Annotated in this window: 26 protein-coding genes and 2 pseudogenes (1 of these 28 only partly in view); 15 read left to right on the forward strand and 13 right to left on the reverse strand. The window is 74.6% G+C overall.

Annotated features, from left to right (window positions below):
* From IE316_RS09355 to IE316_RS36435, 5 genes are all read right to left on the reverse strand, one after another.
* Positions 1-12,523, reverse strand: the 5' portion of a protein-coding gene (locus tag IE316_RS09355; protein ID WP_190203698.1) for a non-ribosomal peptide synthetase. The gene continues 6,143 nt to the left of window position 1, outside the view; only the first 12,523 of its 18,666 coding nucleotides appear in the window; the start codon lies at positions 12,521-12,523; its stop codon lies beyond the left edge, outside the window.
* Between the two features lie 428 nt (positions 12,524-12,951).
* Positions 12,952-14,307 (reverse strand): serine hydrolase domain-containing protein, encoded by a 1,356-nt coding sequence (locus tag IE316_RS09360; RefSeq protein ID WP_190203699.1) that lies wholly within the window; start codon positions 14,305-14,307, stop codon positions 12,952-12,954.
* 87 nt (positions 14,308-14,394) lie between these two features.
* Positions 14,395-15,519 carry a cytochrome P450 gene (locus IE316_RS09365; RefSeq protein ID WP_229910285.1) on the reverse strand — a complete coding sequence of 375 codons (1,125 nt, stop codon included), beginning with the start codon at positions 15,517-15,519 and terminating at the stop codon, positions 14,395-14,397.
* A 1,234-nt stretch (positions 15,520-16,753) separates the two neighbouring features.
* On the reverse strand, positions 16,754-17,326 hold the full coding sequence (locus IE316_RS35410; RefSeq protein WP_229910286.1) for an immunity 49 family protein: 573 nt from the start codon (positions 17,324-17,326) through the stop codon (positions 16,754-16,756).
* An 8-nt stretch (positions 17,327-17,334) separates the two neighbouring features.
* Positions 17,335-17,892, reverse strand: coding sequence for an Imm49 family immunity protein (locus IE316_RS36435; protein WP_308438909.1), 558 nt, complete (start codon positions 17,890-17,892; stop codon positions 17,335-17,337).
* Between the two features lie 292 nt (positions 17,893-18,184).
* Here IE316_RS36435 and IE316_RS36190 point away from each other — a divergent pair.
* A pseudogene (locus tag IE316_RS36190) lies at positions 18,185-18,439 on the forward strand (hypothetical protein); the annotation flags it as partial.
* 1 nt (position 18,440) lies between these two features.
* Here IE316_RS36190 and IE316_RS09375 read toward each other — a convergent pair.
* Positions 18,441-20,099, reverse strand: a complete 1,659-nt coding sequence (locus tag IE316_RS09375) for a catalase (RefSeq protein WP_190203701.1) — start codon at positions 20,097-20,099, stop codon at positions 18,441-18,443.
* 322 nt (positions 20,100-20,421) lie between these two features.
* Complete coding sequence (locus IE316_RS09380) at positions 20,422-20,655, reverse strand: hypothetical protein (protein WP_190203702.1); 234 nt, start codon at positions 20,653-20,655, stop codon at positions 20,422-20,424.
* 203 nt (positions 20,656-20,858) lie between these two features.
* Between IE316_RS09380 and IE316_RS09385 the strand changes: the two genes are divergently transcribed.
* The 6 genes from IE316_RS09385 (at position 20,859) to IE316_RS09410 (ending at position 25,964) form a co-directional block, all read left to right on the forward strand.
* Positions 20,859-21,524: a TetR family transcriptional regulator gene (locus IE316_RS09385; protein ID WP_190203703.1), complete on the forward strand. Its 666-nt coding sequence runs from the start codon at positions 20,859-20,861 to the stop codon at positions 21,522-21,524.
* A gap of 7 nt (positions 21,525-21,531) precedes the next feature.
* Positions 21,532-22,308, forward strand: a complete 777-nt coding sequence (locus IE316_RS09390; RefSeq protein ID WP_190203704.1) for an SDR family NAD(P)-dependent oxidoreductase — start codon at positions 21,532-21,534, stop codon at positions 22,306-22,308.
* Positions 22,309-22,345: 37 nt separating this feature from the next.
* The gene (locus IE316_RS09395; RefSeq protein ID WP_190203705.1) at positions 22,346-23,386 is read left to right on the forward strand and encodes an NAD(P)-dependent alcohol dehydrogenase; all 1,041 of its coding nucleotides are present in this window, start codon (positions 22,346-22,348) and stop codon (positions 23,384-23,386) included.
* A gap of 115 nt (positions 23,387-23,501) precedes the next feature.
* Positions 23,502-24,122 (forward strand): L-threonylcarbamoyladenylate synthase, encoded by a 621-nt coding sequence (locus IE316_RS09400; RefSeq protein ID WP_190203706.1) that lies wholly within the window; start codon positions 23,502-23,504, stop codon positions 24,120-24,122.
* Positions 24,123-24,236: 114 nt separating this feature from the next.
* Positions 24,237-24,992 carry a dienelactone hydrolase family protein gene (locus tag IE316_RS09405; protein WP_190203707.1) on the forward strand — a complete coding sequence of 252 codons (756 nt, stop codon included), beginning with the start codon at positions 24,237-24,239 and terminating at the stop codon, positions 24,990-24,992.
* Between the two features lie 138 nt (positions 24,993-25,130).
* Positions 25,131-25,964, forward strand: a complete 834-nt coding sequence (locus IE316_RS09410; RefSeq protein ID WP_190203708.1) for an MHYT domain-containing protein — start codon at positions 25,131-25,133, stop codon at positions 25,962-25,964.
* Positions 25,965-25,980: 16 nt separating this feature from the next.
* Here IE316_RS09410 and IE316_RS09415 read toward each other — a convergent pair whose 3' ends face one another.
* Entirely contained in the window at positions 25,981-26,946 is a 966-nt protein-coding gene (locus tag IE316_RS09415) for a TauD/TfdA dioxygenase family protein (RefSeq protein WP_190203709.1), read from the reverse strand.
* Positions 26,947-27,122: 176 nt separating this feature from the next.
* Here IE316_RS09415 and IE316_RS09420 point away from each other — a divergent pair, with 176 nt between their 5' ends.
* Complete coding sequence (locus IE316_RS09420) at positions 27,123-27,953, forward strand: aldo/keto reductase (RefSeq protein WP_190203758.1); 831 nt, start codon at positions 27,123-27,125, stop codon at positions 27,951-27,953.
* Positions 27,954-27,969: 16 nt separating this feature from the next.
* Here the strand turns inward: IE316_RS09420 and IE316_RS09425 are convergent, their stop codons facing one another.
* A complete protein-coding gene (locus tag IE316_RS09425) occupies positions 27,970-30,384 on the reverse strand; it encodes a SpoIIE family protein phosphatase (RefSeq protein WP_190203710.1) in 2,415 nt (804 codons plus the stop codon).
* Between the two features lie 325 nt (positions 30,385-30,709).
* Between IE316_RS09425 and IE316_RS09430 the strand changes: the two genes are divergently transcribed.
* The 3 genes from IE316_RS09430 to hemC all read left to right on the forward strand — a co-directional run bounded on the left by IE316_RS09430 (position 30,710) and on the right by hemC (position 33,558).
* A complete protein-coding gene (locus tag IE316_RS09430) occupies positions 30,710-31,690 on the forward strand; it encodes an ATP-dependent DNA ligase (protein ID WP_190203711.1) in 981 nt (326 codons plus the stop codon).
* 143 nt (positions 31,691-31,833) lie between these two features.
* Positions 31,834-32,598 carry an NPP1 family protein gene (locus tag IE316_RS09435; protein ID WP_373311121.1) on the forward strand — a complete coding sequence of 255 codons (765 nt, stop codon included), beginning with the start codon at positions 31,834-31,836 and terminating at the stop codon, positions 32,596-32,598.
* Between the two features lie 24 nt (positions 32,599-32,622).
* Positions 32,623-33,558 (forward strand): hydroxymethylbilane synthase, encoded by a 936-nt coding sequence (gene hemC / locus IE316_RS09440; RefSeq protein WP_190203713.1) that lies wholly within the window; start codon positions 32,623-32,625, stop codon positions 33,556-33,558.
* A 9-nt stretch (positions 33,559-33,567) separates the two neighbouring features.
* Here the strand turns inward: hemC and IE316_RS09445 are convergent, their stop codons facing one another.
* The gene (locus IE316_RS09445; protein WP_190203714.1) at positions 33,568-34,089 is read right to left on the reverse strand and encodes a hypothetical protein; all 522 of its coding nucleotides are present in this window, start codon (positions 34,087-34,089) and stop codon (positions 33,568-33,570) included.
* A gap of 310 nt (positions 34,090-34,399) precedes the next feature.
* Between IE316_RS09445 and IE316_RS09450 the strand changes: the two genes are divergently transcribed.
* Complete coding sequence (locus IE316_RS09450; RefSeq protein ID WP_190203715.1) at positions 34,400-35,194, forward strand: RNA polymerase sigma factor SigF; 795 nt, start codon at positions 34,400-34,402, stop codon at positions 35,192-35,194.
* Positions 35,195-35,239: 45 nt separating this feature from the next.
* Here IE316_RS09450 and IE316_RS09455 read toward each other — a convergent pair whose 3' ends face one another.
* The gene (locus IE316_RS09455; RefSeq protein ID WP_190203759.1) at positions 35,240-35,560 is read right to left on the reverse strand and encodes an ANTAR domain-containing protein; all 321 of its coding nucleotides are present in this window, start codon (positions 35,558-35,560) and stop codon (positions 35,240-35,242) included.
* Between the two features lie 225 nt (positions 35,561-35,785).
* Between IE316_RS09455 and IE316_RS09460 the strand changes: the two genes are divergently transcribed.
* Entirely contained in the window at positions 35,786-36,589 is an 804-nt protein-coding gene (locus IE316_RS09460) for a VOC family protein (RefSeq protein WP_190203716.1), read from the forward strand.
* Between the two features lie 11 nt (positions 36,590-36,600).
* Here IE316_RS09460 and glgX read toward each other — a convergent pair whose 3' ends face one another.
* Positions 36,601-38,757, reverse strand: coding sequence for a glycogen debranching protein GlgX (gene glgX / locus IE316_RS09465; protein WP_190203717.1), 2,157 nt, complete (start codon positions 38,755-38,757; stop codon positions 36,601-36,603).
* Positions 38,754-39,269, reverse strand: coding sequence for a pep a2 (locus IE316_RS09470; protein WP_190203718.1), 516 nt, complete (start codon positions 39,267-39,269; stop codon positions 38,754-38,756). The genes glgX and IE316_RS09470 overlap by 4 nt, the downstream gene beginning before the upstream one ends.
* A gap of 269 nt (positions 39,270-39,538) precedes the next feature.
* Here IE316_RS09470 and IE316_RS35420 point away from each other — a divergent pair.
* Both IE316_RS35420 and IE316_RS09480 read left to right on the forward strand, forming a co-directional pair.
* A pseudogene (locus IE316_RS35420) lies at positions 39,539-39,817 on the forward strand (DUF5133 domain-containing protein); the annotation flags it as partial.
* Positions 39,818-40,033: 216 nt separating this feature from the next.
* On the forward strand, positions 40,034-40,806 hold a 773-nt coding region (locus IE316_RS09480), incomplete at its 3' end, for a maltotransferase domain-containing protein (protein WP_190203720.1).

Consider the following 40,806-nt stretch of genomic DNA (forward strand, 5'->3'; position numbering starts at 1 on the left):
CGACGAACCGCTCCGGTCCGGCGCCGGCCCCGATCAGCAGGCGGGCGAGCCGGTTGGCACGCTCGTCGAGCTGACGGTAGGTCAACTCCTCGGTGCCGTGGAGGACGGCGGGCTCATCGGGGGTGCGGGCCACCTGGTCCGCGAAGGCGTCCGGGAGGGTGCGGCGCGGCAGCCGCGCCCCCGGTCCGGCGAGGCGGTCCAGCAGGCGGCGTCCGTCGGCCGGTTCCAGAGGGGTCAGCTCGGCCAGGTCGCGGTCGGCGTCGGCGGCGAACTGGGTCAGCAGGGTGCGCAGGCTCGCGCCGATGCCCTCGACGGTGGCCGCGTCGAAGGCGGCCGGGTCGTAGTCGAGGCTCACGGTGACGTCGTCGCCGGGGGCGACGACCACGCTGAGCGCGTAGCTGGTCGGCTCGACGTCGCGTTCCTGCTCGACGGCGAGTCCGTGCCGGGCCAGGGCGCCCGCGTCGAACGGGTAGTTCTCGAAGACGACGATGCTGTCGAACAGGCCGGTGCCGCCGGGGACTTCGCTCCAGGACTGGAGCTGGGCGAGGGAGACGAAGTCGTGGCGGCGCGACTCGGACTGGGCGGCCTGCAGTTCGCGCAGCCACTCCAGCAGGGGGCGCCGCCGGTCGACGCGCAACCGGGTGGGCAGGGTGTTGATGAACAGGCCCACCATCGAGGTGACGCCGGGCAGTTCGGCCGGGCGGCCGGACACGGTCGTGCCGAAGACGACGTCGTCGCCGCCGCCGTAGTGGTGCAGCAGCAGGCCCCAGGCGCCCTGGAGCACCGTGTTGACGGTCAGCCCGGCCCGCTGGGCGGTGTCCCTGAGCCGGGCCGACACCTCCTTGCCCAGGGCGACCCGCACCGTGCCCGAGGAGGACGCGCCGTGGGTGCCGGCGGAGCGCCGGTCGCGGGGCAGTTCGGTGGGTACGGCGAACCCGGCGAGGGTGTCACGCCAGTGCCGTTCCGCCCCGGCGGTGTCCTGGGCGGCCAGCCACTCCAGGTAACGGGCGAAGCGGGCCCGGTCGGGCACCCGCGGACGGCGGCCGGCGGTGCGGGCCGCGTACCGCTCGCACACCTCGTCGAACACCTGGGCCGCGCTCCAGCCGTCCAGCAGCACGTGGTGGAACGTCCACACCATGCGCACCCGGTCGGGGGCCAGCCGGATCAGGGCGAGCCGCATCAGCGGGGCCGCACCGAGGTCGATGCCCGCCTCGCGGTCGGCGGCCAGCAGCGCCTCCGTCTCGCGCGCGCACCACTCGGGGGTCCGTCCGGTCCAGTCGTGGTGGGTGACCGGAACGGCGGCCCGCTTCTCCACCACCTGGAGGGGTTCGGCGGTCTCCTGCCACACCAGGCGGGTGCGCAGGATCGCGTTGGCGTCCGCCGTGTCCTGCCACGCCCCGGCGAGGGCGTGCGGGTCGGTGACTCCGTGCAGGACGACCTGCACCTGGTTGACGTAGGTGCGGCCCTGCGGGTCCATCAGGCTGTGGAACAGCATGCCCGCCTGCATGGGGGTGAGCGGGTACACGTCCTCGACGCCGCGGCCGTCACCGACGACGCGGTCCACGGCCGCCTGGTCGAGCCGGGCCAGCGGGAAGTCCGAGGGGGTGCGGCCGCCGGCCCGGGGAGTGGCGCAGTGCGCGACGATCTCCTCCAGCGAGCGCAGCATGCCCCCGGCGAGGGAGGCGACGGTCTCCTCGCGGTGGCGGCCGCCGCTGTAGTGCCAGGTGATCTCCAGTTCGTCGTCCTCGACGCGGGCCACCACGTCGAGCAGGTGCGGGCGGGGTGCGCCGGGGTCCTCCGCGCCGTCCAGGCCGCCGGGCACGGCCCGGACCAGCTCGGCGTCGGCGGCGGACCAGTCGAAGCGGCCCAGGTAGTTGAAGCTGATGCCGGGCAGCGGAGCTCCGGCGAGCCGTTCGTCGCCCGCGAGGTGGCGCAGGGCGCCGTAGCCGATCCCCCGGTCGGGAACGGCCCGGAGCTGTTCCTTCACGGCCTTCAGCGCGGCGCCCCAGTCGCCGTCGGGCAGGTCGAGGGCGACCGGGAAGAGGCTGGTGAACCAGCCGACGGTGCGGGACAGGTCGAGGTCGTCGAACTGCTGGTCCTCGCGGCCGTGGCCCTCCAGTCCCACGGCGACGGTGCTGCGGCCGGTCCAGTCGGCCAGGACGCGGCCGAGGGCGGTCAGCAGGACGTCGTCGACGCGGGTGCGGTACACGCCGGGGACCTTGCGCAGGAGGTCCTCGGTGCGCCGCCGGTCGAGGCGTACGGTCACGGCGCGCAGGTCGGCGGCGGTGTTGCCGCCGTCGAGGTCCACCGGCAGGGGTGCGGCGCAGTGCCGGGAGACGTCGGCCCAGTGGGCGCGCTGCGCGGCGAGGCCGGCCTCGCCGGTGCGTGCGGTGAGCCGCCGCACCCACTCCCGCACGGACGTGGTGCGCTGCGGCAACCGGACCGGCTCGCCGTCCTTGGCCTGCCGGTAGGCGGTCTCCAGGTCCTCCAGGAGGACGCGCCAGGAGACGCCGTCGACGATCAGGTGGTGGGCCGTCAGCAGCAGGCGCGGGGGCCGGCCGCCGCCGGTGAACAGGCGTGCGGCGAGCAGCGGCCCGGTGTCCAGCCGGAAGCCGGTGTGCGCCTCGTGGGTGAGGCGGGCCTCGGCCCCTGCGGCGGCGCCCGCGTCCTGGCCGCTCAGGTCGTGCGTGCGCAGCAGCTCCGGTACGCCGGCGTCCGCGGCGGTGTACTCCTGGCGCCAGGTGCCGTCGGCGGTGCGGGTGAAGCGGGCGCGCAGGGCGTCGTGGTGGGTCCACAGCGCGGCGAGTGCGGTCCGCAGGGCGCCGGGGTCGACGTCCTCGCCGGTCTCGACGACCACCGACTGGTTGAAGTACTCCGGGCGCGGCGGTGCGGCGTCGAGGAACCAGTGCTGGATCGGGGTGAGGGGTACCTCCCCCGCGACCGTGCCGGTGCCCGCGACGGTCGCGGCGGCGCCGGTCGACGCGGCGGCCAGGGCGGCGAGCGTGGGGTGGCGGAACAGGTCCCTCGGGGTCAGCGCGAGCCCGGCGGTGCGGGCCCGGGAGACGACCTGGATGCTGACGATGGAGTCGCCGCCCAGCATGAAGAAGTGGTCGTCTAGGCCGACGCGTTCCACGCCCAGCAGGTCGGCCCAGATGCCGGCGAGCACCTGCTCCGCCTCCGTGCGCGGCGCGCGGTAGGCGGTGTCGGCCGCGGCCGACCACTCGGGCGCGGGCAGCCGGCGCCGGTCGACCTTGCCGTTCGTGGTCAGGGGCAGCTCGGCGAGGGGCACGAATGCGGCCGGGACCATGTAGTCGGGCAGTTCCGCGGCCACGTGGGCGCGCAGCTCGGCCGTCGGCGGCACGGTGGCGCCGGGGGCCGGCACCAGGTGCGCGACCAGGCGCTTGCGTCCCTCGTGGCGGGAGACCGACACCACCGCCTCGGCGACCGCCGGGTGGGCGGTGAGCCGGGCCTCGATCTCGGCGGGCTCGACGCGGAAGCCGCGGATCTTGATCTGGTCGTCGGCGCGTCCCACGAAGTGCAGGTCGCCGTCGGCGCTCCAGCGCACGATGTCGCCGGTGCGGTACATCCGTCCGCCGGGCGGTCCGTAGGGGTCGGGGAGGTAGCGGGCCGCGGTGGCGCCGGGGCGGCCGATGTAGCCGCGGGCCAGCCCGGCGCCGGCGAGGTACAGCTCCCCCGGCACGCCGGGTGGCTGGGGCTGGAGGGCGCCGTCCAGGACGTAGGCGCGGGTGTCGTCGAGGGGGCGGCCGATGGGGAGGGCCGCGGGCAGGGTGTCGCCGGCGCGGAAGGGCCGCCGGGTGGCGAAGGCGGTGGTCTCGGTGGGGCCGTACACGTCGACGACGGTGAGGTCGGGGCAGGCGTCCAGCACGCGCCGTACGGCGGCGCCGGGCACGGCCTCGCCGCCGGTCCACACCTCGCGGGCGCCGCTCAGGCAGGCGGGGTCCTCCTGGGCGAACAGGCGGAACAGACCGATCGTCAGGAACACGCTGCTGACGCCCTGTTCGGTGATGGCGTGGCGTACGGCGGCGGCGTCCAGCTCCCCGGGCGGGGCGAGGACGGCCGTGCCGCCCCGCAGCAGGGGCACCCACAGCTCGTAGGTGGACGCGTCGAAGGCGTGCGGGGAGTGCACGAGGACGCGGTCGTGGTGCGCGAAGGCGCGGTCGAGGGCGAGCGTGGCGACGTCCCGCTGCCGTGCGGCCACGCCCTTGGGGTTGCCGGTGGAGCCGGAGGTGAACATGAGGTACTGGACGTTGTCCGGGTGCACGCGCGGCACGGTGGCGAGGTCCGCGGTGGGCCCGCCGGTGTCCAGGTCCGGGCGCAGGACGTGTCCCTCGGGGAGCAGGTCCGCGGCCGTCGCCTGCCACTCGGCGTCCGTGAGCAGCAGGCCGGCGCCGGCCTCCGCGAGCATGGTGCGCAGCCGGTCGGCGGGGGCCCGGCCGTCCAGCGGGACGTACACGCCGCCGAGGCGGGAGAGGGCGAGCTGGGCGACGACGAGGGCGGTCGAGCGGTCCATGAGCACGCCGACGGCGACCTCCGGGCGCACTCCGAGCGCGGCGAGCCGGCCGGCCAGGGCACTCGCCCGGGTGTCGAGGTCGCGGTAGGTCAGCCGCTCGTCGCCGGCCAGCAGGGCGACGGCGTCGGGGGTGCGTTCCACCTGTGCGGCGAAGAGGTCCGCAGTGGTGGTGACGGGCGCGTCGGTGGCCGTGTCGTTCCAGGTGCGCAGCACCTGCTCGCGGCGGGCGTCGGTCAGCAGGGAGAGCCGGGCGGGGACGGATCGCGGGGCGGCGGCGAAGTTCTCCAGCAGGACGGTGAGGTACTCGGCCATCCGCTCGACGGTGGCGGCGTCGAAGAGGTCCGGGTCGTAGCCGAGGCGCAGGGCGAGTTCCGTGCCGGGGTAGGCGACCAGGCTGAGCGGGTAGTTGGTGGTCTCGATCCCCTCCAGGCCGGTCAGCCGCAGGCCGTGGGCGGCGGCGAGGTCGTCGTCGACCGGGTAGTTCTCGAAGACGACGATGCTGTCGAACAGGGCGGCCCGTTCGGGCAGGTCGGTGTACGCCGTCATCCGGTGCAGCGGCACATGGTCGTGGCGCCGGTCCTCGCTCTGCTCCTGCTGAAGCCTCGCCAGCCAGGTGAGCAGCGGCTCGTCGCGCGGCACCCGCACGCGGCTGGGCAGGGTGGCGATGAACAGGCCGGTGATGGCGTCGGCGCCGGGGAGCTCGGGCGGCCGTCCGGACACGGTGGTGCCGAACACCACCTCGTCGCGGCCTGCCTGACGGCTCATCAGCACCGCCCAGGCGCCCTGGACGAGGGTGTTGACCGTCAGGCCCGCCGTCCTGGCCACGTCCAGCAGGGACTTGGTGACGGCCTCGGGCAGGGTGACGCGCACCGCCGCCGTGGACTCCGCGCGGTGGCTCTCGCGGGGCTCGCGGTCGAAGGGCAGCGCGGTGGTCTCGGCCAGCCCGTTCAGGCGGGCCCGCCAGTGCCGTTCGCCCTCGGCCGCCTCGGTGTGCTCCCGCAGCCAGGCGACGTAGTCGCGGAACGGGCGGCGCTCGGGCAGCACGAGCGGTGCGGCGCCGGACAGGCCCGCGTGGCAGGCGAAGACGTCGGACAGCACCTGGAACAGGCTCCAGCCGTCCAGGATCAGGTGGTCGAAGGACCACACGACGCGCACCGCGCCGTCGGAGACCCGGGCCAGGACCAGGCGCTGGAGCGGGGCGCGGGTCAGGTCGACGCCCCGGGCGCGGTCGCGGTCGAGCAGGTCGCGCAGCCGCTCGTCCTGCTCGGCGGCGGTCAGGCCGCGCCAGTCGGCGGACTCCACCGGTACAGCGGCCCGGCGCTGCACCGCGAGCAGCGGCTCGGGAACGTCCTCCCACACCACCCGGGCGCGCAGCACCGGGGTGCGGTCGGTGACCCGCTGCCAGGCGTCGGCCAGCACCGCCGGGTCGGGCACACCGTCCAGGACGAACGTCAACTGCTGGAAGTACACGCCGCGGTCGGCCTGAGAGAGCCGGTGGAAGAGCATGCCGGCCTGGGTGGGCGTGAGCGGGTGGACGTCCTCCAGGCCGGCCGGGTCCTCGCCCGCGATCCGGTCGACGTGGCTCTGGTCGAGCCGGGCCAGAGGGAAGTCGGAGGGGGTGCGTCCGGCGGCGCCGGGCCGGGCCGCGTGCCGGGCGAGCCCGGCCAGCGCGTCGGCGTAGCGTTCCGCGAGGTCCGCGACGGTCTCCTCCCGGTGCAGCCGGTCGGAGTAGAACCAGGTGAACTCCAGGCTGTCGCCGTCGAGGCGCCCCACCACCTCCAGGGGGTGCGGGCGCGTCGAGGCGGGGTCGGCGTCCAGCTCCAGCGGGCGGGCCAGCCCGCGGAACAGGCCCTCCCCGGAGGTCTCGGACAGGCCGAACCGGCCGAGGTAGTTGAAGCTGATCTGCGCGCTGGTCGCCGGGAGCGGTGCGCCGTCGCGGCCCGGCAGGGTCAGCGCGCCGTGGCCGATGCCGTGCCGGGGCACCGCCCGCAGGTGCTCCTTGACCCGCTTGAGCACGCCGTCCCAGTCGTCCTCCGGCGGGACGGCCAGGGCGACGGGGTGGCGGGTGGTGAACCAGCCGACGGTGCGGCTGGTGTCGACGTCGGCGAACAGGTCCTCGCGGCCGTGCCCTTCGACGTCGACCAGGACCCGCTCCTGCCCGCTCCAGCCGCACAGCACCCGGCCGAGCGCGGCGAGCAGGACGTCGTTGGCCCGGGTGCGGTAGGTCTCCGGGAGGGTCCGCAGCAGCAGGTCGGTGTCCTCGGCGCCGATCCGCACCGTCACCGCGCGCTGGGAGGCGTACGTGTTGGTGCCCTCCCGGTCGGTGGGCAGGGCCGCCGGGGCGCCCTCGGTCTGCCGGGTCCAGTACGCCTTCTCCGCGGCGAAGCCGCCGGCGGCGGTGTGCGCGGCCAGCCACTCGGCCCACTGCCGCAGCGGGGAGGACTTGCGGGGCAGCGCGGCCGCGCCGTCCCGGCCCTCGCGGCGGGCGCGGTAGGCGAGTTCGAGGTCTTCCAGGAGCAGGCGCCAGGAGACGCCGTCCACGACGAGATGGTGCACGGACAGGTGCAGGACGGGCGGCCGTCCGTCGCCCCGGTCGTGCAGGACGGCGCGCAGCAGCGGACCGCGGTCCAGGTCGTACCGGCCGAGGTGCGGGGCGTCGGTGTCCGGACCGGTGTGGCGGACGAGGCGGCAGCGCGCGGCCGGGCCGTCGATCAGCCACCGGACGCCCGATCCGTCGGCGAGGAAGCGGGACCGCAGCGCGTCGTGGTGGGCGACCACGTCGTCCAGGGCGGCCTGCAGCGCGCTCTCGTCGACGTCGGCGGGCAGGTCCAGCGACAGCGTCTGGGCGAAGTGCCCGGCCCGCTCGGCGGCGCTGTCGAAGAGCCAGTGCTGGATGGGGGTCAGCGGCGCGGCGCCGGTGGCCTCGACGGGGGCGGCCGGGGCGGTTCGGCGCCGGCTGCCGGCCTCGTCGGCACGGCGGGCCAGGGCGGCGAGCGTCTGGTGCTGGTAGAGGTCGCGCGAGCTGATCGTCAGGCCCGCCTGCCGGGCCTGGGCCACGACCTGGATGCTGAGGATGGAGTCGCCGCCCAGCGCGAAGAAGTTGTCGTCCGCGCCGACCCGCTCCACCTGCAGGACGCCGGCCCAGATGGCGGCCAGGGTCCGTTCGGTGGTGGTGCGGGGCGCGACGTGGCGGGCGGCGCGCTCGGCGGGCGCCGGGTCGGGGAGCCGGGCGCGGTCCAGTTTGCCGTTGGGGTTGAGCGGCAGGGCGGGCAGCACCACGACGGCCGACGGGACCATGTAGTCGGGCAGGGTCCGCCCGAGTGCCCGGCGGACCGCCTCGGGCTCCACCGTGGCGCCGGGGGCGGGGACGACGTACCCGGCGAGGCGGCGGTGGCCGTCGCCGTCACGGACCGTGGCGGCGGCCTCGGCGACGCCCGCGCAGCCGCGCAGCGCCTCCTCGACCTCGCCGAGCTCTATGCGGAAGCCGCGGACCTTGACCTGCTGGTCGACGCGGCCGAGGTACTCGAGCTGGCCGTCGGCGCTCCAGCGCACCAGGTCGCCCGTGCGGTACATGCGCTCCCCGGGAACGCCGAACGGGTCGGCGACGAAGCGGGCCGCGGTCAGGCCGGGGCGATGCAGGTACCCGCGCGCGAGCCCGCCGCCGCCGAGGTACAACTCGCCGGTGACGCCCGGCGGCTGGGGGCGCAGCAGGTGGTCCAGGACGTAGGCGCGGGTGCGGGCGACGGGGCGCCCTATGGGCGGGGCCTGGTCGGGGACGGTGCCGCCGGAGAACCAGGCCGTGGCGTAGACGGTGGCCTCGGTGGGGCCGTAGATGTTCGCCACCTCGGCCGCGGGCATGGCGTCGTGGATGTCGCGGACGGTGCGGGCGGGCAGCGCCTCTCCGGCCAGGACGACGGTGTCCGCCGCCAGGGCGCCGGCGCCGCCGAACACCCGGGACAGCGCGGACGGGACGCCGCTGAGCAGTCCGGCCCGGTGCGGGCCCGATCCGTCGGTGGGGGCGGGGAGGTCGGCCAGGGCCGTGAGGTCGGCGACGACTTCGACGCTGCCGCCGGCCAGCAGGGGGCACAGCAGCTCGAAGACGGACACGTCGAAGTTGAGGGAGGTGGAGGCGACGACGTGGGAGAAGCCGCGCTCGCCGAACGTCTCCCGGGCCCAGGCGGCCAGCGCGGCCACGCCGCGGTGGGGGACGACCACGCCCTTGGGCCGGCCGGTGGAGCCGGAGGTGTAGATGACGTAGGCCGGGTGGGACGGGTGCAGCGGCGCCGTGCGGTCGGCGTCGGTGAGGTCGGCGTCCGTGCGGTCGGCGTCGGCACCGGCCGGGTCCGCGAGGTCGGCCGCGGTGCCGGACGTGGTGCCGGCCAGGTTGGGTGCCACGTCCTCCAGCAGCAGCGGCTCGCAGTCCTCCGGCAGCGCGTGCGCGGTCTCCCGGGTGGCGAGGACGAGGGCGGGGGCCGCGTCGGTGAGCATGAAGCGGATGCGCTCGGCCGGGTAGGCGGGGTCGACCGGCAGGTAGCCGGCGCCCGACTTCAGGACGGCCCACAGCACCGGCAGCAGGCCGGCGGTGCGCGGCAGGCACAGCGCCACGAGGGACTCAGGACCCGCGCCGCGCGCCGCGAGCAGACGGGCGAGGCGGTTGGCGCGCCGGTTCAGACCGGCGTAGTCCAACCGGGCGTCGCCGCAGGTCACAGCGGTGCGGTCGGGCGTCCTGGCCACCTGCTCCTCGAACAGCGCGGGGAGCGTGGTGTCGGCGGCCGGGTCCGCGGCCGACGCGGGCGGGTTCCAGGAGTCCAGGAGCACGCGCCGCTCGTCGTCGGACAGCAGCGGGAGGTCGGCCAGGGTCCGCTGCGGGCCGTCCGCCATCCCTTCGAGCAGGTGGCGAAGTTGCCGGGCCATCCGGGCCACGGTCGCCGCGTCGAACAGGTCGGTGTTGTACTCGACCGTCAGCTCGTGTCCGCCGTCGGCGCGCGGCGCGAACTCCAGCACCAGGTCGAAGCGGGCGGCCGGGCGGGGCAGCGGGTGGTCCTCGATGCGCAGTCCGGCGGCGACCGGCGGCCGGGCGGGAGCCGCCTGCTGCACCACCAGCGCCTGCACCAGCGGGGTGCGGCTGGGGTCGCGGGGCGGGGCCAGCTCCTCCACCACCCGGTCGAAGGGCACGCCGTCGTGCGCGAACGCGTCCAGCACGGTCGCGCGCATGCTCTGCACGAACCGGTCCACCGTGGCGGCGTCGTCGACCTCGCCGCGCAGCACGACGGTGTTGGCGAAGAAGCCGGTGACGTCCTCGAGTTCGCGGCGGTCCCGCCCGTTGGTGACGGTGCCGAACGCGACGTCCCGCTGACCCGAGTAGCGGGCGAACAGCACGGCCGCCGCCGCGGCGAACACCGTGAAGACGGTGGTGTCGCGGCCCGCAGCCAGTTGCCGCAGCCGGTCCGCCAAGTGGCGCGGTACGTCCTGGCGGTGGGCCGCGCCCGCGGTGGTGCGCACCGCGGGCCGCGGCCGGTCGGTGGGCAGGTCGAGCTGCTGGAGGCCGGCGAGGTGGCGTCTCCAGTAGGCGAGGTCGTCGGCGTGGGCGTCGGCGGAGTGCCGCCCGCGCTCCCACAGCGCGAAGTCCGGGTACTGCACCCCGGGTTCGGGCAGCCCGTCGGGGTCTCCCGCGGCCTCCGCGCGGTAGAGCGCGGCCAGGTCCCGGGTCAGGACGCCCACCGACCAGCCGTCGGTGACGATGTGGTGCTGGGCGAGCAGCAGGACGTGGTCACCGGCTGCCCGGCGGACGAGCAGCGCCCGGGTCAGGGGTCCGGTCGTCAGGTCGTGGGGCCGGCGCAGCTCCTCGGTCAGCAGGCGCGCGACGGCGCCGTCCCGCCGGTCGGCCGGCACGTGCCCGACGTCGGCGGTGCGCAACGGCAGGTCCGGCTCGGGGGCGACGCGTTGGACGCCCTGTCCGTCGACCGTGGCGAAGGTGGTGCGCAGGGAGGCGTGGCGGGCGGCGAGCCGGTACAGGGCGCGTTCCAGGGCCGGCGTGTCGAGGGGGCCGCGCAGGCGCAGCGCCACGCCGGTGTTGTACTCGGTGCCGCCGTCGGTGAGGTCGTCGAGGAACCACAGGCGCCGCTGGGCGCTGGAGAGCGGGACGGGCTCGGAGCGCGGGGCGGCGGGGATCGGCTCCGGCGGGGCGGCGGACGGCTCGGCGGTCAGCGGGGCGAGCGCGCCGACGGTCCGCGCGGTGAACACGTCGCGCAGGGTGAGCCGGGCGCCGGACGCCTCCCGGATGCGGGTCAGCACGCGGGCCGCGAGGATCGAGTCGCCGCCCAGGTCGAAGAAGTCGTCGTCGAGGCCGACGGTGTCGACGCCGAGGACGTCGGCCCAGATCGCGGCCAGGGTCCGTTCGCCGTCCGTGCGCGGGGCGACGTGCCGTTCGGCCGGCGCCGCGCCGGGGGCGGGCAGCGCCCTGAGGTCGATCTTGTTCTGCGGGGTGAGCGGCAGCGCGTCCAGCACGACGATCGCGGAGGGCACCATGTGCGCGGGCAGGGCGGCGGCGAGGGCGGCGCGCAGCCGGGCCGGCTCGGGTCCGCCGGCGGCGTCGGCGGGGGTGACGTAGCCGATGAGCCGGCCGCGGCCGGGCTCCTGGTCGCGGACCACGACGACGGCCTCGCGGACCTGCGGGTCCCGGGTCAGGGCGGCCTCGATCTCGCCGGGTTCGATGCGGAAGCCGCGGACCTTGACCTGCCGGTCGGCGCGGCCGAGGAACTCCAGCTCGCCGTCGTCGCGCCGGCGCACCCGGTCGCCGGTGCGGTAGAGCCGGGCGCCGGGCGGTCCGGCGGGGTGGGCGACGAAGCGTGCCGCGGTCAGTCCGGGCCGGTTGAGGTAGCCGCGGGCCAGTCCGTCGCCGCCCACGTAGAGTTCGCCCTCACCGCCGGCCGGCACCGGGCGCAGCGCCGCGTCCAGGACGTGGGCCTCGGTGCCGGGCAGGGGGCCGCCGATGGCGGGGGTACCGGTACCCGGGGCCAGGGGGCCGGTCCAGGTGGCGACGATGGTGGCCTCGGTCGGCCCGTAGGAGTTGATCATGCGGCGGCCGGGGGCCCACCGGTCGACGAGGGCGGCCGGGCACGCCTCGGCCCCGACGATCAGGGTGCGCAGCGACGGCAGGCCGCCGAGCTCCGCCGGGTCGGGCAGGGTGGCGAGGGCGGCCGGCGGTATCAGGGTGTGGGTGATGCGGTGTTCGGCCAGGACGGCGGCGAGTTCGTCGCCCAGCCAGGGCCCGTGCGGCGGGACGACCAGGACGGCGCCGGACAGCACCGAGATGAACAGCTCCAGTACGGAGGCGTCGAAGCTCGGCGAGGAGAACTGCAGCACCCGGTCGCCGGGGCCGACGGCGTACCGCTCGGCGGCCGCCGCGGCGAACCCGGCGATGCCCCGGTGGGTGACGGTGACGCCCTTGGGGGTGCCGGTGGAGCCGGAGGTGAAGATGACGTACGCGGCGTGGTCGGGCCGCACCCCGCTGACGTCCGGGTCCGCGTCCGCGTCCGCCGGGTCCGGCTCCCCGCCTTCGCCGTCCAGCAGCGCGCGGACCCGGGCGAGGTCGTCCAGGACGACGGCGGGTACGGCGTCGGCGAGCATCAACTCCCGTCGTTCCGCCGGGTAGTCGGGGTCGACGGGGAGGAAGGCCGCCCCGGCGAGGGCCACGGCCAGCTCGGCGGCGATCAGTTCGATCGAGCGTGGCAGGACCAGGGCCACGGTCCGCTCCGGTCGGGCGCCGTGCGCGGCGAGGTGGGCGGCGAGCCGGCCGGCCTTGCGGGCGAGTTCCCCGTAGGACCAGGTGCGCCGGCCGTCGGTGACCGCGGGGGCGTCCGGGTCGCGCGTCACCTGCCGGGTGAACAGCTCACCGAGCGGCACGTGACGGGCGGCGGCGTGAGCGGGGGCCGGCCGGACGGAGCCGGCCGGCGGAGGCGTGGCGGGGCGCTGGGCGTGCAGGTCCGTCATCGGGGTGCAGTCCTTCGGGCGGTGGCGGCGCGCGGGCCCGCCGCGCCGCTCCACGGCGGCCCGTGGGCACACCGGAGCGGGGCGGGAGTCCTTGCGTACGGGGCGGGTGCGGGTGCGGGGCGCGACCGGGCCGTGCCGGTGCCGCGCGATCGGACGGTGCGGGTCCGGGCGTGCGGTCGGACGGTGCCGGCCGGCGGTCGGCCGGGGTGCACCGGCGCGCGACAGGTCGGCGTGGGTCGCGCGCACGGCTCGTCGGCGTCGTCCGCGCGCACGGTCGGTCGGCGTCGATCGCGCGCACGGGGGACGTCGCGGGGCCCGGTGTTCGGCTCGTCGGTGCCGGGGGCGGGCGGCGGGTCGGCGCCTGGGCGGCGCGCGGTCGGCCGGTGCCGGTACGGCGGGTGATCAGCCGATGCCGGTGCGGCGCGCGGTCAGCCGGTGCTTATTCGGCGCGCGGTGCGCCCGGATATCTGCAGGCGGTCGATGGCCCCGGTGACCGGGTCGCGGTGGAAGCGGCCGCCCGGTTCGAGCCGGTCGGTGGAGGGGTCGACCAGGTCGCAGGACAGGTCCGCGTAGCACACCAGCGGCAAGGGGTAGTCGCCGTCGACGGACAGGGTCGGCTTGCCGTCCCCGTCGGGCTTGACCTTGTACTCGATGCCCCCGTTGCGGTACGTCCCGGCGCAGTCCGGGAGGGTCACGGCGGGTCCGCGGCGGGTGTCGGCGGACGGGCCGGTGGGCACGCGGACGCCGGTGACCCGGGTGAGTTCCGCGGCCAGGTCGCGCCACAGGGCGGTGGCGGCGCCGGCGTTGCCGGTGAAGGCGACGACGGTGCCGCTGTCGGCGTCGGCCCGCAGGTGGCAGGAGGTGCCCTGCGCGTTGCCGTCGTGGCCCCACCACGTGCGGCCGCCCTGCTCGAAGAGGGCGAGGCCCAGGCCCCAGGAGTCCGCCAGCGCACCGGCGTCGGCGGCCGGTTCGGGCCGGCGCATCCGGTCGGCGACGGCGGCCGGCAGCGCGGTCGATCGGCCGATCAGGGCTCTGCCCAGCGTGACCAGGTCCTCGGCGCTCGCCAGCAGGGCTCCGGCCGGGGCCTCCACCGGGGCGAGGTTCTGGTGGGCCGGGCGCACCAGGCCGGTCGCCGTGTTGAGGGCGTGGCCGCTGGCGAGCGGCCGCGCGGGGGCGGTGTCACCCAGGAAGGCGGGGACGATGTCCAGGGGTTCCAGGACGAGTGCCGTCACCGCTTCCTGCCAGGTCATGCCCGTCACTTCGGACAGAATGCGGCCGGCGGCGACGTAACCGGCGTTGGAGTACGAGAACCCGGTGCCCGGGGCGAAGAGGGCGTTCCGGGCGGTCCAGACCGTCGAGAGGTAGCGGGCGGCGGTGGTGCCGACGGCGCTGTCGGAGTCGGGGCCGGTGGGGAGGCCGGCGGTGTGACTCAACAGGTGACGGACCGTCACGTCGGGAAGCTCGCCCGGCAAGTCGGGCAGCAGGTCGCTGACGGGCTCGTCCAGGTCGATGTCGCCGTCGTCGGCGAGGAGCAGGACGGCCGTGGCGGTGGCGACCTTGGTGACGGAGCCCAGGGGGACGGCGGTCCGCGCGGTGAACGGGGTGTTCGCCAGCGCGTCGGCCGTGCCGGTGTGCAGGCTGAGGAGGTGGGTTCCGGTGTGGACGGCGAGTTGGGCGCCGGGCACACGGTGGATGCGCGCGAGGGAGTCGAGGTGACTGCGCAACTCGTCGGGTGAGGGGGTCGATGGCCGGTCGGTGGCCGGCGCGGCGGTCGAGTAGGGCATGGGGACGTCACTCCTGGTGAGAGCGGGTGCGGGTGAGCGGACGCGCCGGCCCGCGGTGAGCGGTGCGGGGGTGCGCGTCGACGTGCTTTACGGCCTGGTGACGACGATCGGCAGGTGGCGCACGCCGACGATGACGGCCGGGTTCTGGTACGTCACGTCGTCGTACGAGGGCACCGCGATGGTGGGGAAACGATCCATCATCATCTGCAGGGCGATACGGGCTTCCAGCCGGGCCAGAGGGGCGCCGAAACAGAAGTGGATGCCGTGCCCGAAGGTCAGATGGGGGTTGGGATCGCGGGCCGGGTCGAAGACGTCCGGCGAGGTGAAGCGGGAGGGGTCGCGGTTGGCGGCCCCCAGGTGGACCATCAGCAGGGTGTCGGCCGGGATCTCGTGGCCGCCGAGTTCGACGGTGCGGGTGGTGCGCCGGCCCAGCTCGGGGAAGGGCGGGAGCCAGCGCAGGACCTCCTCCACGGCGACGGGCACCCGGGCCGGGTCCTGCCGCAGCGCGGCGAGCGTGCCGGGGTGGCGGTCGAAGGTGACCACGGCGTTGCCGAGCAGCGCGGTGGTGGTGATGTGCCCGGCGACCAGCAGCAGGGCCACGAAGCCGACGATCTCCTGGTCCTCCAGGCGCGTCCCGTCGACCTCGGCGGACAGGAGTCTGCTGGTCAGGTCGTCACCGGGGTCGGCACGGCGCCGGCGTATGTGGTCCAGCACGTAGCCGTTCATCTCGCGCACGGTCGGGGCGATGGCCTCCAGCGCCTTCTCCAGGTCGGCCATGTCGAGGCTGTCGCCGAGCTGGTCGCCGCCGAAGAGGGTCGCGGCCCACTCCTGGAACAGCCGGTGGTCCTCGGCGGGGACACCGAGGAGTTCGGCGATCACGATGATCGGCAGGGGGTAGGCGAGGGTGTCGACCAGGTCGAAGCGGTCGCGGTCGGCGACACCGTCGAACAGCCGGGCGCAGATGGCCTCGATGCGCGGCGCGAGTCCGTGGACCACGCGCGGGGTGAATGCCTGGCTCACCAGGGTGCGGAGCTTGCGGTGCTCCGGCGGGTCCATCCCGACGAAGTTGCCCTGGGTGAAGGTCTCGAAGTCCTCCTGGGTCGGGGCGATCGGCGTCATGTCGGAGGAGTACGTCGCCGGGTCCGACAGGATCGCCGCGACGCCCTGGTGGTCCACGACGTGCCACTGCCGCCGTTCCTCGTCGTACGTCACGGGCCCCGCGTCGCGTAAGGACCGCCATCTTCCGGGTAAGGCGTCAAGGGGCGATTCGGCCCCGGGCAGTTGTGTGCTTGTCACCGTTTCTCCTTGGATGAGGACGCGCGGGCCCGGCGGTGGGCCACCGGCGGTGCCGTGTGGTCGGCCGCGGGCAGCGTGGCCGTCACGGTCACGGCCGTCGGGCGGTGGCCCCGCGGGGTGGTGTCGCTCCGTGCCAGGTGGCCGGTGCGTGGCCCGGCCGGGTCGGCCGGCTGCGGGCGGCGGCCGGTCAGCCGCCCGGACGTGGCCGGTCCGGCCGGTCAGCGGACCTGGGGGCGGAACGGGGACGGCGGGGCGGCGGTCGCGAGCGGGCCGGACGCCCGCCGGGCGGCGGACCGACCCGCACGTGCGCGGCCCGGCACCCTGCGGCCAGGACACCTTGCAGACACCACTACGTCCCCCCAGTGATCTCTCACGCGCAGCGGCTCTGCGCGGACTCCCCTGTCTCACGTCGTACGAGTGAAGAATGCGCTTCGACACAGTTCGTCCGGGCCGAGTGCGCTCACAGTTTTCACGTTGGGTCACCGGAAGGCAACCCCTCGAGATCGAAGGGGGTGGCCGTTCAGCAACCCGCCAATGACCGCGTGTATCCCGCCGTTTCACACTCAAACCCGGGGTGTGGCAGAAAAATCGGCGCGCGTCCAGACTCCCCGTGTACCACCTCCCCGAGCCGCCGTCCGGGTCGCACGACGGCCGCCGGAGGGCCCACCGACTCGGCCGGATCGAGGGATTGACAGCGCTGCCGTCCGCCGCCGCCTGCCCTGCCCGGGCAGGTCACTTCCCACCGGAGCGCGGGCTGCGGAGCCTCTCCGGGTAGCACCGGGAGGAGGTGCCGACAGCGGCCCGGACGGCCGCTTGCTTGTCAACGAGCGCTTCACTGCGCGCTGCTGGGGAACCGTCACCGGGAACGGACGAATCCCCAGGCGCACGCGGCTGCCGGCGAATCAGCGGCGCCTCTCCGGCTCATGTCGATACACATATCCGCATCCGCCGACATTCGCCCGCTTTCCTGCTGCCCGAAGGTGTCAGCGGACGCGCATTTTTTTCCGCCAGATGATGTAGCCGAGGATCATGTCCTCCTGCGGCCGCACTGCAGCGTCCCGTCCAACTCCGGGTAGCACAAGGCGGGGAGCCGGGTTCGGCGCGGCGGAGTAGACGCTGCTGGTCGGCCTGGAGACCCCCGCGAACGTTGTCAACCGCCGCCCATAAACCGATCCGAACTGCCGTTCCACACGGTCATACCCGATGGGAAGTGGTCGAGGTCGGTCGCGGTTCCCGGGCTCGGCGCGGTAAAGGTTCGGCAAGTGGCGGCGGGAGCCCGGGAACCCGGCCCCGTACCTCTCAACGGTCGGGCTTCCCACAGGACACTCTGCTGGAGGTACGGCGACTCGACGCGGACGGCCCAGCCACGGCGGCGGGCGTGAGCGGCCAGACCCAGGATGTCGAGGTTGATGCCCGCGTCGGGATCGTCGGCGCGGTCGGCGACCTGGGAGGAGGCATGGTGGGCTTCGAGGGCGTCGGCGAGGGCCAGGTCGAAGCTCTCCTCGTCGCCCTCCACGAGCTGGGACAGCAGTACGGCCGGCGGCATGGCGAAGCCCCGGTCCTTCGCCTTCTCGTCCTGGTCCAGCGCCCGTCGGGCGGCCCGCTCGGGATCCGTGCCCCTCAAGTAGGCGTGCAGGGCCTTCCGGTACGCGGCGAAGGCGGAGCCGTCCGGCCCGGTGGACAGGGGTCCGGTGAGGACCAGGGGCGCCAGGTCCTCGCGCACGCCCGTGATCAGGGCGAGGGACGTGGCCCTGTGCCAGGCGCCGGGCCGGCGGCTTCGCCCCGCCGGGCCCGGTAGCGCAGCGGGCGACCGTCGAGGGTCACCTCCACCTCGGTCCCGGGCTCGGCGAGGGCCATCCGGAAGACGGCCGACGCCGTCCGGGAGACGAGCCGGAGGCCGGCGAGCACGGCGTCCGTGACGCCGCCGGGGGCAGCCGCACGCCACTTGAACAGGCGCTCCTGATCGTCCAGGGCCCACACCAGCGCCGAGAAGGAGGGCGGCTCGTCGTCGGTGGAGGTGAGCGCGTCGGTGCGCACGGCAGGCGTCCAGCCCCGCGTCCGGTACGTCAGCGCCGCCAGGGCGAGGGGGACCAGCGGAAGCAGGCTGCTCGGTGCGGCCGAGGAGCCTGCGTGCAGGCGGGGGTGGGCCAGCAGCACCTCGGTCAGCGCGGCGTCGAAGGCCGGGCGGTCCCCGGCGGCCAGGGCGCGCAGCGTGCGCAGGGCCGTGCTGTCCGGCTGGTCGAGCAGTGGCTCGCCGGTCTCGTCGGCGCGGACACGGATCCGTCGCAGGGCGGCGTCGACGGCGGCGACCTCGGCCGGTGCGGTCGGCGCCCTTGCCCCGGAGGACGGCCAGGCAGAGCGCGTCGACCTACGTCCGGGGGCTGAAGTGCTCCACGGGGGCGTCGTCGCCCGCGTCGTAGCCCGTGCCGACGTTCGTTCGTGAAGTCCTCACGCGCAGCCGACACAATCGGCTTCTCGGGACAGCGTAGGTGCCCGTACCGACAGGGAGATCCGGGGGCGGCCGCCCGGTGTCTGCGCCTCACCGCTCCCGGTCCGTGCACGGCCCCGCGACACCGCTCGCCGGCGAACGCAGCCCCGCCCACTCGCGTTACTTGGGTGCCCGGCCACATCACCACCCAGGCCGGGCACCGCCGACGGCAGCACCTGCACCCATCCCATCGCGCCCCCACGGGAGGTGGCGCCGCTCGCCGGGGGCCGGCCGGAACGCGTCGGCGTGCACCAGCTCTTCCCGCTGCTGGTGCACGCCGTGCTGTTCGGACGCGGTTACGCGGAACAGGCCCTCGCGGTGGCGCGGGCGGCGCTGTCCCGGGGGTGAGTCACCGGGTCACGACGTGCCGCTCGTCGGGGACGCAGTGGGTCATGGTGAGGCCCTCCACGTCGCGCGGCGGGTTGTTGCCGAGGTCGGCCAGCCGCTTGCGGTCCTCGTCGGTGAGGTCCTGGCTGGCCAGCGGCTCCAGTCCGGCCACGTCCTCGGGGCTGATGCCGATGCCCTCGCCGACGCGCAGCCCGAGGTCGTTCTCGACCAGCAGGAAGTGCCACACCATCCGCTCCTGGATCGGGCGGGGACACTGCGAGAGCAGGTTGACGAAGTTCTTCACCAGGTCGTCGCGCTCCCACTGCTCCATCAGGCAGTAGCGCTGCCCGGCCTGGAGGTAGTCGTTGGTGCGCGGGATGCGCTTGCGGGTGACCCGGCCGCGGATCTCCGGTCCCTGCTCGTCGTGCGTGGGGTACTGGGCCTCGCGCAGACCGCCGGTGATGGACGGCTCGTAGTTGACGATCGGGTTCTCGCCGCCGCCGTCCTGGTGGTACGCCATCTGGCCGTCGCGCTGGTTGGTGCGCACGGTGGCGTTCTTGGCCTGGTTGACGGGGAGCTGAAGGTAGTTCGGGCCGACCCGGTAGCGCTGGGTGTCGCTGTACGAGAAGGTCCGGCCGACCAGCATCTTGTCGTCGGAGAAGTCCAGGCCGTCGACGAGGACGCCGGTGCCGAAGGAGATCTGCTCGTTCTCGGCGAAGAAGTTCTCCGGCATCCGGTCCAGCACCATCCGGCCGACCGGCTTGGGCGGGAAGTCCTGCTCCGGCCAGGTCTTGGTGTCGTCCAGCGGGTCGAAGTCCAGCTCCGGGTGGTCGTGGTCGTCCATCATCTGGACGAGCAGCTCCCACTCCGGGTGGTCGCCGCGGGCGACGGCCTCGTAGAGGTCCTTGGTGGCGTGGCCGGTGGCGTTCGCCTGGACGTTGGCGGCGTCCTCCTCGGTCATGCTGCGCACGCCCTGCTTGGGCATCCAGTGGTACTTGACCAGCTTGGTCTCCCCGGCCGCGTTCACCCACTTGTAGGTGTTGACGCCGAAGCCCTGCATATGGCGGTAGTCGGCGGGGATGCCGCGCGGGCTGAACAGGTTGACCAGCATGTGCATGGACTCGGGCGTCTGCGACATGAAGTCGAAGATGCGCCGGGGCTGCTGCTCGAAGGTGACCGGGTCGGGCTTGAGGGCGTGGATGACGTCCGGGAACTTGATGGCGTCCCGGATGAAGAAGACGCCCAGGTTGTTGCCGACCAGGTCCCAGTTGCCGTCCTCGGTGTAGAACTTCACGGCGAAGCCGCGCGGGTCGCGGGCCGCCTCGGAGGAGTCGCGGCCGCCGATGACGGTGGAGAAGCGGACCGCCACGTCGGTGCGCTTGCCGCGCTCCTGGAACAGCTTGGCCCGGGTGTAGCGGTCGATCGGCTCGTCGCCCCAGGCGCCGTACGCCTCGAAGAAGCCGTACGCGGTGACGCCCCGGGCGTGCACCACCCGTTCGGGGATGCGCTCCCGGTCGAAGTGGCTGATCTTCTCCAGGAACTGGTAGTTCTCCAGCGTGGCGGGCCCGCGGGCGCCGACCGTGCGCTGGTTCTGGTTGTCGTAGACGGGATGCCCCTGCCGGTTGGTGAGCACCTCGCGGTCGTCGCCGGCGGCGGATCCCTGGCTGGCTACGTCGGTCATGTCGCTGAGCTCCTTCGACTCGTGGCCGCCGCCCGGAGGGCATCGCGGCGGAAGCGGCCGTCGGCCGGTCGCGTGGGCGGCCCGGGTACCCGGCCCCGGGACGTCAGTCACCTGCGACACTCGCATGCCCTCGCGTACCCCGCGACCGGCCGGACACCGCCGGTCGGCGCATCGTGGAGCCATGACGACGGGTCACCGCGGGCGGGACCGCCCCGGGCCGTTCACCCTCCCGGGGCGGCGGCGGCCGGGGTACGGCGGCATCCCGCGCGACGGCCCGGGCACCCCGTCGGTACGGGGGCCCGGGCCGCGCGGTGAGCGGTCGTCACCGGTCGTTCAGGCGGGCGCGCAGCAGTTCCTTGCCCAGCTCGGCGCCCTTGCGGCTGTCCGCCTGCGCCTTGCGGAACAGCTCGGCGACCTCGGTGTCCTTCTCGCGCTCGGCGTCCTTGATGTAGCTCTCCAGCCGCAGCGCGTTGCTCAGGCACGACTCGACGTACCAGACCAGGTTGTAGTCCTTGTCCTGGGTGCCGGTGACGCCGCCGGTCTCCGCGCTGGTCATGGGGTCCTCCTCCTGGGTGCGTCGTCCGTTGTGTCCGCCGTTCCTTGCGTCCCCCGTCCGTGGTCGCCCGGGTACCCGGGCCGGGACCGGGCACACCGCGCGGAACCGGCCGCGCGCCGGGCGACCGAGCGATTCGGCCACCCCCGCAATGTCCCACCGGGACACATGTCCCAGTGGGACATTTTCGGGTGTACGGTGGGCTCATGACGGCGACGAAGCCCCTGGACGACCCGGACGACCGGCGGCGGCGCAAGGCGCGGCGGACCCGCGACGCGCTCGCCACCGCCGCCTGCGACCTGTTCCTGGAGCAGGGCCCGGCGGCGACCACGGTGGAGGCCATCGCCGACCGCGCGGACGTCACGCGCCGCACCTTCAGCCGGTACTTCACCGGCAAGGAGGAGGCCGCCCTCGACTTCGTGCGCCGCGACGGCGACCGGATCAACGCCCTGCTGCGGGCCCGCCCCGCCGCCGAGCCCCCGCTGCTCGCCTATCGCGCGGCGGTCCGGGACTGGCTGACCGACCGGCGGGACCCGCCCTGGCACACGCGTCCGCGGATGCGCGCGCTGCTGGCCCTGGTCGACACCGAGCCCGCCCTGTTCGCCGCCTACCAGCGCATCCGGGTCGACGCCCAGGAGGAGTCGGTCCGGATCGTCGCCGCACGGCTCGGCACCGACGCCCTCGGGGACGTCCGCCCGGCCGCCGTCGTCGACGCCGCCGCCGGAGTCCTCGTCGCCGCCCTGCGCCTCTGGGCCCGCGGCGGGGAGCACCACCCGGGAGCCGGAGACCTCGCCGCCCTGGTGGAGCGGGCCTACGACGCCCTGACCGACCAGGTCGCAGCCGCGACCGCCCACAGCACCACGGAAGAGTGACCGCACCATGACCACTTCGGACATCACCGACTTCGCCGCCGAGTTCACCGGCCGCACCGCGTTCGTCACCGGCGCCGCCTCCGGCATCGGCCTGGCCACCGCCCGCCGCCTCGGCGCCGGCGGCGCGAAGGTCGTCGTCGCCGACTACAACGCCGAGGGCGCCGAGCAGGCCGCCGCCGGACTGAAGGCCGAGGGCATCGAGGCCGCCGCCGTCGACCTGGACGTCACCCGCCCGGAGTCCGTCGAGGCGGCCGTGCGGTTCACCACCGACACCTTCGGCGGCCTGGACCTCGCCGTGAACAACGCCGGCATCGGCGGCCCCAGCGCCCCCACCGGCGAGTACGACATCGCCGCCTACGACCGCGTGATCCGCACCAACCTCGACGGCGTCTTCTACTCCCTGCGCCACGAACTGCCCGTGATGGCGGCCGGCCGGGGCGGCGCCATCGTCAACGTGGCCTCCATCCTCGGCTCGGTCGGCTTCCCCGGCTCCCCCGCCTACGTCGCCGCCAAGCACGGCGTGGTCGGCCTGACCAGGACCGCCGCCGCCGAGTACGCCGCCCAGGGCATCCGGATCAACTCGGTCGGCCCCGGCTTCATCGAGACCCCGCTGCTCGCGGCCATGGACCAGGACGCCTACGCCGGCCTGGTCGCCCGGCACCCGGCCGGCCGCCTCGGCCGCCCCGAGGAGGTCGCCGAGCTGATCGCCTTCCTGCTGTCCGACCGGGCGTCCTTCGTCACCGGCGGCTACCACCTGGTCGACGGCGCCTACACCGCCGTCTGAGCCACCCCACCGACGGGGGAGAACAAGGGAGTCCACCATGAAGGCACTGCAGTACCGCACCGTCGGGGCACCCCCCGAGGTGGTCACGGTCCCCGACCCGGAACCCGGACCCGGCCAGGTGCTGTTGAAGGTCACCGCCGCCGGCGTGTGCCACTCCGACATCGCCGTGATGAGCTGGCCCGCCGAGGGCTTCCCGTACGAGCTGCCGCTCACCCTCGGCCACGAGGGCGTCGGCACGGTCGCCGCGCTGGGCGCCGGGGTGACCGGGCTCGCCGAGGGCGACGCGGTCGCCGTCTACGGCCCCTGGGGCTGCGGGACCTGCGCCAAGTGCGCCGAGGGCAAGGAGAACTACTGCCTGCGCGCCGGTGAGCTGGGCATCCACCCACCCGGCCTCGGCCGGCCCGGCGCCATGGCCGAGTACCTCCTGGTCGACGACCCCCGGCACCTGGTCCCGCTGGACGGCCTCGACCCGGTCGCGGCGGTACCGCTGACCGACGCGGGCCTCACCCCGTACCACGCCATCAAGAAGTCGCTGCCCAAGCTGGTGCCGGGCAGCACGGCGGTGGTGATCGGCGCCGGCGGCCTCGGGCACGTCGCCATCCAGTTGCTGCGCGCCCTCACCTCCGCCCGGGTCGTCGCCCTCGACGTCGCCGAGGACAAGCTGCGCCTGGCCCGCGAGGTCGGCGCGCACGAGACGGTGCTGTCGGACGCCGGGGCCGTCGAGGCCGTCCGCCGGATCACCGGACCGGTCGGCGCGCAGGCCGTGTTCGACTTCGTCGGCGTGGCCCCCACCGTCAAGACCGCCGCCGGCGTGGCGGGCGTGGAGGCCGACGTGACGCTGGTCGGCATCGGCGGCGCGCCGCTCCCGGTGGGCTTCGGGCTGACGCCGTTCGAGGTGTCGGTGTCGGCGCCGTACTGGGGCAGCCGGAGCGAGCTGCTGGAGGTGCTGGCGCTGGCCCGCTCGGGCGCGGTGTCGGTGCACACCGAGACGTACTCGCTGGACGAGGCGCCGCTGGCGTACGAGCGGTTGCACGAGGGCAAGGTCAACGGCCGTGCGGTGATCCTGCCGGGCGGCTGACCCTCCTTGCGGGGCGCGACCGGTCCCCCGGCCGGTCGCGCCCCGCCGTACGCCTGGTCCGGGCGGGGGCCGGGTCCGTTCGGCCGCCGCGCGGGAGCGGGCATAAGCTCGGCGGATGGCGAAGTACTTCGACGTGCACCCCGACAACCCGCAGCCGCGCAGCATCGCGCAGGTCGCCGACAGCATCCGCGCGGACGCGCTGATCGCGTACCCCACGGACTCCTGCTACGCGCTGGGCTGCCGGCTCGGCAGCCGTGACGGCGTGGACCGCATCCGGTCGATCCGGCACCTGGACGACCGGCACCACTTCACCCTGGTGTGCCAGGACTTCGCGCAGCTCGGGCAGTTCGTACGGATCGACAACGACGTGTTCCGGGCGATCAAGGCGTCCACGCCCGGCAGCTACACCTTCATCCTGCCCGCGACCCGCGAGGTGCCGCGGATGCTCCAGCACCCGAAGAAGAAGACCGTCGGCGTGCGCATCCCCGACCACGTGGTCGCCCAGGCCCTGCTCGCCGAGCTCGGTGAGCCGCTGCTGTCCAGCACCCTGCTGCTGCCCGGCGAGGAGGAGCCGCTGACCCAGGGCTGGGAGATCAAGGACCGCCTCGACCATGTGCTGGACGCGGTGGTCGACTCCGGCGACTGCGGGACCGAGCCGACGACCGTGGTGGACTTCTCGGGCGGCGAGGCCGAGATCGTCCGCCGGGGCGCGGGCGACACCTCCCGGTTCGAGTAGCCGGGCCGCGGGGGCGGGTGGCGCGGGCGGCGGCCGGGCGTGCCACGATGACCACCGTCCGCCCGGCTCGCGGACGGACCGTGCGACACACCCCCACAGGAAGGCAGGCGAGCCATGACCGCCGTACAGGGAACCGCTGTCGACGTCCCCACCGAGGACGGCACCGCCGACGCGTATCTGGTCCATCCCGGGGACGGGGTGCCGCGTCCCGCGGTCCTGTTCTACATGGACGCCTTCGGACTCCGGCCGCACCTGCGGGCCATGGCGGACCGGCTGGCCGGCGCCGGTTACACCGTGCTGGTGCCCAACGTGTTCTACCGGCACGGGCGGGCGCCGGTCGTGGAGCTGCCCGAGTTCATCGACCCGGTGGCGCGGCCGGAGATCTTCGAGCGGCTCGGCCCGGTCTTCATGTCCCTCACCACCGAGGCGGCCGTGCGGGACGCGGGCGCCTACCTGCGGTACCTGGAGCGGTGCCCGGCAGCGGCCGACGGGCCGGTGGCGCTGACCGGGTACTGCCTGGGCGCCCGGCTCGCCCTGCTGACCGCGGGCAGCCACCCGGACCGGGTGGCGGCGGCGGCCGGCTTCCACGGCGGGCACCTGGCGACCGACGAGCCGGACAGCCCGCACCTGCTGGCCGACCGGATCACCGCCGAGCTCTACTTCGCCCACGCCGACCAGGACCAGGGCATGCCGCCGGAGCAGCAGGAACGGCTGGAGGCGGCGCTGACGGCCGCCGGGGTCCGGCACCGCTGCGAGGTCTACGAGGGCGCGCGCCACGGCTACACCCAGGCCGACACCGCCGCGTACGACGCGGAGGCGGCCGAGCGGCACTGGGCGGCGCTGCTCGACCTGCTGAAGCGGACGTTCTGAGGAAGCCCGGAAGCAGGGTCCCGGGCTCCACCCCGAGGGGCGTTCCAGGTCGGCCGCGGCGGGCTCTTGCAATTGCACGCCGGTCCCCGTAGATGTGGTTCCAGCCACAAGGGCCATGGCTCTGGGGGGAGTTGGCGTATGGAGGGCACGGTCGACGGGTTCCGGTACGGGCTGGTCACGCCCGTCGCGGCCTATGCGATGGCCTGTCTGGGCGGGGCGCTGGGGCTGCGCTGCACGGTCCGGTCGCTGTCCGGCGCCCGGCCGCGGAAGCCGGGCTGGCTCGCGCTGGGCGCCGCGGCGATCGGCTGCGGCATCTGGACGATGCACTTCATCGCCATGATGGGCTTCCAGGTCGCGGAGACCCGGGTCCGCTACGACGCCGGTCTCACCCTGCTCAGCCTCGCCGTGGCGATCGCCGTGGTCGGCGCCGGCCTGTTCGCGGTCGGCCACCGCGGCTCCCGGCCCGGCACGCTGGTACTCGCCGGGGCGGTCACCGGGCTGGGGGTGGCCTCCATGCACTACCTGGGCATGGCGGCGCTGCGCCTGGACGGCGACATACGCTACGACACCGTCACCGTCGCCCTGTCGGTGGTGATCGCGGTCGCCGCGGCGACGGCGGCGCTGTGGGCGGCGGTCACGGTGCGCGGGTTCCTGGCGAGCCTGGGGGCCAGCCTGGTGATGGGCGTGGCCGTGTCCGGGATGCACTACACGGCGATGTCCGCGGTCAGCGTCCAGGTGCACCACAGCGGCGGTTCCTGGGCCGGTGACTCGCCGGCCACGCTGCTGCCGATGCTGCTCGGCCCGGTGGTCTTCCTGGTGGTGGCCGGGGCGGTGGTGATGTTCGACCCGCTGCTCGTCCTGGGCGAGTCCGAGGGGCGGCGGCCGGCCGGCCGCCGCTCCCGCGCGGCCGCCGTGCGGCCCGCCGGGGGCCGGCCGCGGGGCGCGCACCGGTCCTTCGGCCACCGCGGCTGACGCCCGCGCCGCCGCGTCACCAGCGTCCGGGCGCGCTGCCGGTGATCGCCTCCGAGGGGCGGCCGTCGACGCCGACGGGGACGTCTCCGGCCAGCATCACCCGGTGCATGATCCGGGGGTGGTCCAGGTGGGCGGTGTCGGCGGGGGCGAGGTGGATGGTGGCCCGGTTGTCCCAGAAGGCCACGCTGCCCGGCTCCCAGCGGAAGCGGACCGTGTACTCGGGCCGGGTCGCCTGCTCCAGCAGCAGCTCCAGCACGGCCCGGCTCTCGGGGCGGGACAGGCCGGTGATCTGCTCGACGTAGTAGCCGTTGACGAACAGCACCCGCTCCCCCGTCTCCGGGTGGACCCGGACCAGCGGGTGGACGGTGGCGGTCTGGTGGTCCAGGAGGTGCCGGACATAGGCGTCGTCGCCCGGCCGGGGCTGGTAGCCGACGCCGAGCCGGTGCTCGGCCCGCAGCCCGTCCACGAACCGCCGCAGCGGCGCGGACAGTCCGGCGTAGGCGGCGGCCAGATTGGCCCAGGTGGTGTCGCCGCCGTACGGGGGTACGGTCTCGGCGCGCAGGATCGTCGCGGCCGGCGGGTCCACCCGGGCGCCGTGGTCGCAGTGCCAGCCCCGCAGCAGGGTGTGCCGGCGGCGGGCCAGCCACTCGTCGTGCGCCATGCCGAACCGGCCGCCCAGCTCCAGCCGGTCGGCGGTGGTCTCGATCTCCGGGACGTCCGGCGGCGAGGCCCTGCCGCGCCGGGGCAGCACCACCGGTTCGCCGAACCGCCGGGCGAGGGCGACGTGTCCGGCGTGGTCCAGTTGCTGGCCACGGAAGAACACCACCTTCCAGCGCAGCACCGCGGCCCGGATCGCGGCGGTCTGCGCCTCGTCGAGCCCGGCCGCCAGGTCGACGCCGGTGATGTCGGCGCCGATGTGCCCGGCGGCGGGCCGGATCCCGATGCCCGTGGCCCGGTCCCGCGGGGTCCTGTCCGTCGTCATGCGCGCTCCGCTCGGTCGTCCGTGCCGGTGTCCACCCGTGATCGTGACAGGCCGGGCCGCCGCCGGCCACGGTGCCCGGCGGGTGCGGTTGATCACGGCCGCCTCGTCGCGGAGGCTTGGGGGGCGGCGCCGGACGGCCGCCGCGCCCGTACCCGCACGACGGAAGGTTCTACGTGGTGATCAGCATCCCGGCACATCCGCTCAACGACGGCACGGCACTGCCCGCCCTGGGGCTCGGCACCTGGCCGATGGACGACGCGGAGGCGGAGCGGGCGGTGGCCGAGGCCCTGGCCATGGGCTACCGGCTCATCGACACGGCGGCCAACTACCGCAACGAGCGGGGCGTCGGCCGCGCCCTGGCCGCCTCGGGCGTACCGCGCGAGGAGATCGTCGTCACCACCAAGCTGCCCGGCCGGCACCACGGTCACCGGGAGACGCTCGCCTCCTTCGAGGAGTCCCGCGCCCGCCTGGGCCTGGACTACGTGGACCTGTACCTGATCCACTGGCCGCTGCCCCGCGTGGACAAGTACGTGGACTCCTGGAAGGCCATGATCGAGCTGCGGGAGCGGGGACTGGTCCGGTCGATCGGGGTCTCCAACTTCACGGCGGAGCACATCGAGCGGCTGGAGAAGGAGACGGGCGTGCTGCCGTCCGTCAACCAGATCGAGCTGCACCCGCTGCTGCCGCAGGAGGAGCTGCGCGCCTTCCACGAACGCAAGGGCGTGCGGACCGAGAGCTGGAGCCCGCTGGGCCGCGGCGGCGGCCTGCTGGACGACCCGGTGATCGGCTCGGTCGCCGAGGCGCACGGGGTGACGCCCGGCCAGGCGGTGCTGCGCTGGCACGTCCAGCTCGGCGCGGTCCCCATCCCCAAGTCCGCCGACCCGGCGCGGCAGCGCGCCAACGCGGACGTCTTCGGCTTCGAGCTGGACGCGGACCAGATGCGGGCCGTCGCCGACCGGGCCCACCGGCGGCTGGGCGGGGACCCGGAGACGCACGAGGAGTTCTGAGGCGGCCGGGGCGGGCTCAGCACGGCGGCAGCGGCTGCTCGGCCCAGATGGTCTTGCCGGTGCCGGTCTGCCTGCTGCCCCAGCGCTGGGTGAGCTGGGCGACCAGCAGCAGGCCCCGGCCGCCCTCGTCGTAGGCGTGGGCGCGGCGCAGGTGCGGGGAGGTGGAACTGGCGTCGGAGACCTCGCAGATGAGGGTGCGGTCCCGGATGAGGCGGAGCTGGATGGGGGGTTCGCCGTGCCGGATGGCGTTGGTGACGAGTTCGCTGACGACCAGTTCGGTGACGAAGGCGGTCTCGTCCAGGCCCCAGGCGGTGAGCCGGTCGGTGGCGGACTGCCGGACGGCGGCCACCCGCGCCGGGTCGGGTGGGACGTCCCAGGTGGCGACCTGGTCGGCGCCGAGCGCGCGGGTGCGGGCCAGCAGCAGGGCGACGTCGTCGCCGGGTTCCTCGGGCAGCACCGTCTTCAGGACGTTGTCGCACATGGCGTCCAGCGAGGCGGCCGGCGCGGTCAGGGCGCGGCACAGCTCCTCGGTGCCGCGGTCGAGGTCGCGGTCCCGGCCCTCGATCAGCCCGTCGGTGTAGAGGGCGACCACGGAGCCCTCCGGGAGCTGGACTTCCGTCGCCTCGAACGGCATCCCGCCCACGCCGAGCGGCGGCCCGGCGGTCATCGGGATCGGCCGGGCGGTGCCGTCGGGCCGGAGCAGGGCGGGCGCGGGGTGGCCGGCCGCGGCCAGGGCGAGGCGGCGGGAGACGGGGTCGTAGACGGCGTAGAGGCAGGTGGCGCCGAGTTCGGCGGCCTCCCCGTCGCCGTCGTCGGAGGCGAGGTGGCTGACCAGGTCGTCGAGGTGGGTGAGGAGTTCGTCGGGCGGCAGGTCGACGTCGGCGAGGGTGCGCACGGCGGTGCACAGACGGCCCATGGTCGCCGAGGACGGGATGCCGTGGCCGACCACGTCGCCGACGACGAGGGCGACCCGGCTGCCGGAGAGCGGGATCACGTCGAACCAGTCGCCGCCGATGCCGGCCGCCGACCGGGAGGGCAGATAGCGGTGGGCGACCTCGACGGCGGCCTGTCCGGGCATGCCCCGGGGCAGCAGGCTGTGCTGGAGGGCCAGCGCGGTGGCGCGTTCCCGGGCGAACCGGCGGGCGTTGTCCACGCTGACGGCGGCGCGGCTGGCGAGCTCCTCGGCGAGGACCACGTCGTCGGCGACGTACGGCTGTTCGCCGGCGGCGCGGGCCAGGACCATCACGCCGAGGGTGGTGCCGCGGGCCAGCAGCGGCACGGCCAGGGTGGAGCGGATGCTGTCGCGGAAGCCGCGCTGGTCGGGGGCCTGTTCGTTGCGGACCCGCACCCAGCGGTCGAAGTCGGGGTCGCCCGGCCCGGTGAGCACCGGCCGGGCCTCGCGGACCGCGCGGGCGGGCGCGGAGTACGGCGGGTAGACGCCGCTGTCGCCGAGGCGGACGGAGGTCTGCCTCGGGCCCTGGGCGGTGACCCGGTGGGCGACCCGGCGCAGCACGAGGTCCTCGGCGGCCACCGCGTACGGCTCGTCGGCGCTCAGTACCCAGTCGAGCAGGTCGACGCTGGCGAAGTCGGCCAGGCGCGGCACCAGGAACTCGATGAGTTCCTCCGCGGTGCGGACGACGTCGAGGGTGGTGCCGATGCCGGCCGCGGCGGCGTTCAGCAGGCCGAGGCGCTGGCGGGCGCGGTGCTGTTCGGTGCTCTCCAGGCCGGCGACGGCGACGGCGGTCACCTCGCCGGAGGGGTCGCGGACCGGCCACATCTCGATGATCCACGCCTGTTCGCCGAGGACGGAGGAGGCGGGGGTGAAGGTCTCGTAGCGCACGGGCCGGCCGGTGTCGGTGACCTGCCGCAGATGCCGGCGGAAGTCGGGGCCGCCGGCGTCGACGCCCGCCATGACCTCCGGCAGCGGCCGGCCGATCAGCTCCCGCTCGGTCAGGCCCATCCGGCGCAGGGCGGTGTCGTTGACGCGGAGGTAGCGCTGCCGGGTGTCGTGCACGGACATCGACAGGGATGCCTGCCGGAACGTTTCGCCGGTGAGGACGAAGGGGTGCTCGCCGGGGTGCTCGGCGGTGATGGCGTAACCGCCGGGGGTGCCGTCCGCGGCGAGCAGCGGCCAGCTCCGCAGGGTCAGTGCCACGGTCGAGCCGTCGCGGTGCCGGATCAGGACGGTGCGCGGCGGCGCGGTGGCGCCGGGGGGCGTGGCGCCGGGTGCGGTGGCGCCGGGGGGCGTGGCGCCGGGTGCGGTGGCGCCGGGGGGCGTGGCGCCGGGTGGGGGGTCCCCGGCGAGCAGCTCCCGGGCGGGTCGGCCCACGGCCTCCTCGGCCGGGTAGCCGGTCAGCCGCCGGGCGCCCTCGCTCCACCCGGTCACCGTGCCGTGGGCGTCGACGATCGCCGCAGCGGGGGCCTGCTCCATGTCGTCCAGGATCATCCCTTTGCGGCCGGCTCTCAACCGGGAGGGGTGCCGGTGGCGGTCGGGGGGTGTGGTGGGGGGTGGGTTCGGAGGTGGTTCGGGTGCGGGGTGGTGGGGGCTGGGCGCGCAGTTCCCCGCGCCCCTGAGGGCGAGTGGGTGGGCGTCGGTCGTGGGGCTGGGCCGCGTTCCTGAGGGCGAGTGGGGCGGCGTCGGTCGTGGGGCTGGGCCGCGTCCCTGGGGGCGAGTGGGTGGGCGTCGGTCGTGGCGTTCAGGGGAAAGTGGGGGGTGGGGGGCGTGGGGGTGGGGTGGTGGGGCGAGATCTTCAGGCGTGGAGCTGCCGCTGATTCCTCCCATGCTGGCCACGCCCGGGTCGCTGCCGCCCCCCGCGCAGGACGCCCGGTGGGCCTACGAGACCAAGCAGGACGGCCAGCGCGTGGTGGCGTACCTGCCCGGCGACGGCAGTGTGCGGCTGCGCGCCCGGTCCGGGCAGGACATCACCGGCGCCTATCCGGAGCTGCACGCCCTCGGCGCGGCGGTCGGCGCCACCCCCGCCGTGCTGGACGGCGAGGTGCTGGCGCTGGACGCCGAGGGCCGGGCCGACTTCCAGTTGCTCCAGTCCCGGATGGGCCTCGCCCACTCCCCCGGCCGGGCCGCGCACCGGGCGGCGACCGTCCCGGTGCACCTCGTGCTGTTCGACGCGCTGCACCTCGGCCGCCACTCCCTGCTGCGCCGGCCCTACACCGACCGGCGGGAGCAGTTGGCGGGCCTCGGGCTGAACGGGCCGTCCTGGTCGACCCCGGCCGCCCTGGTCGGCCACGGCGAGCAGGCGCTGCGCGCCACCCGCGAGCACGGCCTGGAGGGGCTGGTGTGCAAGCGGCTGGACTCGGTGTACGAGCCGGGGGTCCGCTCCCGGGCCTGGATCAAGATCCGGAACATGCGCAGCGAGGACGTGGTGATCGGCGGCTGGCTGCCGGGCCGGGGCCGGCTCACCGGGCTGCCCGGCGCCGTCCTCGTCGGCCAGCGCGCCGGGGGGAAGCTGCGGTACGTCGGCGGGGTGGGCACCGGCTGGAGCGAGGCCGAGCGCACCGAGCTGGCCGGGCTGCTGCGCGCCGCCGGCACCGACCGGTGCCCGTTCGATCCCGTGCCGGCCGTGCCCGGGGCCCGCTGGGTGGTGCCCCGGCTGGTGGGCGAGGTCCGCTACAGCACCCGTACCCGGGAGGGGATGCTGCGTCAGCCGTCCTGGCTGCGGCTGCGTCCGGACCTGGCGCCGGAGGAGTCGGCGGCGGACGTCCCCGACGATCTGGTGTGACGCGAGCACAACAGTTGGGCTGATCTTCATCACGGGGACGCCCACGCCCTCTTGGCACGGCTGGGCAAGGACGGGATTCTGAACTCCCCCGCCCCCCACAGCCGTTGGGCTGCGCCCATGAGGAGGACGCAGTGTCGCCGAGCATGTCCCGGACCCGCCGCGGGAGATGGCTGACCACGGTCGCCGGAGCCGTCGCCCTGGTCGTCGCCTTCCCCGCCACCGCCTTCGCCGCCCCGCCCCCGGCGCTGCCCGCCAACGCGGAGGCGGCCGAGCTGACGTACCAGCCGGCCTTCGACTACGACACGGACGGGTGCTACCCCACGCCCGCCATCAGCGCGGACGGCACGGTCAACGCCGGCCTGAACCCGACCGGCGCGCTCAACGGCAACTGCCGTGACGCCGCCGACCTGGACAACACCAACAGCTACTCGCGCGCCAAGTGCGACAACGGCTGGTGCGCCTACCTGTACGGCCTGTACTTCGAGAAGGACCAGGCACTGCCCGGCAGCAGCCTCGGCGGCCACCGGCACGACTGGGAGCACGTCGTGGTGTGGGTGCGGGACGGCCAGGTGCAGTACGTGTCGACCTCCAACCACGGCTCGTTCACCGTGCACGCCCGCTCGGCGGTCCGCTTCGACGGCACGCACGCCAAGATCGTCTACCACAAGGACGGCATCAGCACCCACTGCTTCCGCCTGGCCACCTCCGGCGACGAGCCGCCGGAGAACCACAAGGGCACCTGGCAGTACCCGCCGCTGGTCGGCTGGAACGGCTACCCGGCCGGGGTGCGCGAGAAGCTCAGCTCCTACGACTTCGGCAGCGCGAACTTCGGTCTGAAGGACGGCAGCTTCGCCTCCCATCTGACGGCCGCGAAGCCCGCCGGCATCTCCTTCAACGCGGGTGCCTGACCCGAGGGCCACTATCGTGTCCGCATGACCGTTCCCGAACTGATCCGGATCGTCTCCCGTGACTCGCCCATGGCGCTCGCCCAAGTGGCGCGCGTCCAGGGCGAGCTGGCGGCCCTGCACCCCGGGGTGCGCACCGAGGTGGTGCCGGTGCGGACCACCGGTGACAAGTGGCTGGGCGATCTGGCGCGGGTCGAGGGCAAGGGCGCCTTCACCAAGGAGGTCGACGCCGCGCTGCTGGCCGGCGAGGCGGACCTCGCGGTGCACTGCGTCAAGGACGTGCCCGCCGACCGGCCGCTGCCGGCGGGCACGGTCTTCGCCGCGTTCCTGCGCCGCGACGACATCCGCGACGCCCTGGTCCACCCCGGCGGGCTCACCCTGGACGAACTGCCGGCCGGGACCCGGATCGGCACCTCCTCGGTGCGCCGGGTCGCCCAACTGGCCGCCTCCCACCCGCATCTGAGGTGCGTACCGTTCCGCGGCAACGCCAACCGGCGGCTCGCCAAGCTGGCGGACGGCGAGGCGGACGCGCTGCTGCTGGCGGCCGCCGGGCTGGAGCGCATCGGCCGGACCGATGTGATCAGCGAGATCCTCCCGCCCGAGACGATGATGCCGCCGATCGGCGCGGGCGTCCTGGCGCTCCAGTGCCGGGAGGACGACCACCGGCTGATCGACGCGGTCAGCGGCCTGGGCCACCCGGACACCCACCGCGAGACCACCGCCGAACGCATGTTCCTGCACGTCCTCCAGGGCCACTGCAACAGCCCGATCGCCGGTTACGCCCGGGTCGACCGCACCGGCGAACTCTCCCTGCGCGCCTGTGTGTTCACCCCGGACGGCAAGACCCGGCTGAACGCCCACGAGTGGGCCGGCCGGCTCGACCCGGCCACCCTGGGCACCTCGGTCGCCGTCTCCCTGCTGCGCCAGGGCGCCCGCGAGATCATCGACGGCATCCCGCACTAGGGCCTGTCGTCAGGCGGTGCCCTCCTCGGCCTGGTCGCGCAGGAATGCGCCGATCTGGTGCGCCAGCTCCTCGCGCCCGGCGGCCGGGCAGCCGCCGGCGGCCGGTGCGTCCGGTCCGACGCCGCCGGTCCACAGCGCCCGGCCGGTCCACTCCTCGTCGACCCGCAACTGCACCTGGACGTCGACCCGGTCCAGTTCGGCCTCCGGGCCGGCCGCGTAGAGCACGGCGGTGACCCGGCGCAGCGGATAGACGTCGAAGCCCTCGACGAACCGGGAGTTGCGCCAGTCCAGGAACGCGGCCTCGCCGTCGGGGCCGATCCGCACGTCGATCTGACCGTCCTCCAGATGGATGCCGAACTTCCGCTCGCCGCGGTTCTCGGCGGTCACCCGGACCCGGAAGTACGTGAGCCCCTCCGCGGCCTCGTCCCGCCCGCGCGGCGGCTCGGCCCGCTCGACCCGGTGGACGCGGACCCGCAGTCCGGGGTGATCGTCGTACTCCTGCCAGTCCCCGACCACGTTCGGCTCGTACACGGTACACCTCTCGACCTCTTGGAGCTGCTTCCTATCTGTGTGCTCAGTGCACTGTCAAATGCGCGGAATGGGCCGTGGCCAGGGAGTTCGCCCGTTTTGCTCGGTGATCAAGCGCTGCGCAGGAACGATCCCCCGGCGGCCGCCCGCGGGCCCCGGACGGGGCGTGCCGCACATCACGTTCCGGGCGGGTACGGAGCCTCCTGCTCCGCTTCGCGGACCTTATGTCCTGCTATATGGGTGATTGTTTGGCAATATGTGTATCCGGGAATGCGCATGGAAGCGCTTCGGACCCCTGCTGAAGGAGGTGCGCATGACGCGTATCGCCGGCAGAACCAAGCCTCACCCGCATGACGACGCGCCGGACACGAGCGCGGACTTCGAGCGCCTCGCCGGACTGCCCCAGGGCCCGGAGCGCAAGGCGCTGCGGGACGAGCTGATCCGGGTCTGGCTGCCCATGGCCGAACGGATCGCCGTCCGCTTCCGGGGCCGCGGGGAGAGCCTGGAGGACCTGTACCAGGTGGCGGCCCTCGGCCTGGTCAAGGCCGTCGACCACTACGATCCGGCCCGCGGCCACGCCTTCGAGGCGTACGCCGTGCCGACCGTGACCGGCGAGATCAAACGGCACTTCCGCGATCACATGTGGACGCTGCACGTCCCCCGGCGGGTCCAGGACCTGCGCAACCGGGTGCGGCGCGCGGCGAAGGAGCTGGCCCAGACCACCCCGGGACGCGCCCCCACGGTCGCGGAGATCGCCGAGCACGCGCAGCTCACCGCGGCGGAGGTGAGCACCGGCCTGGAGGCCCTGGAGTGCTTCACCGCGCTGTCGCTGGAGGCGGAGATGCCCGGCACCGACGGCTACGCCCTCGGGGACGCGCTCGGCGCGGTCGACCCGGCCTTCGACACCGTGGTGGACCGGGTCGCCGTACGGCCCTGTCTGCAGGCGCTGCCCGAGCGCGAGCGGACCATCCTCTACCTGCGCTTCTTCCGGGGGATGACGCAGAGCCACATAGCGCGGCAGCTCGGCATCTCCCAGATGCACGTCTCCCGGCTGCTCAGCGGCTGCTTCGCGCAGCTCCGCGAGGAGATCCTCACCGAGCCCCGCTGACCGGGCCCGGCCGGCCGCGCCCCGGCGCCGCGCGGCCGGGCCCGGTCACCACGGCGGCGGCGCGCCCGGTATCTGGGTGGGGCCGTGCCGGTCCAGGGCCTCCTCCAGGGCGGCCCGGATCTCGGCCGGCAGGGCGCCGGTGCGTGCCCAGGCCAGGATCAGCTCCGCGACACTGCGCAGTTTGACGTTGGTGTGCTGGGAGACCTCCTTCAGCACCGCCCAGCCCTGGTCCGGCGTCACCCGGCCGAGCGCGACGACCATGCCGATCGCCTGGTCGACCACGGCGTGCGAGACCACCGCCTGCTGGAGCTGGCGGACCTGCTCGCGCAGTTCGTCCGCCGGGTCCGGCGCCCCGTCCCGGGACACGCCCGTCTGCGGGGTACGGCGTCCCGCCGTCCGTGCCGCTCGGTGCCGCTTCGCCGCGTCCGTCGTCGTCACTGGTCACCCTCCCTGCCACTGAGCCGTACGGGGCGATACGCCGCCGTTTCGCTGGTTCCGTCGGGGTACTCGGCAGGCGCCCCCAGCCGGTCCGGCTGGACACTGGTACGCGAGCCGGTGACTGCCGGTGGACGAGACCAGGACGCGACTGCCATGAATCACGACACGACCTCTCCCGCCGGTGCCACGGACCGCCTGACCACCCGGTCCGTGTTCGGGGCGCCCTGCTGGGTGAGTCTGACCAGCCGGGATCTGAAGGCCACCGAGGAGTTCTACTCCGCGGTGCTGGGCTGGCAGTGGCGGCCCGCCCGGCTCGGCGACAGCTTCCGGATCGCGCTGGCCGACGGGGCGCCGGTCGCCGGGATCGCGGCGGTCGCCACCATGTGGCAGATGGCGGTGGCCTGGACCCCGTACTTCGCCGTGACCAGCGCGGACCAGGCGGCCGGGCGGGTGCAGGAGCGCGGCGGCACCTCGGCGGTCGGGCCGATCTCGCTGCCGCCGGGCCGGGCGGCGCTGCTGGCCGACCGGGACGGCGCCACCTTCGGCGTCTGGGAGGGCGAGCTGTTCACCGACTGGGAGACCTGGCGGCGCGCCCAGCCGGCCTTCATCAAGCTGCACACCCGGGACGCCTTCGACGCCGCCATCTTCTACGGCGAGGTGCTGGACTGGGCCTCCGGCCGCCCCGGCGCCTGCGAGGTCGGCTACGAGGGCGGCGAGGTGGTGCTGCGCAGCAACGGGGACGTGGTGGCGCGGATCGAGTCCGGCGCGCTGGAGGCGGCGCCCGATCCGACCATCCGGCCGCACTGGCAGGTGCACTTCTTCGCCGCGGACGTCGCCGCCTGCGCACGGGCCGCGGAACTGCACGGCGGCAGCGTCCTGTCCGAGGCCGCCGGCGAGGCGGTGCTGCGCGATCCCGACGGCGCGCCGTTCACGGTCACCGCGCGCCGCGGACGCTGACCCCATCCCGGTCACCGGCCGGACCGGCCGCAGCGGGAGGGCCGGGACAGCAGCACCAGGCTGCGCGGCTCCACGGTGACCACCGTGCCGGCCTTGTGCTCGGTCTCGTCGGGGACGCCCTCGGGGTCGGCGGTGTCGACCAGGGTGGTCCAGCGCTCGCCGTAGGTGTCGTCGGGCAGCCGGAAGCGGGTCGGCTCCCAGTGGCTGTTGAACAGCAGCAGGAAGGAGTCGTCCACCACGGGCCGGCCGCACGGATCGGGTTCGGCGATGGCGTCACCGTTGAGGAAGACCGCGACGGCGTGCGCGTCGGAGCGCTGCCAGTCGTCGTCGGTCATCTCCCGGGCGTCCGGCTGGAGCCACACCAGGTCGGGCAGCGGCTGGCCGGCGTGGGTGACGGTCTCGCCGCGGAAGTAGCGCCGGCGCCGCAGCACCGGGTGGGCGGCGCGCAGGCCGATGACGTGCCGGGTGAACTCCAGCAGGCCGCGCTGTTCCCCGGTGAGCCGCCAGTCGATCCAGGAGATCTCGTTGTCCTGGCAGTAGGCGTTGTTGTTGCCGCGCTGGGTGCGGCCCAGCTCGTCGCCGTGGCAGAGCATCGGAATGCCCTGCGACAGCATCAGGGTGGCCAGCAGGTTGCGCTGCTGGCGGGCGCGCAGCTCCAGCACCGCCGGGTCGTCGGTGTCGCCCTCGGCGCCGCAGTTCCAGGACCGGTTGTGGCTCTCGCCGTCGGCGTTGTCCTCGCCGTTGGCCTCGTTGTGCTTGTCGTTGTACGAGACCAGGTCGCGCAGGGTGAAACCGTCGTGCGCGGTGACGAAGTTGACGCTCGCGCGGGGGCGGCGCCGGCTGTGCTGGTACAGGTCGGAGGAGCCGGTCAGCCGGGACGCGAACTCGCCCAGCGTGTGGTCCTCGCCGCGCCAGAAGTCCCGTACGGCGTCGCGGTACCTGCCGTTCCACTCCGACCACAGCGGGGGGAAGTTGCCCACCTGGTAGCCGCCCTCGCCGACGTCCCAGGGCTCGGCGATCAGCTTGACGCGGCTGATCACCGGGTCCTGCTGGATCAGGTCGAAGAACGCCGAGAGCCGGTCCACCTCGTGGAACTGCCGGGCCAGGGTGGCCGCGAGGTCGAAGCGGAACCCGTCCACGTGCATCTCGGTCACCCAGTACCGCAGCGAGTCCATGATCAACTGGAGTACGTAGGGGTGCCGCATCAGCAGGCTGTTGCCGGTGCCGGTGGTGTCGTAGTAGTGCTGCCAGTCACCGTCGACCAGGCGGTAGTACGAGGCGTTGTCGATGCCCCGGAAGGAGAGGGTGGGGCCCTGCTCGTTGCCCTCGGCGGTGTGGTTGTAGACCACGTCGAGGATGACTTCCAGGCCGGCCTCGTGCAGCGCCTTGACCATCGCCTTGAACTCGGTGACCTGCTGGCCCCGGGTGCCGTGGGCGGCGTAGCCGTTGTGCGGCGCGAAGAAGCCGATGGTGTTGTAGCCCCAGTAGTTGGACAGGCCGCGGGCCTGGAGGACGCCGTCGTGCACGAACTGGTGCACCGGCATCAGCTCCACCGCGGTCACCCCCAGCGAGGTGAGGTGCTCGACGATCGCGGGGTGGGCCAGCCCGGCGTAGGTGCCCCGCAGTTCGGGGGGTACGTCGGGGTGGGTGCGGGTGAGGCCCTTGACGTGGGCCTCGTAGATGACGGTGTCGGCGTAGGCCCGCCGGGGCGGGCGGTCGTCGCCCCAGTCGAAGAACGGGTCGGTGACCACGCCCAGCAGGGTGTGCCCGGCGCTGTCGGCGGGGTCGGGCCGGCCCGGTGTCCGCTCCAGCAGCGAGGGGTGGTCGTCCATCGTCCCGTCCACCGCGCGGGCGTACGGGTCCAGCAGCAGCTTGGCCGGGTTGCAGCGGTGGCCGACGGCCGGGGCCCAGGGGCCGTGCACGCGGTAGCCGTAGCGCCGGCCGGGGCCGACCCCGGGGAGGTAGCAGTGCCACACGAAGCCGTCGACCTCGGGCAGCGGGACGGTGCTGTGGGTGCCGTCCTCGTCGACGAGGACCAGGTCGACGCGTTCGGCAACCTCGCTGAACAGGGCGAAGTTGGTGCCCTGGCCGTCGTAGACGGCGCCCAGGGGGTAGGGGTGCCCGCTCCAGACGGGCACGCCCTGCCAGTTCGGCCTCGCGGCGGTCACCGGGCCTCCTCCAGGAGGCCGTCGACGAGCGCGGTCCGGTCGGCCAGTTGGGCGACCGGCATGATCTCACGCGGCAATTCCAGCCCCTCCTGGGTGATCGGTGTGGGTGCCGTGGGCACCAGCGGGACGCGTTCGCCGGCCCGGGCGCGCTGCGAGAACCAGATGACCCTGGTGCCGGTGTCGGTGGCGCAGCACCCCCAGCCGTCGCTGGTCGCGGCCAGGTGCTCCAGGCAGTCGCGCAGGTCCTGATCGGGACGGAGTCCGTGGTCGTTGCCCCCGACGGCCGTGATCAGGTGCTGGCCGTTCCACCACAGCTCGATCGACGTGTGCTTGTCGCCGGCGTGCTCGTCGATGGCCCGGAGCAGCATCTCGGCGCCGCCGCAGACGGGCTGCACGAGGTTCTCCAGGTCCCAGAACCTCAGGTGAGCGGCCAGGATGCGCCTGACCTGTCGGACCCGTTCCGGACTGACTTCCACGTCGAGGTGGTAGTAGCGGGGGACTGCGGTCTTCATCGTCGTTGACTCCTCACCGCGAAGCTCTCGCTCCTTCCCGGTCCTGGCGGACCGGGCCCCCGAACACGAAGCGTGAGCGGGCATCGCTTCTGAGTCACTCCAGCGTGGGAGCAGTAGTCCATTCGTGCAACACGAGCGGACGGCCGGCCCGGCCCCGGGACCCCCGCCCCGAATGGTTGAAGATCCAACAAGACGCTGGGTTGTCACCCGTGCACCATGTGTGAAGTACTCACCCGTTCCGTCGAGTCCCGGAAGGACAGAGGGCCCCCATGCTGCTGCCTGCGAAAGCCGAGGTCGCCCGGGAGTTGCGGCGGTACCGGGCCCGGGAACGGATGATGCTCGCCTCGCCCGCCGACCGCTCGGTGCGGGCCGCCTTCGAGGACTCCGGGCACAGCCTGTGCGCGCTGATGGGCAAGCGGTGCGCGCGGGAGGCCGCGGACGCCGCCGAGCGCTATCTGCGTCCGCCCCTGGTGACCCACGCCCGCGAGCAGGACGACCGGTCCCGCGCCGCCCGCGCGGCACGGCGGGGCCCGCCGGCGCCGGACCGGCTCACGCAGGAACGGTCCGTCCAGGACCGGCCGTCCCAGGACCGGCATGTCCAGGACCGGCCGTCCCAGGACCGGCCGTCCCAGGACCGGCCGTCCCCCGGCCGGCATGCCCAGGACCGGCCTGCCCCGTCGGGGCGGAAGACCCCTTCCGGCGCGGCTTGACCCCCTGGCCGGGCCCCGGGCCCGGCCCCGAGCAACGGCGGAGGTGAGAGGCCGATGAGGACGACTTCGACGATCGGGCGCATTCCGGTGCGGGACGTCCATCCGGTGGTGGACGGCGGCAGGCGCCCGGCGAAGGCGGTGGCGGGCGAGACGTTCCAGGTCACCGCCACCGTGTTCCGGGAGGGGCATGACGCGGTGGCCGCCGATGTCGTCCTGTGCGATCCCGACGGCCGGCCCGGCCCGTGGACGCCGATGCGGGAACTGGCCCCCGGCACCGACCGCTGGGGCGCCGAGGTCACCCCGGACCGGCCGGGCCGGTGGACGTACCGGGTGGAGGCGTGGAGCGATCCGCTGGCCACCTGGCGCCACCACGCCCGGATCAAGGTCCCGGCGGGGATCGACGTGGGCCTGGTCCTGGAGGAGGGCGCCGAGCTGTTCGCGCGGGCCGCGGCGGGCGTGCCGCGCAAGGCCGGGCGGGCGGTGGTGCGGGCCGCGGCGGCGGCCCTGCGCGACGACGAGCTGCCGGTGCGGACCCGGCTGGCGGCGGCGCTGACCCCGGAGGTGGACGCGGTGCTGGCGCGGTATCCGCTGCGGGAGCTGGTCACGGCCTCCGAGCCGCTGCCGCTGCTGGTGGAACGCGAACGCGCCCTGTACGGCGCCTGGTACGAGTTCTTCCCCCGCTCCGAGGGCACTCCCGACAACCCCCACGGCACCTTCCGCACCGCCGCCCGGCGGCTGCCCGCCATCGCCGCCATGGGCTTCGACGTCGTCTACCTCCCGCCCATCCACCCCATCGGCACCACCCACCGCAAGGGCCCCAACAACAC

The organism is Streptomyces fumanus, from assembly GCF_014655295.1.
Classification (GTDB): Bacteria; Actinomycetota; Actinomycetes; order Streptomycetales; family Streptomycetaceae; genus Streptomyces; species Streptomyces fumanus.

Excerpts from the sequence above, each read along its gene's own strand:
- IE316_RS09360 (WP_190203699.1), bottom strand. The coding sequence starts at position 14,307 with ATGCCCTACTCGACCGCCGCGCCGGCCACCGACCGGCCATCGACCCCC.
- IE316_RS09375 (WP_190203701.1), bottom strand. The coding sequence starts at position 20,099 with ATGACCGACGTAGCCAGCCAGGGATCCGCCGCCGGCGACGACCGCGAG.
- IE316_RS09380 (WP_190203702.1), bottom strand. The coding sequence starts at position 20,655 with ATGACCAGCGCGGAGACCGGCGGCGTCACCGGCACCCAGGACAAGGAC.
- IE316_RS09385 (WP_190203703.1), top strand. The coding sequence starts at position 20,859 with ATGACGGCGACGAAGCCCCTGGACGACCCGGACGACCGGCGGCGGCGC.
- IE316_RS09390 (WP_190203704.1), top strand. The coding sequence starts at position 21,532 with ATGACCACTTCGGACATCACCGACTTCGCCGCCGAGTTCACCGGCCGC.
- IE316_RS09395 (WP_190203705.1), top strand. The coding sequence starts at position 22,346 with ATGAAGGCACTGCAGTACCGCACCGTCGGGGCACCCCCCGAGGTGGTC.
- IE316_RS09400 (WP_190203706.1), top strand. The coding sequence starts at position 23,502 with ATGGCGAAGTACTTCGACGTGCACCCCGACAACCCGCAGCCGCGCAGC.
- IE316_RS09405 (WP_190203707.1), top strand. The coding sequence starts at position 24,237 with ATGACCGCCGTACAGGGAACCGCTGTCGACGTCCCCACCGAGGACGGC.
- IE316_RS09410 (WP_190203708.1), top strand. The coding sequence starts at position 25,131 with ATGGAGGGCACGGTCGACGGGTTCCGGTACGGGCTGGTCACGCCCGTC.
- IE316_RS09415 (WP_190203709.1), bottom strand. The coding sequence starts at position 26,946 with ATGACGACGGACAGGACCCCGCGGGACCGGGCCACGGGCATCGGGATC.
- IE316_RS09425 (WP_190203710.1), bottom strand. The coding sequence starts at position 30,384 with ATGGAGCAGGCCCCCGCTGCGGCGATCGTCGACGCCCACGGCACGGTG.
- IE316_RS09435 (WP_373311121.1), top strand. The coding sequence starts at position 31,834 with ATGTCCCGGACCCGCCGCGGGAGATGGCTGACCACGGTCGCCGGAGCC.
- hemC (WP_190203713.1), top strand. The coding sequence starts at position 32,623 with ATGACCGTTCCCGAACTGATCCGGATCGTCTCCCGTGACTCGCCCATG.
- IE316_RS09450 (WP_190203715.1), top strand. The coding sequence starts at position 34,400 with ATGACGCGTATCGCCGGCAGAACCAAGCCTCACCCGCATGACGACGCG.
- IE316_RS09460 (WP_190203716.1), top strand. The coding sequence starts at position 35,786 with ATGAATCACGACACGACCTCTCCCGCCGGTGCCACGGACCGCCTGACC.
- IE316_RS09470 (WP_190203718.1), bottom strand. The coding sequence starts at position 39,269 with ATGAAGACCGCAGTCCCCCGCTACTACCACCTCGACGTGGAAGTCAGT.